Origin of the sequence: Methanobacterium congolense, assembly GCF_900095295.1 — an archaeon.
GTDB classification, from domain to species: Archaea; Methanobacteriota; Methanobacteria; order Methanobacteriales; family Methanobacteriaceae; genus Methanobacterium_C; species Methanobacterium_C congolense.
The window spans coordinates 173,014-230,684 of record NZ_LT607756.1 but is presented as its reverse complement, the minus strand read 5'-3'; the positions used below and the strand labels follow the sequence as shown (position 1 = coordinate 230,684).

At 39.9% G+C, this 57,671-nt stretch carries 55 protein-coding genes, 1 tRNA gene and 1 CRISPR repeat array (2 of these 57 only partly in view); of the genes, 21 read left to right on the top strand and 35 right to left on the bottom strand.

The annotated features are described in order from the left end of the window. The 4 genes from atwA to hemA form a co-directional block, all read left to right on the top strand. On the top strand, nucleotides 1-72 hold the 3' portion of the coding sequence (gene atwA, locus MCBB_RS01050) for a methyl coenzyme M reductase system, component A2 (RefSeq protein WP_071905874.1). Its footprint begins 1,524 nt before the window's first position; only the last 72 of its 1,596 coding nucleotides appear in the window; its start codon lies beyond the left edge, outside the window; it ends in the stop codon at nucleotides 70-72. A 1-nt stretch (nucleotide 73) separates the two neighbouring features. Beyond that, nucleotides 74-550 (top strand): methanogenesis marker 9 domain-containing protein, encoded by a 477-nt coding sequence (locus MCBB_RS01045; RefSeq protein ID WP_071905873.1) that lies wholly within the window; start codon nucleotides 74-76, stop codon nucleotides 548-550. 1 nt (nucleotide 551) lies between these two features. Beyond that, nucleotides 552-1,178, top strand: coding sequence for a precorrin-2 dehydrogenase/sirohydrochlorin ferrochelatase family protein (locus MCBB_RS01040; RefSeq protein WP_071905872.1), 627 nt, complete (start codon nucleotides 552-554; stop codon nucleotides 1,176-1,178). A 267-nt stretch (nucleotides 1,179-1,445) separates the two neighbouring features. Continuing rightward, nucleotides 1,446-2,636, top strand: a complete 1,191-nt coding sequence (hemA, locus tag MCBB_RS01035) for a glutamyl-tRNA reductase (protein WP_071905871.1) — start codon at nucleotides 1,446-1,448, stop codon at nucleotides 2,634-2,636. 148 nt (nucleotides 2,637-2,784) lie between these two features. Here hemA and MCBB_RS01030 read toward each other — a convergent pair whose 3' ends face one another. Next, a complete protein-coding gene (locus MCBB_RS01030) occupies nucleotides 2,785-3,483 on the bottom strand; it encodes a DUF4013 domain-containing protein (protein ID WP_071905870.1) in 699 nt (232 codons plus the stop codon). Between the two features lie 236 nt (nucleotides 3,484-3,719). On the opposite strand from MCBB_RS01030, the gene MCBB_RS01025 reads away from it, so the two are divergent. Next, nucleotides 3,720-4,496 carry an SDR family NAD(P)-dependent oxidoreductase gene (locus MCBB_RS01025; protein WP_071905869.1) on the top strand — a complete coding sequence of 259 codons (777 nt, stop codon included), beginning with the start codon at nucleotides 3,720-3,722 and terminating at the stop codon, nucleotides 4,494-4,496. Nucleotides 4,497-4,812: 316 nt separating this feature from the next. Here the strand turns inward: MCBB_RS01025 and MCBB_RS01020 are convergent, their stop codons facing one another. The 4 genes from MCBB_RS01020 to MCBB_RS01005 all read right to left on the bottom strand — a co-directional run bounded on the left by MCBB_RS01020 (nucleotide 4,813) and on the right by MCBB_RS01005 (nucleotide 11,691). Then, a complete protein-coding gene (locus MCBB_RS01020) occupies nucleotides 4,813-5,934 on the bottom strand; it encodes an AAA family ATPase (protein WP_071905868.1) in 1,122 nt (373 codons plus the stop codon). Nucleotides 5,935-6,099: 165 nt separating this feature from the next. Then, complete coding sequence (locus tag MCBB_RS01015) at nucleotides 6,100-6,828, bottom strand: radical SAM protein (RefSeq protein ID WP_071905867.1); 729 nt, start codon at nucleotides 6,826-6,828, stop codon at nucleotides 6,100-6,102. 12 nt (nucleotides 6,829-6,840) lie between these two features. Beyond that, the gene (locus MCBB_RS01010; protein WP_071905866.1) at nucleotides 6,841-9,765 is read right to left on the bottom strand and encodes a DEAD/DEAH box helicase; all 2,925 of its coding nucleotides are present in this window, start codon (nucleotides 9,763-9,765) and stop codon (nucleotides 6,841-6,843) included. Next, nucleotides 9,766-11,691, bottom strand: a complete 1,926-nt coding sequence (locus MCBB_RS01005) for a site-specific DNA-methyltransferase (protein ID WP_071905865.1) — start codon at nucleotides 11,689-11,691, stop codon at nucleotides 9,766-9,768. Nucleotides 11,692-11,890: 199 nt separating this feature from the next. Between MCBB_RS01005 and MCBB_RS01000 the strand changes: the two genes are divergently transcribed. Continuing rightward, nucleotides 11,891-12,298: a DUF365 domain-containing protein gene (locus tag MCBB_RS01000; protein WP_071905864.1), complete on the top strand. Its 408-nt coding sequence runs from the start codon at nucleotides 11,891-11,893 to the stop codon at nucleotides 12,296-12,298. Here MCBB_RS01000 and MCBB_RS00995 read toward each other — a convergent pair. The 11 genes from MCBB_RS00995 to MCBB_RS00945 all read right to left on the bottom strand — a co-directional run bounded on the left by MCBB_RS00995 (nucleotide 12,295) and on the right by MCBB_RS00945 (nucleotide 25,741). Beyond that, nucleotides 12,295-13,137: a TIM barrel protein gene (locus MCBB_RS00995; protein WP_071905863.1), complete on the bottom strand. Its 843-nt coding sequence runs from the start codon at nucleotides 13,135-13,137 to the stop codon at nucleotides 12,295-12,297. The genes MCBB_RS01000 and MCBB_RS00995 overlap by 4 nt on opposite strands. 367 nt (nucleotides 13,138-13,504) lie before the next feature. Next, nucleotides 13,505-14,419, bottom strand: coding sequence for an FAD-dependent oxidoreductase (locus MCBB_RS00990; protein ID WP_071905862.1), 915 nt, complete (start codon nucleotides 14,417-14,419; stop codon nucleotides 13,505-13,507). A gap of 137 nt (nucleotides 14,420-14,556) precedes the next feature. Further along, nucleotides 14,557-16,422, bottom strand: coding sequence for a Glu-tRNA(Gln) amidotransferase subunit GatE (gene gatE / locus MCBB_RS00985; protein WP_071905861.1), 1,866 nt, complete (start codon nucleotides 16,420-16,422; stop codon nucleotides 14,557-14,559). 142 nt (nucleotides 16,423-16,564) lie between these two features. Then, entirely contained in the window at nucleotides 16,565-17,875 is a 1,311-nt protein-coding gene (gene gatD / locus MCBB_RS00980) for a Glu-tRNA(Gln) amidotransferase subunit GatD (RefSeq protein WP_071905860.1), read from the bottom strand. 376 nt (nucleotides 17,876-18,251) lie between these two features. Beyond that, entirely contained in the window at nucleotides 18,252-18,872 is a 621-nt protein-coding gene (locus MCBB_RS00975; RefSeq protein WP_145975987.1) for a DUF998 domain-containing protein, read from the bottom strand. Between the two features lie 112 nt (nucleotides 18,873-18,984). After that, nucleotides 18,985-19,767 carry an exodeoxyribonuclease III gene (locus MCBB_RS00970; RefSeq protein WP_071905858.1) on the bottom strand — a complete coding sequence of 261 codons (783 nt, stop codon included), beginning with the start codon at nucleotides 19,765-19,767 and terminating at the stop codon, nucleotides 18,985-18,987. A gap of 365 nt (nucleotides 19,768-20,132) precedes the next feature. Further along, nucleotides 20,133-21,599 (bottom strand): 2-oxoacid:acceptor oxidoreductase family protein, encoded by a 1,467-nt coding sequence (locus tag MCBB_RS00965; RefSeq protein WP_071905857.1) that lies wholly within the window; start codon nucleotides 21,597-21,599, stop codon nucleotides 20,133-20,135. A 1-nt stretch (nucleotide 21,600) separates the two neighbouring features. Then, nucleotides 21,601-22,695, bottom strand: coding sequence for a 3-methyl-2-oxobutanoate dehydrogenase subunit VorB (locus MCBB_RS00960; protein ID WP_071905856.1), 1,095 nt, complete (start codon nucleotides 22,693-22,695; stop codon nucleotides 21,601-21,603). Then, nucleotides 22,656-22,973, bottom strand: a complete 318-nt coding sequence (locus tag MCBB_RS00955) for a 4Fe-4S dicluster domain-containing protein (protein ID WP_071905855.1) — start codon at nucleotides 22,971-22,973, stop codon at nucleotides 22,656-22,658. Before MCBB_RS00955 ends, MCBB_RS00960 begins: the two co-directional genes overlap by 40 nt. 316 nt (nucleotides 22,974-23,289) lie before the next feature. After that, a complete protein-coding gene (locus MCBB_RS00950) occupies nucleotides 23,290-24,966 on the bottom strand; it encodes an AMP-binding protein (protein WP_071905854.1) in 1,677 nt (558 codons plus the stop codon). A gap of 220 nt (nucleotides 24,967-25,186) precedes the next feature. Continuing rightward, nucleotides 25,187-25,741 (bottom strand): helix-turn-helix domain-containing protein, encoded by a 555-nt coding sequence (locus tag MCBB_RS00945; RefSeq protein WP_071905853.1) that lies wholly within the window; start codon nucleotides 25,739-25,741, stop codon nucleotides 25,187-25,189. Between the two features lie 349 nt (nucleotides 25,742-26,090). Here MCBB_RS00945 and MCBB_RS00940 point away from each other — a divergent pair, with 349 nt between their 5' ends. Both MCBB_RS00940 and MCBB_RS00935 read left to right on the top strand, forming a co-directional pair. Next, a complete protein-coding gene (locus MCBB_RS00940; RefSeq protein ID WP_071905852.1) occupies nucleotides 26,091-26,579 on the top strand; it encodes an adenosine-specific kinase in 489 nt (162 codons plus the stop codon). A 92-nt stretch (nucleotides 26,580-26,671) separates the two neighbouring features. Further along, nucleotides 26,672-27,055: a hypothetical protein gene (locus MCBB_RS00935; RefSeq protein ID WP_145975986.1), complete on the top strand. Its 384-nt coding sequence runs from the start codon at nucleotides 26,672-26,674 to the stop codon at nucleotides 27,053-27,055. On the opposite strand, the gene afpA is transcribed toward MCBB_RS00935, so the two are convergent. Further along, on the bottom strand, nucleotides 27,047-27,622 hold the full coding sequence (gene afpA, locus MCBB_RS00930) for an archaeoflavoprotein AfpA (protein WP_071905850.1): 576 nt from the start codon (nucleotides 27,620-27,622) through the stop codon (nucleotides 27,047-27,049). The two genes, MCBB_RS00935 and afpA, sit on opposite strands and share 9 nt — an antisense overlap. A gap of 177 nt (nucleotides 27,623-27,799) precedes the next feature. Here afpA and MCBB_RS00925 point away from each other — a divergent pair, with 177 nt between their 5' ends. Beyond that, nucleotides 27,800-28,000, top strand: coding sequence for a hypothetical protein (locus MCBB_RS00925; RefSeq protein ID WP_071905849.1), 201 nt, complete (start codon nucleotides 27,800-27,802; stop codon nucleotides 27,998-28,000). 95 nt (nucleotides 28,001-28,095) lie between these two features. Here the strand turns inward: MCBB_RS00925 and glmM are convergent, their stop codons facing one another. Continuing rightward, a complete protein-coding gene (glmM, locus tag MCBB_RS00920) occupies nucleotides 28,096-29,445 on the bottom strand; it encodes a phosphoglucosamine mutase (RefSeq protein WP_071905848.1) in 1,350 nt (449 codons plus the stop codon). Nucleotides 29,446-29,745: 300 nt separating this feature from the next. Between glmM and MCBB_RS00915 the strand changes: the two genes are divergently transcribed. Together MCBB_RS00915 and MCBB_RS00910 are read left to right on the top strand one after the other, a co-directional pair. Next, the gene (locus MCBB_RS00915) at nucleotides 29,746-30,429 is read left to right on the top strand and encodes a glycosyltransferase family 2 protein (RefSeq protein ID WP_071905847.1); all 684 of its coding nucleotides are present in this window, start codon (nucleotides 29,746-29,748) and stop codon (nucleotides 30,427-30,429) included. Then, complete coding sequence (locus MCBB_RS00910) at nucleotides 30,426-31,427, top strand: UPF0104 family protein (RefSeq protein WP_071905846.1); 1,002 nt, start codon at nucleotides 30,426-30,428, stop codon at nucleotides 31,425-31,427. The genes MCBB_RS00915 and MCBB_RS00910 overlap by 4 nt, the downstream gene beginning before the upstream one ends. A gap of 249 nt (nucleotides 31,428-31,676) precedes the next feature. Here the strand turns inward: MCBB_RS00910 and MCBB_RS00905 are convergent, their stop codons facing one another. The 16 genes from MCBB_RS00905 to thiC all read right to left on the bottom strand — a co-directional run bounded on the left by MCBB_RS00905 (nucleotide 31,677) and on the right by thiC (nucleotide 44,580). After that, on the bottom strand, nucleotides 31,677-32,132 hold the full coding sequence (locus tag MCBB_RS00905; RefSeq protein WP_071905845.1) for an RDD family protein: 456 nt from the start codon (nucleotides 32,130-32,132) through the stop codon (nucleotides 31,677-31,679). A 46-nt stretch (nucleotides 32,133-32,178) separates the two neighbouring features. Further along, a complete protein-coding gene (locus tag MCBB_RS00900; RefSeq protein WP_171899060.1) occupies nucleotides 32,179-32,955 on the bottom strand; it encodes a hypothetical protein in 777 nt (258 codons plus the stop codon). A 2-nt stretch (nucleotides 32,956-32,957) separates the two neighbouring features. After that, nucleotides 32,958-33,746: a hypothetical protein gene (locus MCBB_RS00895; protein ID WP_071905843.1), complete on the bottom strand. Its 789-nt coding sequence runs from the start codon at nucleotides 33,744-33,746 to the stop codon at nucleotides 32,958-32,960. Further along, nucleotides 33,743-34,057, bottom strand: coding sequence for a hypothetical protein (locus MCBB_RS00890; RefSeq protein ID WP_171899059.1), 315 nt, complete (start codon nucleotides 34,055-34,057; stop codon nucleotides 33,743-33,745). Before MCBB_RS00890 ends, MCBB_RS00895 begins: the two co-directional genes overlap by 4 nt. 145 nt (nucleotides 34,058-34,202) lie before the next feature. Next, nucleotides 34,203-34,517, bottom strand: a complete 315-nt coding sequence (locus MCBB_RS00885; protein WP_071905841.1) for a hypothetical protein — start codon at nucleotides 34,515-34,517, stop codon at nucleotides 34,203-34,205. A gap of 119 nt (nucleotides 34,518-34,636) precedes the next feature. Beyond that, entirely contained in the window at nucleotides 34,637-34,906 is a 270-nt protein-coding gene (locus MCBB_RS00880) for a hypothetical protein (protein WP_071905840.1), read from the bottom strand. A 36-nt stretch (nucleotides 34,907-34,942) separates the two neighbouring features. Beyond that, nucleotides 34,943-35,254 carry a hypothetical protein gene (locus MCBB_RS00875; RefSeq protein ID WP_071905839.1) on the bottom strand — a complete coding sequence of 104 codons (312 nt, stop codon included), beginning with the start codon at nucleotides 35,252-35,254 and terminating at the stop codon, nucleotides 34,943-34,945. Then, nucleotides 35,241-35,492 (bottom strand): hypothetical protein, encoded by a 252-nt coding sequence (locus MCBB_RS00870; protein WP_145975982.1) that lies wholly within the window; start codon nucleotides 35,490-35,492, stop codon nucleotides 35,241-35,243. The genes MCBB_RS00875 and MCBB_RS00870 overlap by 14 nt, the downstream gene beginning before the upstream one ends. Nucleotides 35,493-35,508: 16 nt before the next feature. Continuing rightward, the gene (locus tag MCBB_RS12020; protein ID WP_171899058.1) at nucleotides 35,509-35,646 is read right to left on the bottom strand and encodes a hypothetical protein; all 138 of its coding nucleotides are present in this window, start codon (nucleotides 35,644-35,646) and stop codon (nucleotides 35,509-35,511) included. A gap of 19 nt (nucleotides 35,647-35,665) precedes the next feature. Continuing rightward, nucleotides 35,666-36,217 carry a hypothetical protein gene (locus MCBB_RS00865; RefSeq protein WP_145975981.1) on the bottom strand — a complete coding sequence of 184 codons (552 nt, stop codon included), beginning with the start codon at nucleotides 36,215-36,217 and terminating at the stop codon, nucleotides 35,666-35,668. Between the two features lie 379 nt (nucleotides 36,218-36,596). After that, nucleotides 36,597-36,989 (bottom strand): OB-fold nucleic acid binding domain-containing protein, encoded by a 393-nt coding sequence (locus MCBB_RS00860; protein WP_071905836.1) that lies wholly within the window; start codon nucleotides 36,987-36,989, stop codon nucleotides 36,597-36,599. 302 nt (nucleotides 36,990-37,291) lie between these two features. Beyond that, nucleotides 37,292-38,787: a CRISPR direct-repeat array (repeat unit 30 nt; unit sequence ATTTCAATCCTAAAATAGTCTGATTTTAGC). A gap of 443 nt (nucleotides 38,788-39,230) precedes the next feature. Then, the gene (locus tag MCBB_RS00855; RefSeq protein WP_071907941.1) at nucleotides 39,231-40,904 is read right to left on the bottom strand and encodes an ATP-dependent DNA ligase; all 1,674 of its coding nucleotides are present in this window, start codon (nucleotides 40,902-40,904) and stop codon (nucleotides 39,231-39,233) included. Between the two features lie 277 nt (nucleotides 40,905-41,181). Beyond that, a complete protein-coding gene (locus MCBB_RS00850) occupies nucleotides 41,182-42,000 on the bottom strand; it encodes a helix-turn-helix transcriptional regulator (RefSeq protein WP_071905835.1) in 819 nt (272 codons plus the stop codon). A gap of 285 nt (nucleotides 42,001-42,285) precedes the next feature. Beyond that, nucleotides 42,286-42,792, bottom strand: coding sequence for a ferredoxin-thioredoxin reductase catalytic domain-containing protein (locus MCBB_RS00845; RefSeq protein WP_071905834.1), 507 nt, complete (start codon nucleotides 42,790-42,792; stop codon nucleotides 42,286-42,288). Next, nucleotides 42,789-43,067 (bottom strand): glutaredoxin family protein, encoded by a 279-nt coding sequence (locus MCBB_RS00840; RefSeq protein WP_071905833.1) that lies wholly within the window; start codon nucleotides 43,065-43,067, stop codon nucleotides 42,789-42,791. Before MCBB_RS00840 ends, MCBB_RS00845 begins: the two co-directional genes overlap by 4 nt. Nucleotides 43,068-43,305: 238 nt before the next feature. Next, nucleotides 43,306-44,580: a phosphomethylpyrimidine synthase gene (gene thiC, locus MCBB_RS00835; RefSeq protein ID WP_071905832.1), complete on the bottom strand. Its 1,275-nt coding sequence runs from the start codon at nucleotides 44,578-44,580 to the stop codon at nucleotides 43,306-43,308. A gap of 647 nt (nucleotides 44,581-45,227) precedes the next feature. On the opposite strand from thiC, the gene MCBB_RS00830 reads away from it, so the two are divergent. The 10 genes from MCBB_RS00830 (at nucleotide 45,228) to MCBB_RS00785 (ending at nucleotide 57,207) form a co-directional block, all read left to right on the top strand. Continuing rightward, complete coding sequence (locus MCBB_RS00830; protein WP_084789727.1) at nucleotides 45,228-46,589, top strand: glutamate decarboxylase; 1,362 nt, start codon at nucleotides 45,228-45,230, stop codon at nucleotides 46,587-46,589. 269 nt (nucleotides 46,590-46,858) lie between these two features. Then, nucleotides 46,859-47,920, top strand: a complete 1,062-nt coding sequence (locus tag MCBB_RS00825) for an AI-2E family transporter (RefSeq protein WP_071905830.1) — start codon at nucleotides 46,859-46,861, stop codon at nucleotides 47,918-47,920. Nucleotides 47,921-48,043: 123 nt separating this feature from the next. Next, on the top strand, nucleotides 48,044-48,424 hold the full coding sequence (locus tag MCBB_RS00820) for a CBS domain-containing protein (RefSeq protein ID WP_071905829.1): 381 nt from the start codon (nucleotides 48,044-48,046) through the stop codon (nucleotides 48,422-48,424). A 421-nt stretch (nucleotides 48,425-48,845) separates the two neighbouring features. Continuing rightward, a tRNA-Met gene (locus tag MCBB_RS00815) sits at nucleotides 48,846-48,955 on the top strand. 385 nt (nucleotides 48,956-49,340) lie between these two features. Then, a complete protein-coding gene (gene cofH, locus MCBB_RS00810; RefSeq protein ID WP_071905828.1) occupies nucleotides 49,341-50,384 on the top strand; it encodes a 5-amino-6-(D-ribitylamino)uracil--L-tyrosine 4-hydroxyphenyl transferase CofH in 1,044 nt (347 codons plus the stop codon). A gap of 342 nt (nucleotides 50,385-50,726) precedes the next feature. Continuing rightward, a complete protein-coding gene (locus MCBB_RS00805) occupies nucleotides 50,727-51,605 on the top strand; it encodes a decaprenyl-phosphate phosphoribosyltransferase (protein ID WP_071905827.1) in 879 nt (292 codons plus the stop codon). Between the two features lie 79 nt (nucleotides 51,606-51,684). Further along, nucleotides 51,685-52,329, top strand: a complete 645-nt coding sequence (locus MCBB_RS00800) for a PHP domain-containing protein (protein WP_071905826.1) — start codon at nucleotides 51,685-51,687, stop codon at nucleotides 52,327-52,329. After that, the gene (locus tag MCBB_RS00795) at nucleotides 52,299-53,243 is read left to right on the top strand and encodes a lysylphosphatidylglycerol synthase transmembrane domain-containing protein (RefSeq protein ID WP_071905825.1); all 945 of its coding nucleotides are present in this window, start codon (nucleotides 52,299-52,301) and stop codon (nucleotides 53,241-53,243) included. Before MCBB_RS00800 ends, MCBB_RS00795 begins: the two co-directional genes overlap by 31 nt. Nucleotides 53,244-53,484: 241 nt before the next feature. After that, nucleotides 53,485-54,624 (top strand): DUF362 domain-containing protein, encoded by a 1,140-nt coding sequence (locus MCBB_RS00790; RefSeq protein ID WP_071905824.1) that lies wholly within the window; start codon nucleotides 53,485-53,487, stop codon nucleotides 54,622-54,624. Between the two features lie 885 nt (nucleotides 54,625-55,509). Then, nucleotides 55,510-57,207: an ArnT family glycosyltransferase gene (locus MCBB_RS00785; RefSeq protein WP_071905823.1), complete on the top strand. Its 1,698-nt coding sequence runs from the start codon at nucleotides 55,510-55,512 to the stop codon at nucleotides 57,205-57,207. Between the two features lie 297 nt (nucleotides 57,208-57,504). Here the strand turns inward: MCBB_RS00785 and MCBB_RS00780 are convergent, their stop codons facing one another. After that, nucleotides 57,505-57,671: the 3' portion of a hypothetical protein gene (locus MCBB_RS00780; protein WP_071905822.1), read on the bottom strand. The gene runs 61 nt beyond the window's last position; only the last 167 of its 228 coding nucleotides appear in the window; the start codon falls outside the window, past its right edge; the stop codon is at nucleotides 57,505-57,507.

The window sequence follows — 57,671 nt, the reverse complement described above, 5'->3', positions numbered from 1 at the left end:
GAGGGAGATCCTCACTCAATTGTGGAAGAACTCACACCAACAGAGAAGGAAAAGATGCTTACGGAGGAATAGAATGGTATGGGAAGACGCACCATCACATGTATGTAGGGGAGGGGACAAGAGAGCTCTTGCTTTCTGCTGTCCACCTGTAAAACCCTGTCCAATATTGTACGCACTTGAAGATGCCAAGATCACACCTCAAGAGTACGTTGAGATAAAGGAGAAGTTTGGAGAAAAAACAAGGTTAGGCCAGGGCGAAGGAACCTGTTTCGGTTCACTCGTATGGTGCTGTAAACCATCAAAACCATGCCCATTGAGGGACATGGTTATGCGCAGAATAGATATGGATGCTGATGAATACATGAAGCTTAAAAAGGAGCTTTCAGAGGAACTCGTGGGCAGCGAGGGATCAACACTCCAGGAAAGTGTTAAAGCACTCTCTGAAACCTTCAACATTCCAGAAGATGAAGCCCAGAAGGTCCTTAAAGAATGCGGCAACGATGTTAAAACAGCTGCCAAAGTACTCAGAATGAAGAATCTGGAGCAATAAGATGGGATGGACCCCTCTCTTCCTTGAAATGCACCAAAAAAATGTTTTGATAGTAGGTGCAGGAGAGGTTGGAGAAAGGAGAGCCAGAAGATTCCTTGAAGTAGGGGCAAATGTTGTGGTGCTTGGAAGCCATGCACCCCCTGAGATACTTGAACTGGGAGCATCACTAGAACCACTGAAGGATGCTGCAAAGTGGGTTGAATGGGCAGACCTTGTTGTTACAGCAACCCCTGACACTGATTTAAATCAGAAGCTTGCAGATCTTGCAGGAAGTAAGTTGGTCAATAGGGCCGATGAACCCGAAAAGGGCAACTTCATAGTTCCATCTTCTTTTTTCATAGGTGATGTTCAGATATGTATATACACCAGTGGTAAAAGCCCCCTCATGGCCAAGGAATTAAGAAAGAAGATACAAAAAGTAATAAAAACTGAAGATGTGCTCCAGCTCGAGCTTCAGGACTTTGCAAGGAACATACTCAAGGAAAGGGTTGAGGATCAGAAAACCCGTAAAAAACACCTTTATCAGATATTGAATGATGAAAAGGTTAAGACGTTCCTTGAGGATAGAGATATTAACGGGGCAAAGGTTTACGTTGAAGGTTCACTATCCAGATTGAAAGAAAATTGATCTTGGATATGAAAAATAAAAAACTAATTTTAAATAGGATTGAATTCAAAAAGAGATTTGGATGAGGTAGTTCTAGAGTATTAACTCATTTTTAAGTACTAAAAAAATAGTATTACCTCAAGAATTAAATTTAATAAAGAAGGGATATAAAATATTTCTTTTAGTTACAGTTATACCATAAAAAAATAAGGATAAGTTTTTATTGAATTTAAATAAAGAATAATTGAGTGAATATGAACCTTTTTTAAAGGGTTTTGGAGGGAGCACGTGATCCTTAATATCAGAGTCGACCACAAGACTGCAAATATCGGTACAATGGAAAGATCAGCACAGAAACTCGACGTTGCGTTCCAGGAAATTTTAGAGAAGTACGCTGTAGTGGAGTACATCCAGATAAAGACCTGTAACAGAACAGAGTTTTACATGGTGCTTGAAGGCAGCCCTAAAGTAGAGTACAATGATTTTGTGGTTGAAACTGATAAAAAAGCACTTGAACATCTTTTAAGACTTGCATCTGGACTTGAATCCATGATAGTAGGTGAAGATCAGATACTCGGCCAGATAAAAGATTCCCGTAAACGTAGTATTAAGGAGAAGTGCTGCGGCAGAGTTCTCAACACTGTTTTCACCAAGGCAGTTCACGTGGGGCAGTCCGTCCGTAAAAAAACCCGTATCAATGAGGGATCCGTGTCCATAGGATCAGCGGCGGTTGATCTTGCAGAGAAGGTTCATGGAAACCTCAAATGCAAGAAGGTTCTGGTCGTGGGTGCAGGTAAGATGGGAACACTCGTTGCCAAGGCCCTGGTTGAAAAAAATCTTAAAGCAATTGTTGTTGCAAACAGAACCCATGACAGGGCAGTCTGCCTTGCAAGGGAGCTTGGTGGTTCGGCCATACACTTCGATAAACTCGGTGAAGCCATGAAGGATGCAGATGTTGTTATAAGTGCAACAGGAGCACCACACCCCATCTTGACATATGAGAAAGTGAAAGAATCGGTACCTGCAGAAAATCTTCATCACATGGTGATGGTGGACATTGCAAACCCCCGTGACATAGATGAAAGGGTTTCAGAGCTGGGTGTTAAACTCTTCAACATAGACGACCTCAGAGGGGTGGCAGATGAGAGCCTCAAGATGCGTGAGGCAGAGGCTGTGCGTGCAGAGAGAATAGTTGAGGAGGAACTTGAACTTCTCCAGAGATCCCTGAAACACATGGAAGTCGAACCCCTGATATCGAGTATCAGAGCAGACGCTGAGAAGATAAGGGTTAAAGAGACTGAAAAAGCCCTCAAAATTCTTGGAGATATGGAAGGTAAGGAGAGGGTTGTTGAAGATCTTACAAAGGTCCTTGTTAAACATATATCCTACGATATCATCCAGAACCTGAAGCATGCAGCTGAAAAAGAGCAGAAAGATGTTATTGAAGCTGCAGAGGTTATTTTTAAGGGAGAATTTTAATAATAATTAATCGTTCAAGTTTTTCATGAAATGATTATAGATAATTATCTGAAATTTTGGAATCATTTGTTGTACTTCTTTTTAAAAAAATTGAATTTTCTGGAATAATTTATAGATCAATATTAATTTTGAGAATTGAGAAAAAATATCATTCCTTATCCATAAGGCCCAGCATCCTTGTGGTGAACAACAGAACAAAGGGTGCTATTAAAAGCTGGGAAATAAGATCTCCCATCAATGGCAGGGTTGAAAGGTTGTCAGTTAAAACAAGTTTCACAATTCCCAGAATCATGAACATCCCTGTGTAAACCACCACAAGATCCCTGAAGCCCAAATATCTGATTTTTCTGATTATGGCCCTGAAATCCAGACCTGATCTTATGGTTCCATGGTTGTGGGCCATGTTAAGCATAACTGCTGGAAATAAGATGTATATTATCCCCATTAAAACAATGAAAATCAGAAATCCGGCCATAGTGATGTCTGCAGATGTATTACTACCCCACAGGAACATGATGAATAGGAATAAAGGAATTGCAAAGTATACAGTGACTATAACTAGCTCTTTAAGTCCATGAACCGTCATTTCATGGAATCTGTTGAACTTCGGAAGTTTTTTGGATCCTTCCACAGATTCTTCAAGAACTCTGAAGATGTAGCCTGCCTCCAGAACTCCTAAAATTAATATTACAATGAATATGATGACATTTAACCCGTTAAGGGCCCAGGAACCTGAAAATCCCCCTTCAGAATCTAGGAGTACAAGTAAAATTCCCAGGATTATGAGTTTTTTCCAGTCTGAAACCGAGTACCAGAATGAATCAAGGAGCATCTCTTTCAGTTTCATTGAAACTCAATTTTATCCCTTTGATGATTTAAATCTTTTCAGTGATCCAGCTTAAAGGAGGGTTTGGAAATTGATTTAGGTGACAAAATACAGGCCAAAAACATGAATTATTGACATTGCCCCAAATAAAATCGCTATTTTTATATATGATAGGTTTAGTTATAGGTTATCAACTCGAGGGATTAACTCGGGAGGATGTCTGGCCTCGACGTGGATAGATACAAAGGAGGGATTGAATGAAGAATTTTTTTGACCTGGAAGGAAAAGTGGCAGTTGTAACCGGTGCTTCAGGCGGTCTTGGAGCAGATGCAGCAAGGGCATATGCACAGGAAGGTGCTGACGTTGCTCTTTTAGCAAGGAGAAAGGAAAGATTGGAATCACTGGCAGAGGAAATTGAATCAACAGGAAGAAAGGCTATTGCAGTTCAATGTGATGTATCTGATGAGGAAAGCGTTAAAAACGCAGTTGATGAAATCATCAAACGCTTCGGAAGGATAGACATCCTCCTGAACAACGCAGGTGTGGCAATTCGTGGTGGTGTATGCGATTTATGCGTTGAAGACTGGGACAAGGGAATGGATGTAAATGTTAAGGGAATCTTCCTGGTTTCAAAACATGTCATTCCTCACATGATCAAGAACAACTACGGGAAAATCGTGAACACCAGCTCCATCAACTCCATAGCAGGTGACAAGGAGGATATGTTCATACGTCACGTTTACAACGCATCAAAGGCAGCTGTTCGCGGTTTAACAATGGGTATGGCATGTTCCTACGGTAAATATGGAATTACAGTAAATGCTGTAGCTCCTGGTCTTTTTGAATCAGAAATGACAGCAGATACACTTTTCAAATCTGAAGAATTCCTGGAAAAATACAGCAGAGTTGTACCACTGGACCGTCCAGCCAAAAAGGGAGAATTAAACGGATCTATCTTGTTCTTCTCATCGGATGCCTCATCATATGTAACTGGACAGACTATCTTCGTTGACGGCGGGTTCTCAATAGTCTGAAAGCATTTTAAAAGGGTTTTAAGAATTTTTAGATATTGTAACATCTAACTTTTTAAGTTCATGTACGATCTAATTTTAAATTTTTCTTTTTTGATTTGACGAGGAAAAATAGTTCGTTCTATAAGATAACATGAAAATATTAACATGAAAATATTTTCTTCTATAAGTTTAATCTTTGAATGGAACATTTCATTCCATAAGTTTTCACCTTTGAATGGAATAATTCCATTATAGGATGAATATTTCATTCTTTATGATGTGAAACCTTTCCTTTTCTAAAAATAAAAATCTAAAAATAAAAAAAGTTAGAGGGATGTTAAGCAAACATTCCCTTGGGTTCATTTTTCTCCTTTTTGTGCTGTTTCAGGGAATATTCCACATCATCCCATGTTACAGTTTCCCTGTCCTCGGATATTGCCTTGTGAAGTGCTACCTTAAGGAGTTTGTCCTTGATATCCCTACCTGACATTCCTTTAGATGCTGCTGTAAGCTTCTTGATATCTGCTTCAACTGGAAGAGGCATGGATTTGATGTAAAGTTCAAGAATTTCCTTTCTTTCATTTTCTTCAGGCAGTACGAATTCTATTTCCTCTTCGAACCTGCTCCTGATTGCGAAGTCCAGTAGGTGGGGGTTGTTGGTTGCACCTATTGTAACAACTCCCTTGTTGTAGTCTATACCGTCCATCTCTGTTAGAAGGGCGTTTACAACCTCTGAAACATCTCCCCTGAGGGACTGGTACTTTCTGTCGAGACCCACTGCATCGATCTCATCTATGAATATGACTGCTGGTGCACAGGCTGAAGCTGCATCGAAGAGTTCGTGTATCTGCCTTGAACCATCACCCACGTGCTCCCCTATGAGGCTTGTAGCCTTGACAAGGAAGAGAGGGACTTGAAGTTCATTTGAAAGGGATTTTGCAAGCATTGTCTTTCCTGTTCCTGGTGTTCCATGGAACAGGACGTTTCTTGGTGCCCATTCCCCGAACTTCTCAGGCTCCTTCAGGTACTTCATTATGATCTTGCACTTGGTCTTGGCACGTTCCTGGCCAATGACATCGGCCATTTTAACGCTGCTTTGAACTTTTTTAACTTCACTGGATTCCTCAAGTTCCATGAGGATGATTGAAGTTTTATCCGTTATCTTGGAGTTATCTGGATGTGCCTTTACTATCTTGAAGGCATAATCTGGTAATAATTTCTGATCGAATATGTAAGAACCTTCTTTAACCACGTAGTCCTCCCACTGTTCCCTTGCATACAGTTCGAAGAGTTCTTTGTTGGATATCTCTATCTTGGGATTTTCAACGAGGTTGCAGAGGAATGGGTATCCAACTGACTGGAGCACAACCACTTTGGCTTCCCTTCCAGGTTCAATTAGATTTGTTGATGTTTTTTTATCTGATACAGATGTATCTGCTACTATATTATTCAGTTTCACTAGGAATACCTACCAATTTCTTTAATTTATGAACGATTATATTGAGTTGATTATAGTTTGGTTCCATGTGGATAAAAGGTTTTTCTTATAGAATTGAAAAAAAGTTTGGGGCTTGAAAAAGTGCAAAAAAAGTAGTGGTAAGAACTGTATTGAAACTATCAACAATTATTCAACACCATGTTCAATATCTATTTCCCGGAGTTTGTTGAGTATTTCTTTTTTTGAAACTGGAACAGAGGGATATTTCCTGAAACTTTCAGGATCTATAAGTAGCTGGTCCTCGAACCACTCATCAGCAGAAGGATAGTCACCTGCAGGCTTGCAGTATTCTTTTTCCTCTAAAAATTCAAACCATGCTGCCCATTCCCCACCGTTGAACCATTCCTCCATCCAGGATATGATATGTGGGACTTCTTTTTCCCTCAGGACCTTCAAACCATCGAAGGTGAGAACGCACCAGTCCTCTGGTGCTCCTGTGATGTAATGGAACTTTTCAGGGTCGAAGTGCTTTACACTGACCCTTACAATTAGGTTATCCTCACCGAACTGGCTTAAACTATCTGCTATCTCAGGGTTTCTGCCAATTTCAATGCCGTTGGTCTCAACTATCATCTTAACATCCCTGCGGCTTAGAACGTAATTCAGAACCTTCTCAAGTTCAGAGTATTTTGAGAGGGGGTCTCCTCCAGATATCCGTGCATACTTGAGATCATGTTTGTCTATGAGTTTTACAAGTTTTTCTCCTATTTCCTCTGCTTCCAAATATTTTCCCGTGTTCCTGTGGTTCTGGGAGTAGCAGTAGATGCAGTTGATGTTGCATTCGCCACAGAAGGCTGTTGCAACACCGCCGTAGAACCTGTTCTTCTGAAAACGATATATTCTGAGTTTTTCCATTAAAATCACCATTTAGATGAAATAATCCTCAAGGGTTCCCTCAACCTTGGCCTTTGATAACTTTGCATATTCAAGTATTTCCCTCGTTGATGCTCCATTTTCACTCATTTCATAGAATGTATTCTCTCCAATGAGCACGTAGTTCCAGAAGGAGTACATTCTATCTTCGGGCCTCAAATCGTTAATTTTATCCACAAAATCAATAGTTGCACGTCTCTTTTGCTGGACATTGGGATTGTTAAGGTCCTTCTCAGCCTTGGTCTCCACAAGGTATACATCCCCTTCTATCCTTGCTATGAAGTCCGGGTAGTAATGTGCTAATAACCCATCCTCACGGATATAAGTTATATGTGCAAAATCATGGTAGTTCTCATTTATTTTGAGATAAGAATCCACAGAGGAGTCATTATCCACGAATTCTATGAACGCCTTCTCAAATCCCCCTTTATTTGATGGATAAGCCAGTTTTTCATAGATGGTCTTTGATACATCCAATGAATAGTTTTCCCTCATCTTTATCTCAGAAACCTCTGAGAAGTAGGTTTTGAGAACTTCTGCTTCACTCACATCCACACTGTTCTGCATCTCGTATATTGCTTTGCTGACGTTTTTCATGATATGGGCAATGATCTTGGATTCAGATAAGAAAAGGATCCTCCAGTTATCTCCACGCATTGGATCAAATTCCTCGTTGAAGAGTTTGTGCCGTATATAATCATCAACAAGTCCTGCTATTTCTGCATTGTTAACCTGCAGCCTTGGGAAAACTTTGTCTTTGCGCCCCACAGGAACCAACATGGATGAAATTCCATTCACAAGCTTAGATATGAACTCATTATAACTTGATGCATTGAAGATATCTGCAGTGACTGAATATTCACCAAAACGTGTTCTAACAGTCACCTCTTCTGAATAAAAGACATCCCCACCCTTTGGAACCAGTTTACTCAGGGTCTCAAGGGGCACTGAGAAGGGCTCCATATCATCAAAGGACAAATCTGCAGGAGCTAGGTTCTCTTCCCTGTCACGGACTATTATCGGCCAGTAAAAGTCATATTTCTCATAGTCTTCCCTTAAACCCACCTTTATTATGTCCCCAAGTATACTCTGTCTGTCTTTAGGGGGGTTTGGATCAACAATAACTGATCCATCATCTACGTACTTCTCGTAGAACTCAATGAATGCGGGGTGTTCCACTATGCTCAATATATCCAAGTAGTTAAGTGGTTTCTCCTTTTTCTCCATTAGTCTTATCCGGTTTTCAGTTTTACTCTCCTGAAATTCTGGTTCACGCCACATCAACCTTAAACCCCTTCCTATGGTCTGTTCAAGGAGAATCGGTGAGGTTGTGGAACGTAAAGGTACAACAACACAAATGTTGTTCACATCAAACCCTTCCCTCAACATTAAAACCGAAACAATAACACGTGGCGTGTCTTTCTTGTCTATGTTGAAGAGTTTTTGCTTAGTTTCAGCCCATTCCTTCTCTGTTATATCACCCTTTCTGTTGGAGTGTATTTCGAGGATGTCCTCTTCTGAGAGACCTTCAGATTTTATTAAAAAGTCCGTTACAAAGGGTGCAACCTTGGTGTCTTCACAAATTATCATCATCTTAGGGTGTTTGTTTGAGAAACCATCTTTATCCGCGGTTAGTTCTACAAATTCCTTTTCTAGTATGTTCAACTTCTGTAAACCTGCTCTGAGCATGATCTTCTGACCGTCTGAGAGTCCAACAACATCTTTTCCATCCCTCAATGCTTTGAAATCCAACTTCATTGTTGCTACTTCTTTCCTTCTATCCAGAGCTATTGTTTTAACCAGTCCCTGCCTTATGGCTGTTTTAAGGTCGAAATTCACCATGACGTGTGGGAAGAAATGCTGAACCCTTTTAGGCCCACTCCCAGTTACATTATAGGGCGTTGCTGAGAAATCTATCTGTACGAATCTGTCCTTCTTGGGTTCGGATATTTTCAGGAGACTTTTCTGCCACTGAACCTCTAAAAATTCCCCTCCCTTCTTGAACTGGTGGATGTGGTGGGCTTCATCGTTGAAAACCACCATGTTTGGGAGATTTTTAAGGTACTCAATTTCCATTCCCCTTAGGTACCGATTGTCAAGTGAGTCCAATGCATTTCCAGCAGTCTTTCCAGGTGCTATTGGTAAAACATCATCCATAACCGATGTGGGATCTTCAATTGGAGATAATTTCTCTGTTTTTTCATCCTCCCCTGCAAGCAGGTGCCAGTTGGTAATGGCAATCATTCCATCACCAGTTACTTTCTTACCTATTTCCTCTTTTTTAACCACGTTTGACTGTATGAAGCCAAATATGGTGTCTTTGTAAGCTGAGGGTATGAAGAGCTTTTCAAACTTCTTGAAATCAGATTCTTCAAAGTTTCTGGTTCCATCAACCTGTTCCTTTCCAAGGAATGCGTCCAGAAGTCTTTCATAAACTATGAGGCCTGGTGCCACTATTAAGAAGTTCTTTGAGAACCTTCCTGAGGGTTGATCTTCATATTTGGCGTTCAAATACTGCCAGATGAGAATTGCGTTCATTACCCATGTTTTACCCGTTCCTGTGGCCATTTTAACTGCATATTTGGGGTGTTTGTACTTCTCAGTTTCTAGATCCTCGAGATCCATTTCCTGGAGAAGTTCAGGGCTTATGGACATATACATATCCATAACATCTTTGACCTTCAGGACTTCATGGAGGTATACGGTGTTCAATATAGCCTGTTTCTGTCCTGAGTGAAAGTTGAAGTTTCTTATGTCGCAGAAGGCATCATTGAACCAGTATCTGAGGAGATCCTGAGTTACAGGTGAAACCTTTTCGATTAGGGAGCCATCTTCCCATGCTTCATTAACTATTGCTGTGAGGTTTCCTGCAAACTGGAGAGGGATGTTTCCAGTTCCCCCTAGGGTTTTTCTGGCCATCTACATAACCTCCAGAACAGTTGCACTCTCAAATCCAAATACATCAACGGCTTTAACACATACCCTTCTTCTCCTATTTTCTTTGGGTATGACAAGCTCAGCTTTCCTTACAACTCTGAATGGGTCGTTGTCATTTGCAACATTCTGCCTGTAATCCTGCCATTTACTCCTGAAGACTTCACCATCGTAATCAGGGTCTATGCTCCAGTACTCAATTAGAGCTAGGGGATCATCAGAAATTACCTTTGCAAGTTTTTCCTGGTTTTTATCATCAAGTGGAAGGGCATCAGGGGATAAAAGAACGTAGTTATCCAATTCAATAGTCATTCTATGGTTTTTACCATCATAATGATCTTCAATTTTAACAGGTTTGACTTTGAGGTATTGAAGTGACGAAAATCTTATCTTCTTAGAGTCTATGAGTTTCTTATATTTAGCCTTGGTCTTGAGTTTATCAAGGAGATCTGGAGGTATAACAAGGACTTCAAGATTTTTATCGTTAAGATTTCTGATTATTTGACCTATGTCTGATACAAAATTCCATCCAAGGACAACAACTTTTTTCCAACCCCCAGCGTATCGGTTCCTGAACTCCTGAGCCCTTTTAAGGGTGTTATAGCCAGTCATCTTTGAGGGTGAATCAACAACCACCAAGGTTCTGGACTGTTTTATATATCCTGCATTGGCTGGAGCTCCCTCGTTTGAAGGAAATGGTGTTGCACCGTAGAGGTTTATTATGACATGGGCCAAGTCCCTGATTGTTCTGAACTCTGACTTTTCGAACTGTTCCTTCTGGTAGTCACCTATTGATTGGAAGATGAATGGGTCTGCATCCTGATCTATGAGACGTTTTCTCGTTATCATGCAAGCGGGTTTGCCAAGATCAGACATGATCCATTTTCTACCGAGTTTTTCTGCGACTGCACCTGTGGTTCCGCTGCCTGCGAAGAAGTCTGCTACAGTTCCATTTTCAGGACATGATGCCTCAATTATTCTTTTTAACAACGCTTCCGGTTTTTGTGTTTGGTAGTTCACACGTTCCTTTTTCATAGCAATACTACCAATCATTTTTATATCATCCCAAACAGTATCCATAGCTATTCCAGGAGATTCATCTAAATACCTTTTATAACGAGGTTTACCCTTTCCTCCATCTGTCGAAGTATAATATCTGCCATTCTCATCTTTTTTAAAAAATTTTTTTATGTAGTCTTTAGAAAAAGGCTTGAAAACCATTTTGAAGTAAGGATCTTTGCTTTTAGAATAGTAATAAATAACTTCATGTTTGTTGTTGAATTTAGTTGCCGTTGGGAGTTGTCTTTCCCCATAATACCAAATTACTTCATTCCTAAAATTATCCTTACCAAAAATATCATCCAAAATAACCTTCAAATAATGCCCAACATGCCAGTCAATGTGCACATAAATAGAACCCTGTTCAGACAGAAGTTCACGCATCAAAACCAGCCTTGGAACCATCATCTGCAGATAACTTGCAGTTCCATCTTTCCATGTGTCTGAATATGCGAACTGTTCAATTGCAGTAGGCCTCTGCTCAATATCTGTTCCAGGAAGATGTATTTTGGTTCTGTAATCAGCTTTAGAATCAAAGGGAGGATCAATGTAAATTAGATCTATTTTACCCCTCATAGAAGGTGTTTCAGCATCTCCTGCAAGCAGTGCTTGCATTGCAAGAAGGTTATCCCCATAGATCAACCGATTTTGAAAACCAAAGTGTGTGTGTGTAGGGCTTTCTTCTTTTATCTTGCCCCTGTAAAGATCTGCACTATCTTTGGCTGGTAGTACCAGCTCATTTGTCTGTAGGGTTACCCTTGAAGATTTAGAGAGTCCATCCAATATTCTTTGGGCTTCCTTTTTTCCCTGCTTCACTATCTTTGGTAGTTCTTCTATCAACGATTCTGGCATTTCACATCCCCTTTTCATTACAATTTTAATATAGGTTTTTAAATATCTACACTATAATTGTCATGCTTTTAATTAAAATTAACTATTTCTCTTTCGATTTAAAGGAGCAATATTTAAGAAATGGATAATAAAAAGTAAAGAAGTAATGATGTTTCATCGTGTTAAATAACATTAAAACATAAAGTATGGAGGAAATGAAATGGAGATAAAAGGAGTCACACATCCAGTACCAACGGAATATGCCAAAAGAATTTATAATGAAAGTAAAAGTGTTTTTATTGGAAAAAGATCGCTTCGAAAAGCTAAAAAAGGTTCTAAATTTATCATTTATGAATCTCAAGGTGCAAGGGCTTACACTGGATGGGCAGATGTTATTTCAATAGAAAAGATGAAACCATCATCCATTTCACGGAAATATAAAAATCAGATGATACTTACACCAGAAGAACTCAAGGAATATGCAAAAAATAGGGCAGAAATGAATGTAATAGTTTTTGAAAACTTTGAAAAATTCCAAAAACCTGTTGTACCTAAGAGGTTCATTTCTGTTGGTGGTAAATACATTTATGAAACTGAATTCAACATGATAAAGAAAAATAAGGATTAGATATTACTTCCTAAAACCTCATCATAAACCCCCTTCATAACCAGGGCATCCCTATCCCTGAGTGGTGTTTCACATATCATGGTGATGTTCCAGCCGTTCTCAGCAACAATCTCCATGAGGGGTTCCAGTGGTGGGCCGTAATCCTCTTCCATGAGGGTGTGATGTTTCCTCTCACCCTTATCCGTGTACTCAATGCTTGTGAAGTGGCTGTGGAGGGTTTTAAGGCCCAGCTCATCCTCAAGTTTCGTGAATATCCTGCTGTAGTCATCCTTACCTTTTATGCAACCGTTGTTTCGTGCGTGAACATGGGCAAAGTCCACTGTGGGTTCCACGTAGTCGAAGGAGCTGCAGATCTCTATGATCTCATCCAGGCTTCCAAGCTGGGACTTCTTACCAGTTGTTTCAGGGGCCAGGTTGTAATCATTCACACCCTGTGCTTCCAGTTCCTCTTGTATAATGGTTATGGAGTTTTTACAGCGCTCCATTGCCTCTTCAGGTGTGTAGGTTGTGTAGAAACCCGGGTGAAACACTGTTCTGTAGGCTCCCATCCACTCTGAGGCACTGGCTGCCTGCACCAGCCTCTGGATCGATCTTTCCACCACGTCGTCCTTGTTTGAGGAGAGGTTCACGTAGTAGGGTGCGTGCATTGAAACCAGCACGTTGCTCTCATCTGAATCCATTTTAAGTTCTATGGCAGATTTCTCTGATATCTTTACTCCGTAGGTTGCCTGGTACTCGTAGGCATCAAGTCCTATGGATCTTATGTAACTGCAGGCCATGTTTGCATTGCCGTTGTAATCCACAGGCCTTCCTGCTGGTCCGAATTTAACGTAAGACATTCATTCCATCCTCTTTACGGTTTTTAATTGATGATTGAATTATTTATAAAGATTGATTTATAAAAAAATTATTTTGCATTTTAAATTTGGAATTTTAATATTTAACGTTCCTATTTTTAAATTATTTCTTTAAATTATTCTTTTAAAGCTATTTTTGTACTTTAAATAATTTTTAATAATTATGTTTTCTTTTTAAATTTTTTAAGTTTCTTTTAATTTTTAATTCTTTAAAAACAAGATGAAAAATAAGGAAAAAAAGATTTTGATGAAATATTCCATGTTTTAAATGTAAAGAGTTACCCTAAACTATTTTATTCCCCTTAAATCGTCGGATCCTTCAAATAATTTTAAATTTAATCCATTAAGGTTACTCCTCAATCTTAATATCGTTGTAGGCTGAAACTGCAGCCACCGCACCCTCTGCACAGGCAACAACCAACTGTTTCACACCACCGGTCACATCCCCTGCAGCGTAGACCCTGTGGACGTTGGTTTTCTGATCCTTGTCAGTTACAATGTAACTTGCAGCATCCACCTCTGCTCCCAGTTCAACTGCAAGCTGGCTTGAAGGTGTTTCACCGATTGCTATGAAGACTCCGTTTACAGGGATCTCCTCGTCAACGTCCCTGACCCTGTCGTGGATTACGACACTTTTAAGGACTGTATCTCCCTTTATCTCCTTCACCACCGAGTTCCAGATTATTGGCACTCCCTCCTTCTCAAGCTTCTCCTGGAGGTACCTCTGTGCCCTTAGTTCGTCCCTTCTATGTACCATTTTGACCTTGCAGCCTATGTCCTTGAGGTGCAGGGCGTGTTCTGCTGCGGAGTTACCCCCTCCAATCACCAGAACCTCCTTGCCCCTGAAGAACATGCCGTCGCAGATGGAACAGTAGGATATTCCCTTTCCAATGAATTGCATCTCACCTGGAACTCCAAGTTCCCTGTACTTGGTTCCTGTGGCTATTATAAAGGCCTTTGCAGAGTACTCGTTCTTATCTGTGCGTACAACGATCCTCTCTGGTGTTTTCTCAACAGATTTTATCTCTTCAGATTCCCTTATCTTAGCGTAGTAGGATGCCTGTTCACCTATCTTCTTCAGAAGTTCCATTCCTGTGATGGATTTGAAGGCAGGAAAGTTCATGACCAATGGTGCTGTACTTCCCATACCTCCTTTAAGGGCTTTTTCAAGTACAAGTGCTTTCAGTCCATCCCTTCCAGCGTATATTCCTGCCGTGAGCCCTGCAGGTCCTGCACCTGCTATTACAACATCATATTCTTCCATAAAACACCAACTCCTAATTTCAAGTCATTCAACTGAAGTAATCCATGGAACCTATTCAACTACGTTTAAATCCTTACATGCAAAGTTACCTAAAAAAGTGGATCCAAGAGATCACATAAATTTTATTGGTTCTTACATTAACTCTGGAGTTTATCCCTCAAAAGTTTATTCACAAGTTTGCCGTCGGCCTTACCCTTGAGCTGCTTCATGGCCATGCCCATGAGGGGGCCCATTGCACCTATTCCACGCTCTTCAACCATTTTAGCATTTGAAGAAACTATTTGAGCGATTATTTTTTCAACATCATTCTCTGAGAGCATCACTAGGTTCAAATTCTTTGCTGCTTCCTCTGGAGATGGTTCACCGTCACAGACACCAATCAGTACTTCTTGAACTGCTTCTTTGGTTATCTTACCATCCGAAACCATGTTAAATGTGTTTTTGAGGCACCCGATGTCGAGTTTGGATATGTCCTTTCCGTCACGTTTGAGTTCTTTGAGGGTGTAGGCGAAGGTTGAAGCCACTGTTGTTGAATCAACATCCGTTGATGCCATGACCTCTTCAAAGTCGTCTGCCCTGTTTCTTCGCACGAGCTGGTGTGCAAGGTCCTGGCTCAAACTGTACTCCTTAATGATCCTTGCCTCCTTATCATCTGGAAGCTCAGGTAGGTTGGATTTTATTTCCTCAAGGTAGTCCCTGTCTATGATCTGGAGGGGTATGTCTGTTTCAACGTACATCCTGCTTGCAGTTGGCAGTGGCCTGAGGTATTCCGTGTTTGCATCATCACGCGCCTTCCTTGTTTCCTCGGGCACCCCAATTATTGCTGTTTTTGCCCTTCTTATAACCTCAAGAAGTGCGTTTCTTGCCTTTTCATCCTCATCTGCAACTAGTATGAATGCATCCTCTTCCTGAAGATCCAGAAATGTTCTGACTGATTCAACCTCTTCTTGAGTTATTCCGTAGGCTGGAAGTTCGTCCGTGTGGAACAGTCCAGATACTCCCATTTTCTTGGCGTATCCTGCGAGTTCAGTCCCGAAACGTCTTCCGGGCTGTACTTCAACTCCTATAAGTCCTGCAAATCCCTTAAACTTTATTGCAAGGACACTGCCGTTCTCAAGTGCCTTTGATATGATCTTGGACTCAGTTCCCTGGAAGAGTTCTTTTACGTCATATATCTCATCCATGACCTCTGCATTTCTTCTCTGGAGTTCGTCCCTTATTTCAATGAGTTTTATCTGGCGGGTAACCTCGTTTTCAACCATGGTTGGCATGAGGTCCAGGTCCTGAACACCCTTGATCTCAACACGTGCCCCCTCACTTATTGATATGTTCAGGTCCTGACGTATGGTTCCAAGTCCCCTTTTAACCTTTGTACTCCGGAGTACCTGCCCAATCTGGTATGCAACATCCCTTACCTGTTCTGGGTGTTTCATTGATGGATCCGTTGTTATCTCAACGAGTGGAATTCCCAGCCTGTCCAGTCTAAATACCACATGGCCCTTCTTCTGACCTATCCTTCTTGCTGCATCCTCTTCAAGGCAGAGGTTTTCAATTTTAACCCGTCCATACTCGGTGTCCATGTAGCCGTCGGTGGCAACGAGCCCTGTTCTTTGAAAACCTCCGGTGTTACTTCCGTCAATAACCTGTTTTCTCATGGTGTGGAACTCATCAACAACTGCCATGTTCAGGAGTGAAGATAGTATTAAAGCTATTTCAAGTGCTTCGCTGTTGAGGGGGTGTGGTGGTTCTTCATCTGATTCAACGAGGCATGTGTCATGTTTGTATGCTTCGTATGTGAACTGAAGCTTCCTCCGGGATTCCTCATAGGCTGCCCTGTCTATCATTCCCAGTTCGCTCTGTGTGGGTCTGAGAGTCCTCATGAGTTTGTACTCTGGCTTTTTGTCCTGTAGTTCACAGGGACATGGACAGAATAGTTTTTGTGATGTGTTAAGCTGTTGGTGTATTTCAAGACCCATTTTAAGGCCTAATTTTTCATAATCCATTGATTATCACCTTTATATTCATTATCCTTTGATTCTAGATTTGCCTTGATTACAATTGCTTTGATTGTAAGATTTGATGAAAATATTGAGTTGGAATTGCTATTAAAGGGTATTTTTTGATGAAAATTCTTGATACTGATGATCAGAGCAGGAAGTAGTCCCTTGATGAGAGAACCTCCATCTCACCCCGTAGGTTGGTCTGCATGATACTTTTTACCTCTTCAAGCTTGTCTGTCTGACCAAGGGCCCAGATTAGCTTTACATAGGCTGTTTCAGGCAGCATGTCCCCTGCAGATATGACTCCTGCTGATACTAGCCTTCTACCTGTGCTGTAGACGTTCATGTTCACCCTTCCGTAGAGGCACTGGGAGCTCATCACAACTGGAACTCCGCTGTCGGTTGCCCTTTCAACTGAGGGTATTAGGTAGTCTGGACAGTGCCCAAGTCCTGTTCCCTCTAGAACTATTCCCCTGTAACCCTTGTCAAGGTGGTAGTCTATGATATCCCCTGAGATACCAGGGTAGCTCTTTATGAAGGCCACATTTTCTTCCAGTTCATCCCTGAGTTCCACTTCTCCTTCTCCACGTTTTTTGTAGTCCACGTTTGGCTGGATCTTAACCCTGTTTTCCTGGATCTTGGCTATTGGCTGGGTGTTTATGCTGCGGAAGGTGTCCCTTCGTGAGGTGTGCATCTTCCTGACCTTGGTTCCCCTGTGGAGGTATGCGTAGGAGTCGTCCTCTGTTGCGTGCATGCAGACTGTGACCTCTGCAACGTCGGATTTTGCTGCTGCAACTGATGCCATGAGGTTCCAGAATGCATCGGAGGATGGTCTGTCTGAACTCCTCTGAGCACCTGTTATCACAACTGGAACCTGTGTGTCAAGCATGAAGCTCAGGGCTGCTGCTGTGTAGTGCATGGTGTCTGTTCCATGGGCGATGACAACACCATCTGCACCGCCAGTTATTTCATCTGCCACGGATCGTGCTGATTTTATCCAGTAGTCAGGTTTCATGTTTTCACTGAGTATGTTGAGTATGGCCTCTCCACGGATGTTTGCATGGTCTGCAAGCTCAGGTGTTGCCCTCAGGAGGTCGTCTGCTGTGAAAGCAGGATGAACTGCCCCAGTTTTGTAGTCTATCACCGATGCAACTGTTCCACCTGTGGATATAATGGATATGTCCTGTTTTTTGTTGTCTGGTTCCACTTCAAGGGGTGGAAGTTCTATCTTGGGTTTTTCACCCCTCTGGATGAGTTCCACCTCTGCTCCATCTATTCCAACTCCCACGTTGTATCCACTTGGAAGCTTCAAAACCAAGTGCTTGTCATCTGCATCCTCTGCCCTGTCAAGGAGCATCCCCTCGTAGGATATCTCTTCTTTGGTTACGCGAATTGTATCCCCTACTGATATTCCCTGTGATTCTAAAAATTGTTTTGCAACGCCGTTGTAGCTCATTGAATCCCTCATTTATTTTTATAGTCATGATTTTCTTTAATTTTTATAAATGGAACAATTATTATGGAATTGATTTTTTTTAATCCTTCAAATAGAATTTTTTTTATGGATTTTTATAAAGAATTGGAACTATTATAAGAATTATTTATGAGAATTACTTTAAGTTATTATAAGGAGTAACCTGTGATTTTTTAAAAATTCACAAATTTATTCCCTTTCAATTTTTGTATTCACTCCTCGTAACAAGAGCCAATAAATCACTAGTTTATGGTTAGTTCAATCTAGGATAAAACTTTTATAATGTCCTTTTAGAATCAAGGGTTCAGACCATTAAACACAGGGTCCATTGTTAAAACAAACTGCCTTTGATTGAAAGTCATGGAAATCGATCTGAAGAGTAGTATGCAAGTAACAGAATCCAGAATGCGTATGAAATTCCTGTAAACCATTCAAAAATTGGAGTTGATGGATTTGTGTTTAGAATGTAAAAAATTATCAGCAAAACATCCATTGAAATGGGAATCATACCATAGTAGGCCAGTTTTTTGAGTTTTAAATCCTTCCTGAGGTTGTAGTTCATCAGGATCAGAAAGAGGAGTGACGATAGAAAGAATGCTGCTGAAAAGAGTCCGTGCAATGAAGGACTGTCTTCAGAAAATAAGCCAACCATTACGAGTGAAAATCCAGAGGCGAATCCTGCTATCTGTGAGTATAAGAGAACTCTTTTGCTGCAGACGGCTCTGGAGTAGGTTGTGTTGAGGTAAAAACAGAATACAACAAAAAGGGATCCTGCAACCACACAGCCCATGTTGAAGAGAAATGCCCCGCGGGGATTGTAGAAACTGCTTCCAAGGTCGCTTATCCAGTTTACAAGAGGATTAATATGTCCTGGGAATTTTAGGACTGCTGCAGTCATGAAAACTGCCATGGCTAGCACTGCAGCCATCCCTGTAAAACGTATCATCTGGAACTTCAAGTTTTGAGTTTTTTGAGTCAAAAAGCCCACGAACCTGTGCAGTGATTTCAAATGTCCAGTTATGATTTAATTAAATCTTGATTGAAATCATTTAACTTTGATTAAAATCATTAAAAATTATTCATCCTTCAATTTACTCATCCTTTAATTCGATTTCAACACCAACAGGACAGTGATCTGAACCCATAACTTCAGGCAATATGAACGCCGAGCTTACGTGGGGCATGAATTCCCTGTTCACAAAGAAGTAGTCAAGACGCCAGCCAACGTTCCTCTCCCTTGCCCTTGTCCTGTAGCTCCACCAGGTGTACTGACCCTCATCATCATTGAACTCCCTGAGGGTGTCTGCATAGCCCTGGGCAAGGAATTTGTCTATCCATGCCCTTTCCTCAGGCAGAAAACCTGATATCTTTTCATTTTCCTTTGGTCTGGCCAGGTCGATCTCTTTGTGGGCGGTGTTCACGTCTCCACAGGCAACTATGTTTTTACCCTCTGCCCTGAGTTTTTCTGCATGTTCAAGGAATGCATCGTAGAATTCCATCTTGTAGCGAAGCCTTTCCTTGGACATCTTACCGTTGGGGAAGTAAACGTTATAGAGTACAAAATCCCCGTAGTCTGCAATGATGGTTCTTCCTTCAAGGTCGAATTTATCGATTCCAAATCCGTATTCAACCTTTTCAGGTTTTATGCGTGTGTAGATGGCCACTCCACTGTAACCCTTCCTCTCTGCCTCGCCGAAATAGGTCTGGTAACCATCGAATTCCCTTATATCACGTGGCACCTGTTTTCTCGTGGCTTTGGTCTCCTGCACACACAGAATATCCGGTTTTTCCTCTTCAAACCATTCACGAAAACCTTTCTTGTGCACAGCCCGTATTCCATTAACGTTCCAAGATAGAATTCTGATCTTTTCCATTTCAATTCCTCTGATTCATTACAGCTCCCTGATTGGACCTTCGATGCATTTAATGTGTCATAAATTTTGATATTAATTTTTATGGACTGAATCCTATAAGAAATTGTTCATGTCCCACACAGGATCATTCACAAAGAAATTGTCTCGATAAAATTAAATTTTTTGATAGAATTAAATGTCGTGTCTTGAACTGTCTTTAAATAATTACATTAAAAAAGTAGGTTAGATAAGAATAATTTTTTTAAAAAGGGCTTAAAAACTCTTAAAAATAAAAAATAAGTGTTTAAAATAATAAAAATTAAATAGTAAAAATCTCAAATGAACTGAAAAAAATGAGTTAAATAGAAATTAAAAGAGAAAAATCGTTAAAGATTTTCCTCTGCCCATTTTGCCCCAGCTTCAAGTATTTTAATGTTGATTGGGACGAGTTTTGGCTTTTTAGCGAAGGTGTGCTTTACTGCATCCTTGTAATCATCCTCTGAAAGGTCTGTGGATGCTACTTTCATGAGAACACCAAGCATTGCAGTGTTTGCAGCTTTGGCAACCCCTTCCTTTTTGGCAATTTCAAGGGCCGGGACCCCTATTGCCCTAACACCTTCTGGAGCTTTAAATTCACCTATTTCAACATCATAGAGTATGACCCCCCCCTTTTTAACCCTGTCTGCGAATTTTTCAAGGGACGGCCTGTTGAGGGCCACAAGGGCATCGTAGCTGTAAACAACTGGTGAGCTCACAGTTTGCCCAGATATGACCACTGTACAGTTGGATGTTCCTCCACGCTGTTCTGGTCCGTAGGATGGGTACCACGAAACATGACGCTGGGCGTTGCATCCTGCCTGGGCAATTATGAGTCCCATACTGAGAACTCCCTGTCCTCCGAATCCTGAAACCTTAACTGTTCTGGTTTCAAAGTCTGGATCATCCAGTGCCTCCAGTGCACTCTCACTCTCAACATCGAAGATCTTGTCAAGGGATTCCTTGGAGAAGTCACTTTCATCCCTGCATAGGGGTTCAGATTCTTTGATCTTGTCCCTGAAGTTTGCAAGTGGGAACTCCACTTCCATCTGCTCGTTCAAGAAGTTTTCTGCACCTTCTGCATCCTGTTTAAGGTTGGTTGGACATGGTGATAGTACTTCAACGAATGCATAGCCTTTTTTGTCCCTCTGTACCTCAAGGGCTTTTTTAACCGCCCTTTTTGCCCTTCTTATGTGGGATGGATCCGAAAGTGAAACCCTTTCTATGAATACCGGTGCTTTGAGGTTGTCAAGGAGCTCGCACATGTGGAGTGGGTAGCCTGCAAATCTTGGATCCCTTCCGTTCTGGCAGGTAACTGTTTTTTCACCTATAAGGGTTGTTGGTGCCATCTGTCCACCGGTCATTCCATAGACTGTGTTGTTTATGAAGAATACGGCCATTTTTTCCCCACGGTTTGCTGCCTGGATGGTTTCGTTCAGGCCTATGGATGCAAGGTCCCCATCTCCCTGGTACAGCATGACAATTGAGTCCTCTTCTGCCCTTGATATTCCTGTTCCTACTGCTGGTGCCCTTCCATGTGCTGTCTGAACGTTTCCACAGTCGAAGTAGTAATATGCGAAGACTGCACAGCCAACTGGGCTGGTCATTATTGCCCTGTCCTGGATTCCAAGTTCGTCTATTGCCTCTCCTATGAGTTTGTGGAGGATTCCATGACCGCAGCCTGGACAGTAGTGGGTTGCTGTGGGTGCACTGCCCCCTTTCCTTGGGAATTCATCCAGTAAGGATTTGGGTTTTCCTATGACTTTCATGGTAACGTCTTCACTCTCAGAGGTGTTTGTTCCCTGGTTTTCTGCCATTTTACTCACCTCCTCCAATATCGTTTTCAGTGCTTCCTTTAATTTTACCTGCAGCTTCCATTATCCTGTTCATTATACTGTCCCTGTCCATGAGGTTTCCACCCATCCTGTTCACAAGTTCCACAGGACGTTTGCATCCCACTGCAAGTCTTATATCATCGGCCATCTGGCCGTTGCTCATTTCAACAGATATGAATGTGCATTCACGTTCGTCCGCTATTTTTTTAAGTTCATCCTTTGGGAATGGGAAGAGTGTTTTGGGTCTGAAGAGTCCTACCTTCATTCCCTGGCTTCTTGCAAGTTCAACTGCAGATCTTGCTATTCTACTGCTTATTCCATAGGCAACCAGGATGATCTCGGCATCCTCCATTTGGTACTCCTCGAAGTCCACCTCATTTGCTTCCATTTCAGCGTACTTCTCTTGGATCCTGTAGTTGAAATCCTCTAGCTGGTCGAAGTCAAGGAATATGGAAGTTACGAGGTTTTCCTTGGTTTCAGCGTTACCGCATACAGCCCATGATGTGTCTATACCGGGTTTCACTGCTTCTTCAGGGAAGTGCAGTGGCTCAACCATCTGCCCGAGAACTCCGTCTGCAAGGACTATCACAGGGTTGAGGTATTTCTCTGCAAGGTCAAAGGCCTTGGCTGTGAAGTCACACATCTCCTGGACTGAGTTAGGTGCAAGGACTATGTTCTTGTAGTTTCCATGTCCTCCTCCCTTGACTATCTGGTTGTAGTCTCCCTGTTCAGGCCCTATGTTTCCAAGGCCTGGTCCTGCCCTTACAATGTCCACTATAACACATGGGAGTTCTGCTCCTGCAAGGAATGATATTCCTTCCTGTTTTAAGCTTATACCTGGACCTGATGATGCTGTCATGACTCTGTGGCCTGTTGATGCTCCACCGTAAACCATGTTTATTGCTGCTTCCTCTGATTCTGCCTGAACGAATTTTCTTCCCACCATTGGGAAGTACTTTGAGGCTTCGTGGAGGATCTCCGTGGCTGGTGTTATGGGGTATCCGAAGTAGCAGTCACATCCTGCATACATTGCCCCTATTATAACGGCTGTATTTCCCTTAACGAGCTGCGTTGCCATTTAGCTTCCCTCCCTTTCTCTTCTTCTTCATTCTTTTCTTTATCCTTCTTGGGTACGTGTACCTCTATTGCAAGGGGTTCTGGGCAGGTGTAGTAACAATCTCCACATCCTGTGCATCCTTCACCCTTGTAAACTGCGTAGCGGTATCCTCTTTCATTGATGTCATCACTCATCTCTAAAACACCCCTTCTGCATGCTAAGACACATCTTCCACATGCCTTGCATTCCAGGGCGTTGATAACAGGATAAGGCTCCTTTTTTTGAATCTTTCGAGACATGATATCAAACTTCTTTGGTTGATTTTAGTTTTTAAGGAATTTTTTTACTGTAATTTAAGTTATTTTTTTTAATATTATTTGAATTCTTGTTATTTATTCTAATGTTGTTTAAATTCTTTTTTAAATTAATTTAATAATTTTAAATTTTATTCAATTGGCCTGAATAACGTTAAAACCTATTTCAAACACACAATGAATTTATTAAAATAAATAATTAAAGGTCACTTGATAAGGGTTGTTCCATCTAACCATTCATAAGCATTTAATCTTAAAAATGGAATTAAAGGGTTAAGTAACCTCCTAATCCACTGAACGATCATCCCTGGTTTTCCATGTCCTTTGCCCTTATCTCCACACGCATTATCTTTCCGCTGATGGTCTTTGGAAGTTCATCAACGAATTCAACAACACGTGGATACTTGTAGGGAGCTGTAACACCTTTAACATGGTTTTGAATCTCTTTTTTAAGTTCTTCTGATGCTTCATATCCCCTGGCAAGTACTATGGTTGCCTTTACAACCTGTCCCCTTACTGGGTGGGGCACGCCTGTTATTGCACATTCAAGCACGGAGGGATGGGATATCACTGCACTTTCCACTTCGAAGGGCCCTATTCTGTAACCTGAACTTTTGATTATATCATCGTTACGTCCAACGAACCAGAAGTAGCCATCTTCATCCTTCCAGGCCGTGTCTCCTGTGTGGTAGTAACCTTCATGACAGGCTTCCCTTGTCTTCTCAGGGTTGCGGTAGTAACCTGTGAAAAGTCCCAAAGGTCTGCCATTATCTATTTTGAAGCATATTTCTCCTTCTTCTCCCACATCACAGGGTTTTTCTTCCTTGTCAAGGAGTACCAACTCGTAACCAGGGGATGGTTTTCCCATTGAACCTGGTCTGGGTTTGATCCATGGGAAGTTGGCGATTGCAGCAACAGTTTCTGTCTGACCGAATCCCTCCCTCAGTTTCAAACCTGTGAACTCGTAGAAACGGTTGTAAACCTCTGGGTTCAATGGTTCACCTGCAGTGACTGCATATTTAAGGGTTGAGAAGTTGTACTCTGAGAGGTCTTCCTTTATTAGGAACCTGTAGATGGTTGGTGGGGCACAGAAGGTTGTTACCCCATGTTTCGATGCTTTATCCAACATATGAGCAGCGTCGAATCTGTCGTAGTCGTAGATGAAGACTGCGCTTCCTGCAATCCACTGTCCGTAGATCTGACCCCATAGGGCTTTTCCCCATCCTGTGTCTGCAACTGTGTAGTGCAGTCCGTCTTCCATAACTCTTTGCCAGTACTTTGCTGTGATTATATGACCAAGAGGGTAGGTGTAGCTATGGTTAACCATTTTAGGAAGTCCTGTGGTTCCTGATGAGAACAGTCCAAATGAGAGATCATCTGCCTTGGTTCCATCTTCTCCAGTTGGCCTTTCAAATTTTGGTGAAGCTTTTTCAATACCTTCACGGAGGTTGAACCATCCCTCACGTTCCCCACTGCCTACGAATGCCTTCAGGAGTTTGATGTCCCCTAGTTTTTCATGGGCCCTATCGAAGTAGTCTGGAACGTTGTTTTCCTCTATGCAGATGGCCATGGTGATACCTGCATTCTCTATCCTGTAGGTTATGTCCTTGGTTTTCAGCATGTGGGTTGCAGGAATTGCTATTGCCCCTAACTTGTGCAGGGCCAGGAGGCAGAACCAGAACTCATACCTGCTTTTAAGGGTTAAGATTACCCTGTCTCCCTTTTTTATTCCACATTCCCTTAGGAAGTTGGCTGTTTTGTTACTGTAGTCTTTAAGGTCCTTGAAGGTGAAGATCCTATCTTCATCATCGTTACACCAGACAAGCCCCACTTTGTCAGGGTACTTGTCGGCGTACTCATCAACAACGTCAAATGCGAAGTTGAAGTTTTCAAGGTATTCCACCTTGAAGTTACTCTTAAAATCTTCGTACGATTCGAATTCTGTTTTTGGAAGGAATTTGTTCAGTAAAGATGACATGAATACACCACATTATAATTTCTGTTTATTGAATGAAATTAGATGAAATTTTAAGAACCTAACAGATAATTAGAGGCCCTTTTATTTAATTGGAAAAATTTTTTTAAGTTAAATCGATTGTTCTAAGTTAAATCCATAGTTTTAAACACTTTTAAGTGAATTTTTAATGAATTTATAAGTTTTATCCCCTTTAACGTATCGATATTACACAACGGGATATTTACAATATTATTGCAAGGAACTTCGCAGTTTTATTGTTCAAAGCTTCCATTGCATGTTCATATGTTGAATCAAAGAACACTGAGTCCCCTTCTTCAAGCACGATCTCGTTTTCATGGATGTAAAGCTTCAGGGAACCTTCAATGATGTAGTTGAACTCCTGTCCCGGATGTGAGTTCGTTGAAGGTTTTTCACCATCTTCTCTAGGCTCCACAGTTACCACAAAGGGCTCTGCCTTTTTATGGATGAACTTCTCTGCCAGGTTCTCGTACTTGTACTGTTTTCGTCTTTCAACACGCACACCCTTTCCCTTACGTGTTACAGCAAATATGTGCATTCTTGTTTCTTCACCAGTCAGTAAAAGTCCCATGTCCACGTTCAACTTGTTGGCTATTTCGTAAAGAATACTTGCAGGAATGTCTGAGATTCCCTCTTCGTACTCGATGTAAATTTCTACTGGTATCTTAAGATGATCTGCCATTTCTTCCTGGCTGATTTCAGAAAGTTCTCTTAACTCTGAAATACGCAGAGCAATTTCTTTCATTTTCTCGTTCATTTAAACCCTCATTTGATCTCAAAATAATGATTGTGAATGTCGTTAAATAGCATGGTTGCTGGTTTGTGTTTGGTGTACATAGTATATTTTTTTAATCATGAAAGTATTGTGGTTTGAAACCTCAATTCAAAAACCAGTGCCTATTTAAGTATAAATTGTAATGATTGTTAATGACAATTTATTCCAGATTCTAATATATATAACCATCGTTTAGATCATCACATCAATTGAGGGTTTCAATAGTTTTAAGATTCCACCAGTTTAAAAAAAATCAGTTTGTAAAATGAATCAACATAGATTGACAATTAAATTAACTCCAAGGATCATAAATAGTAACGGAGGTTTTTAAATGGATCTAAAACTGAAGATGGTTAAGGTGGATGTTCCAGCAGAGTGTAACATCATACTAGGACAGAGCCACTTTATAAAAACTGTTGAAGATATTTATGAGGCTATTTTTAACACCGTGCCGCAGGCAGAATTTGGAATTGCATTTGGCGAAGCTTCAGGTGACTGCCTTGTGAGATGGGCAGGTAACAACCCTGAACTGGTTGAACTAGCCCGTGAAAAGATGCTTGAACTTGCATGCGGACATGCGTTTATCATCTACCTCAAGAACGCATTCCCCCTGAACATCATCCAGCGCATCAAAAGCGTGCCTGAAGTTGTGAACCTTTTCTGTGCAACTGCAAATCCAGTTGAAGTTATAATCGCTGAAACAGAACAGGGAAGGGGAATAATGGGAGTTATTGATGGTTTCAAACCTGCTGCAATTGAAGATGAAGAGGATATCAAGGGAAGGCAGGAGTTTCTGAGGAACATAGGCTACAAATTCTAGGATTTGGGGGATTTTCACCTTCAATCCAAGAGAATTTATACTTTCGGCTCCAAATATATTACACAATGGTTTTCATTAGGGGACATCTCAAAATGGATGTGAATCCCTTGAATGAACTTGGAATGGTTGAAAGGTATTGTGAGGGTTTAAAAATGGTTGAATCAACAGTGATATTTTGTAGAGGCCGTGAAAATAAAAAAGAATCCGAATACAAGCTTGAAGTAGATGATGAATACGTATCCATTAAGGACCGGGGTCAGGGCACATGGACCATAAACCTTAGGGGTTCCAAGGAATCTTTAACTCCCATGTATGAATTCTTTGATAATGTAATGGACATGGAACCTCTGACCATGAACATAGCAGGTACTGGGGAAATTCAGCACTACTTCAGGGGCATTTCAGATATACAAGAAGAAAATGAGGGAACCTACAAGTTTGGAGTTACGCTGCAGCTTCTAAAAAAATCAGTCTGAAGCAACGTACTTTTCGAATATTGCAGGAATCTCGTTGGGATGCTCAAACACGAATGTGTTCTCCATATCCTGCAGGTTTTTAACGTGTTGAGCATCCTCACGTGTTATTTTAAGTTCCAGATCACGGCCGTTAGGCAGTTTAGTGGTTGTGATTCCCTCTCTAAAATCTGTGGGCATTACGTAGATGGGTGTGGAAGTTTTTTGGCCCATTATAGCTGCATTTGTAAGGAGAGTGTCTGCTATACGCAGGGATATCTTCGCAACTGTGTTTGATGTTGCAGGGGCAAGCAGCAGGAATTCAAAGTTTCCCATCTGTATCTGCCCAGCTAAAAATGGTGCGTTAGCATTTATTTCAGTCCATGTTTTGTCGAACATCGTTTCAAGGGTGTTTGAAAGGTTGTAATACTTGAGAACCTGATCTCCAGCCTTGGAAACGTAGACACGTATATCAAATTCTTTTCTGTACTCACTCTTCATCTCCTCCATGATCTCAACTGTTTCCTCTATCTTCTCACCACTTCCTGTTATTCCCCACGCAACTCTCCTTCGTTTCCCCTTGACTATCATAACAAATCTTATGTTTTTATTAGGATAAATTTTTTATTAAGATAAATTTATTTTCCAATAAAACAGAATAAATTGAATCAACAGTTTTTGAATATTTAATCATCAATTTTATAAAAGAAGTTATAATGAATATTAAAAACATTCATGGCTTAGAGGAATTGGATTTAAAGGAATTTGATGGTGATTGAAATCGAAGCAAAAGAGAATGAGAAAACAAGTAACATCAAAGAAAAGGTAGAGAAACCTGAAAAAATCGAAACCTGCTACCTCTGCAACAAGAAGTTCGATATGAACAAGGATGATTACAGCCATTACAAGTACGATAAGTACCCAATGTGTGATTACTGTTCCCAGTTTTACGGTTTCTACGATGAATGAACTCATAACCAATTTTATTGATTTTTATTGGATACTGTAGAAAAAAGAGGGAATATTTAAAAGTTAAAAAGTAGAAAAATGAGTTAATTTTATTTTTAACCCTTCAACTGTTCTTTAACCAGAGATATTCCCCATTCAGCCATATTCCTGGCATCTTCAGGTTTCTGGGCCTCTGCAAAGCATCTGAAGATTGGTTCTGTTCCAGATGGTCTTATTATAACCCATCCGTCCTCTGTGAATATCTTAACACCATCGGTTGTGTCAACCTCGTGCTCACTTGTGGCCTCTGCTATCTTCTCCATAACCTCAACCTTACGGTCGTCAGGACATTCCACCTTCATCTTCTCTGAACAGTAGGCAGGAAGTTCAGCTATGAGTTCTGATAGGGGTTTGCCTTCCTTTGCAATTGTTTCAACTATCTTGGCTGTTGAAAGGGCTGCATCCCTTCCGTAAACGAAATCTGGGAATATTAATCCCCCGTTTTCTTCTCCACCAAAGAGCCCATCCCTGTTTTTAAGCTCCCTTGCAACTACTAAGTCTCCAACCTTTGTTGCAACAACTTCACCGCCGTACTCCTTTGCTATATCGTAAATTGCTGTGGAGGTTGCAACTGTTGTTACTATAATTCCTCCACCTGCCTGTTTGAGCATCTGCTTTTCAACCAGTGCAAAGGTTTTATCACCAAAGACGAAGTCTCCATTTTCATCTATGCATATGGTCCTGTCTGCATCACCGTCGTGTGCTATTCCAAGGTCTGCACCTGTGGCCTTAACAACATCTATGAGTTCTTTAAGGTTGTCTGCAGTTGGTTCGGGGTTTCTTCCGGGGAAAAATCCATCTGGCTGGCAGTTCATGGTTGTGACTTCACATCCGAGTTTTCTGAGGAGGTATGGTGTTGTGAAGCATGCTGCACCGCTTCCACAGTCTACTATGACCTTGAGATTTGCAGATCCTATTGCTTCAGCATCAACACGTTCTATGACATTTTCTATGTACTCGTCGATGATTCCACTGTTTTCAAGGACTTCATCTATCTCGTTCCATGCCACCCTGTCTGGGTTTTCATCAAAGAACATGTCTTCTATCTTTTCTTCCATGTCCTCTGCTATTCCTATTCCATATTCATCAACGAACTTTATTCCGTTGTACTTTGGTGGGTTGTGGGATGCTGTTATCATCACTCCACCATCGTAGTATTTTCTAACTGCAAATTGGACTGCAGGGGTGGGTAATACTCCAAGATCAACCACCTGACAACCTGAAGAGAGGAGTCCTGCTATCACTGCATGTTTTATCATTACTGTGGATGTTCTGGTGTCCCCACCAACAGCAACCTTACCCTTAACAAGTGTTCCGTAGGCAGCTGCAAGTTTTGATGCAAATTCTGGTGTTAATTCTTGGTTAGCAATTCTTCTAACTCCAAAAGTTCCGAATAATCGTTTCATGATTTTTCACTTCCTGATATGGATTCTAAAAAGATCAGTATAAAACTTGGTTTACAACTTGAATTTCTAGTTATGATGTGTAAGCTAATTGTGTATGTAGTTTTAGTACCTTTCAGTATAAATTCATTTCAAGGTGCCTATTTATTGAATAGAGTTTTATTGAATAAAATTCCATAAACTGTAACATATAATATGTTGAGTAAAATTATATCTTAACTAAAATTTTTTAATTTGTATTAATTACAGTGATTTCAATCGTATCAACTATCTACCTATTAATTAACTAATGGAAAAATTAAAATGAAATTAATAACGATAATTCCTGCTTACAACGAGGCTCTTGACATAAAAAATGTTTCAAAGGAAGCTTTAAAATATTCAGATGTTCTTGTTGTTGATGATGGTTCCAACGATAAAACAAATCGTCTGGCAAGAGAATCCGGTGCAATGGTTGTTAATCACGAGAAAAATCTTGGGAAGGGTGCAGCCATAAAAACCGGACTTAAATTTGGCCTTGAAAGGGGTTACGATGTTTTTGTAATCCTGGATGGTGACGGACAGCACGACCCATCATACATACCTGCATTAACAGCAGAGATCGATGGCGCAGGAGTTGTTATAGGCTCCAGATTCCTTGGCGGTATTCCTGACAACATGCCTCTTCAAAGGAAGGTTTCAAATGCCATTACAACCAATCTTATAAAGTACGTGACAGGTTACACCTTGACAGACAGCCAGTGCGGTTTCAGGGCAATATCAAAGGGTGCTGCAGAAATATTCGTGGACATAGGTTACGATGATTATGTTTACGAATCTGAGATGATACACAGGGCCTCTGAAAACGGCGTGGTGATAAGGGAGGCCCCAATATCCTGCAGATATGGGCATGAAAAATCCTACATAACCTGGATAAATGTTCTGCATTACATCTTCTTCATACTGAAACTTGTCTTAAGGAAAATAAAGAGTAGGGTGACTTCTTGAAACAATTATACGTTCTGATTGTGAGTTTTATACTCCTGATCCTCCTGGTTTTATGGTTGGGGCCATCCAACATCCTCCATGCCCTTGAAACTGCCAATCCATGGCTCATCCTACTTGCGGCCTTCATTCATCTGGTGGTTATAGGGGTCAGATCCCTGAGGTGGGGTTTCATAATAGGCCAGCCCACTGAATTCAAGAAGAACTACGTTGTGAAAACGATAGGACTCTTTGCAGGAAATTTCAGCCCAGCCCGAAGTGCAGGGGAGGTTTTGAATGCAGTTGCAGGAAAAAAAATCAATAGAATAAGCCTATCTGAGGGTCTCTCAGCAGGTTTAACTGAAAGGTTCTTCGACGTTGGAATAGCAGGCTGCCTCATGTTGATATCATCCCTGTTCCTGCCGAAGGTGCGTGTGATCACCATAATTGGAGGTTTGGTTTCCCTAGGCATGGTTCTCTTGATTTACATCTTCAACTGGAGGGAGAATGCCAGTATCTGGCTTTACGAGAGGATACATCCTCTAATCAGCAAACTTCCCATAAGGGAGGAGGTTCTCAACAACATGTACGTCAAGTTCACAGGTGGTTTGAAGAACATGATCGAGTACACCCGCTCCTTCAGCAACTTCAAAAACTTGACCCTGGTGTTCTTATTATCTGGAGCTTCCTGGCTTCTTGAATGTGTTCGTCTCCTGGTTGTTTTCTACGCATTCAACACTGAAATAAGCTTCACAGCCATCGTGGTTATATTCCTGATTGCAAACCTCATTGGAATTATTACGGCATTACCTGGAGGAATAGGCTCAATAGAAATATCCCTAACAGGATTGTTCGTATTGTTTGGTGTTTCTGGAGCTTTAAGCGGCAGTATTGCCCTTGTGGATAGGCTGGTTTCATTCTGGCTTGTAACTGCGCTGGGGATCATCTTCGCTTCCTACTATGCAAAGGACATCCTCGAGGATATAAAGGGTTATACGTTGGATATTAAGGGATCTAAATGAGTTTCTGGGGATAATTTATCTGGATTAGTTAATTTAAGATTCTGTTGATCTAAAAAGGAGTGAAACCTACCAAGCTGCTGGATACATCACAAATATCTGTATCAATCAATTTCAATAGGTTTTATGGGTCTTTACAACGTAATCCCAGTTAATTTATCTCTTTCATGGTTTACACAGTTGCAGGCTGCAAGGAAAGTTAAAACAAAGTTCTCACCAGTCCAGAAAGAAGAGGCTCCAGATCCAAATTTATTAATATTCGGATTTTATTTGGGCTTTTTTTTGGATGACTATGGTTTTTGCTGTTTTGTCTCCGAGTCTTTGATTTTTATCGGAACACAACATAACAATTAGGCCTAGAAGACCTGGTATGAAGTAGGGTAGGAGATCAGCGAACCTTAAAAGATTCCTTGTGACACTTTGCATCTTACTTGGAGGTTTTAAGGTCTTTTCATCCACCACCATCAAAGATAAATAATATTTACCGGGAGTACTACCACCTGAAGGTCCTTCAAAGTAAGAAAAATAAACCAACATAACCAGGGTACTGATTATCAGGAAAACAATACCTACAAACAGGTCAGATGCCCCTAAACCTATGAAGAACAAAAATCCGAAAAACATCAACAACAAAAGAACATCCAACACAAAGGCACAAACACGACGAAAAACAGAAGCCAACACAACACCCTCAACAACATCCACCATCAAAACAAAAACCTCCCACAACACACTAATTTTTTAATAACTAAATTTAAACCCCTAACTTCCCAACCAAAGCAGGTAAATCAGTTTTCAACAACTTCAAATACGTCCTATAAGCCCTAACAACATCATCCAAGTTAATCCTATCACGACCACCAACCACCGCACTACACGCCATAAGAGAAAGTAAAAAAATTCGTTCTCTTACTTGGAAATCCATCAATTTATTATCAATATGAAAACCTTTACCCGCATATACCAGTAATTCTCTTAAGTTATCGTAGAGTTTTTTTGTTTTTTTATCCTGCCATTGCAGCTTTTTAAGTTTCTTAAAAAACTCAGGGGTTGGTTTTGGAACATTTAGAGGTTCGTCAAATTCATCCAACAAGAAAACCAGTCTTTCATCAATACGAGCATCATAAAAAGCCTTAACATCACCATGAGTAAATTTACGCCCAAGACACATATAATACAACGGCAACAAAAACGCGGAAATCTCTGAAAAGTGTTCAAAAAGTATCAGATCCTTTTTTAAAGAGAAAAAATGATTACGATTCAAATTTTGATAAGCCAACGTCAACATATCATCATTGCGCTTCTCATCCACAGACAACTCAGCACCAGGCACAGAAATCTCCAAACGCACCAAATACGCCTCAAAAAATCTTTCATGAAAACCTTCACTTTCCAAACTCTTCAAACCACTAACAACTTCCTTTAAACCCTCAACGTCAAATTCATCCAACAAAAGCCCAGAATACTTCTCAACCGTGCCATGATCACTTAAAGTAAATTTATCCCTCTGTGAAACCATAACAACATCCATCCTCATTTTATATTGCTCAAATTATCAACTAAATCAGGCAAATCAGTTTTCAACAACTTCAAATACGTCCTATAAGCCCTAACAACATCATCCAAGTTAATCCTATCACGACTATCAACCACTGCACTACATGCCATAAGGGAAAGTGTGAAATTGAATTCTCTAACCTGAAAATTTACCAATTTTAAATCCACGTGCTTTCCACTAGTTGCATACACCAGCAATTCTTTTAAATTTTCATGGAATTTTTTTGTTTTTTTATCCTGCCATTGTAGCTTTTTAAGTTTCTTAAAAAACTCAGGAGTTGGCTCTGGAACATTTAGAGGTTCGTCAAATTTATCCAACAAGAAAACCAGTCTTTCATCAATACGAGCATCATAAAAAGCCTTAACATCACCATGAGTAAGTTTACGCCCAAGACACATATGATACAATGGTAATAAGAGATCAGAAATCTCACTAAACTCAGTAAAACTTATCAAATCCCGTTTAATGGAGAATAGGCGTTTGTAACTTAAATTTTGATATCCTAAAACCAGAAGATCGTTATCACGTTTCTCATCCACAGTTAACTCAGCACCACCCTCAAAAATATTCGAACCTAACAAATAATCCTCAAACAATCTTTCATGAAAACTTTCACTTTTCAAACTCTTCAAACCATTAATAACATCTTCCAAACCCTCAACGTCAAATTCATCCAGCAGAAGCCCAGAATACTTCTTTAACATTTGTTGATCATTCAATTTGAACATATCTCTCTGTGAAACCATAACAACAGTCCATATCATTGTATATCACTTAAATTATCAACTAAGGCTGGTAAATTAGTTTTTAATAATTTGAAATATGTTTTATGTGTTTTTACAATATCTTCTAGGGTTATTTTATCTCTTTTGTTATTAATGGCATTGCAGCCTGCAAGGGATAAAAGGAACATGCTCTCTCGAACTTGAAAATCAATTAATTTAAGATTAGATGCATGTCTACCTCCAGTACCATACAAACGTATCTCGTCAGTTAGTTTAAATAACTTTTGAGTCTCTTTATCAGCCCACTGGACTTTTTTGAGTTTTTGGAAATATTCTGCAGTAGGAGTCATGACTTCAGGGCTATTTGTATCAAAATTATCCAAGAAAAATATTAAACGTTCATAAATTTTAGTATCATAAATCCTTTTTACATCATTGTGTCCCAATTTTCTGCCTAAATAAACATAATAAATAGGAAAGATGAATTCAAATATTTCAGAAAAATGTGTAAAAGTAATTAAATCCTTTTTTAGCGAGAAAAAAATGTTTAGAACTTAAATTCTGATAAGCCAACGTTAAAAGATCATCATCACGTTTCTCATCTACAGACAACTCAGCAGCATCCTCAAAAAGATTCCTTCCTAACAGATAAGCCTCATAGAACGTCTTATGAACGCCACTACCCAAGCCTCTCAAACCTTCAGCCATATCCTCCAAACCCTCAACATCAAATACATCAACCAGTTTAACTATTTCCTTCTCAGCAATCTCATCCCCACTCAAATTAAACATATCCCTCTGTGAAACCATTATCTTCCCCTCTTTAGTAAATTTAATCCAATTCCATGCATTTGCTAACTATTTCAACTATAGATAATGACTTAATAAAACTAAAAAGATGTTCAACGAGCGATTATCACATAAAAAGGTCATTTCTTCCCTATGTCACGTTTTTCTTCAAGTTTCATGGAGATCTTGTCACTTGTCACTGGGGTTTTATTCTTAACTTCTTCTCCTTCAGGTTTTGGGCCTTTAATTAGGTTGTATAATCCTACGGCAACTATTGCTCCAATTATCCATCCTAAAAGGCGTATTAATGGATGGTGAGCTGTGCCCTCAGATGAAGAGTAACCCATTAAAGATAGTAACGCTTCGATAACTAACACAGCCACACAAACAAAGGAAACAGCTGCCACCAAAAACCTACAAAATTCCTCCAACCCATAAAAACCACATCACAAACTACTAATATCAGTGTCAATCAGTTTCAAATAAGTTTTATAGGCCATGATAACGTCTTCAAGGTTAATTCTATCTCTTTCATGGTTTACACAGTTGCAGGCTGCAAGGAAAGTCAAAGCAAAATCCTCACCAGTCCCAAAAGAAGTGGTATCAGATCTAAATTTTTCAAAACTCACCTCAAATTTTAATGTGGATAATCTTTTAAACAACTTTTTAGCCCTTTTATCCCATTTAACACCCCGAAGTTTATAATAAAAACTCTCATCAGGCACATCATACGAATCAACAATATCAAAACCATCCAAACCACATTAAACGTTCTAAGATTTTGTATTGTTTGTCCAAGTCTTTAAGGGTGATTTTATCCTTTTTATATGCATAATTCACAAAACCAATAATACCTGTAATTGCAAGAAAATGCGTTGAAATTATAACACCCGTCAAAGAAGCCACATAAAGAGGATGATCGCTGAGAACCGTAACTGCATACCTATTCTGAGCATACCTCTCCAACAAAACATCAAAAGGCTGTCTCTCACCCAAAGCCTCACCCGCCCCACTAGCACCATAAACCATACCTTTCCGAACCTAAAAGGCTAATTACTTTTTCCACAACCCCCTGCAATCCATTAACACTACTAAATTCTTTTAAAATCTTACCCTGCACCTTTTTTATCCCTTTCATATCATAAACCATTATATAACCTCTAAATTATTTATTTGAATGCCCATTTTTTTAATCCATTCCATAATGATTTTCCAGTGTTTATTATTTGTTTTCCAGTTTTGATTACCCTTTTAGCGGTTTTAGTGTTTAAAATTTTTTTAACAATAGGCTTTTTCAACACCCATTTCACCGTAGATTTCATCTTCTGGATTACAAGATTACTTTTAATATATTTAGAAACCTTTTCAACTTTCCCAATAAATTTTCTAGCACCCCTCTTAACATAAGGCTTAGCAGATTTCCAAGTATTCTTTAATATTATTTTAGAGGCCTTAACTACACGATTGGACTTAACAGCTTTTTTAACAGAATCCACCTTATACTTTACTGTCTTTTTTATCTGCAAACCAGTAACCCACTTTTTAACGTCAACTAACTTATTATAAGCACCATATATCGAGAATGCACCTGCAAAAGTTGTTAAAATAGCACCAATAGTCTGATGATTCTTTAGACCAAGATATTTACCTGTAATTTCAGCTAAATAACTTACATCACCCTCCGTAGAAGCCTTAAAAAAATCAGCATAATACTTCGTCATAAAATTACCATAAAAACCCAAATTATCCGAAATCCACCTCCCAAAACGTACACTCAGAAAATACGCGAAAATATAACGAACCAAAAAGAAAAACGCGAAAAAATCAAATATAACAAATAAATAACCTAAAAAAAACCCCACCAAACAAACAAAACATCCAAAATACTAATACTAAAAGATTAAACAAATAAAACAAAAGACATTACAATTTTCACCATTAAAAATCTCCTTTTACAACTATCAAAAGTGTTAATATTTATAAAAGCATGTTAAAGCTCCTAAAAACTCAAAAATAATAATTAATACCTTAAAATTTAAGTATTAATCCCAATAAACAAAATCTAAGTAGACAACTCATTTTTGGGATCCTGATAGCAGATCATGAAACTATCCTCAATGACTTGGCATCCTTGAGTATGATCTCCATACTGCCCCGATACTCACTCACGGTTCCAACTGCATTTATCCTCCTTTTATCCATTCCCTGAATGGTTAGATTTCCCTTTTCTATATCGGTTGCAGAACTGTCGAATATCACCAGGGTTATCTCGCCCGTACCATCCATTACCTTAAGGAAGTAGGTGTTGCTGGTTTTTGATTTACCAACCTCCTGAACAACCCCCTCAACTGTAACATCCTCATCCAGCATTCCCCTGTCTATCTGACTTATTTTAACTTCCCTGGGCATTATCTGCCCTGCAAATACTACCATTCCCAGGAGTCCTATTATAGACGTTGCAAGGGCCAACCTGAATATCTGATGATCCTCCACAGCTTCACCACCATTAATACACTTTAAATTCAATTTCAGAGGTTTTTAGAATCTTTATTTTTTAAGGAGCTATTTTTAATGCTTTTTTTAATGTATTTCTTATCACATCACAAAATTATTATTAATTATATCATGTTTAGTATTAATAATGTTTAGTATGATGTGAATTGAGGAGTGCACCCACAACTTTGAGCATCTAAAATCAGAATAATTCAAAAAATATTTTTAATAATTAAAAATGTGTGAATCCAATGAAAATGATTTCATATTGAAAAAAAAGTTATTTTATAAGGATATTTTACAAATTTCTCCTAAAATAGTCTGATTTCAGCCCATAGCTGCTGGACAGAGTAAAGATGTCGTTATAAAATTTCAATCCTAAAATAGTCTGATTTCAGCCCATAGCTGCTGGACAGAGTAAAGATGTCGTTATAAAATTTCAATCCTAAAATAGTCTGATTTTAGCCTCCTGAAGCTGTGGCTTTGCATTTTGCTGATAATTATTTCAATCCTAAAATAGTCTGATCTTAGTAGGCATATATTACTACTTCATCTCCCTTTGCTGCTCATTTCAATCCTAAAATAGTCTGATTTTAGCAAACAACCTTTATTACAGTTCTGATAATTTTGATGAATTTCAATCCTAAAATAGTCTGATTTTAGCCAGGAACATCATATATAAAAGTCATAAAGGTGATTAAATTTCAATCCTAAAATAGTCTGATTTTAGCCCCAATACCACCCCAGGGAAACCCCCGGCCCATCCCCATTTCAATCCTAAAATAGTCTGATTTTAGCCAACCGCGATCCACCAGAAACAACTTAAAAAAAATCTATTTCAATCCTAAAATAGTCTGATTTTAGCCCGCTACGGGGACACAATTAACTACAGAAGTAATAAAATTTCAATCCTAAAATAGTCTGATTTTAGCATTCCAAGATGGAATAGCCACTGTTTACGTAAACCGATTTCAATCCTAAAATAGTCTGATTTTAGCCACTTGAAATACTCCGAAAGATTGAAACCGCAACAGGATTTCAATCCTAAAATAGTCTGATTTTAGCTATAATCAATTACATTAAAAGTTTACCAGGCCGTATTATTTCAATCCTAAAATAGTCTGATTTTAGCGTAGTCAAGTCATCCTACGAAACCCGATTTCAGTCATATTTCAATCCTAAAATAGTCTGATTTTAGCAATTTGTTTATGTTTTTTGAACTTCTTATATAATCAATTTCAATCCTAAAATAGTCTGATTTTAGCTTCAAATTACCTATTTTCATTGATTTAGTCGTGGTAGAATTTCAATCCTAAAATAGTCTGATTTTAGCTTCATGCCTCTACGGGTACTGTTTCCTCTTGACTTGATTTCAATCCTAAAATAGTCTGATTTTAGCCAACACCAACACAGTACGCATCTGCACTTGAAACAGTATTTCAATCCTAAAATAGTCTGATTTTAGCAACCACTAGCATAATAATAAAATTTCACACTATTTGATTTCAATCCTAAAATAGTCTGATTTTAGCTTCACAGATACTACCTAAAATTCCAGCCCAGACTTTATTTCAATCCTAAAATAGTCTGATTTTAGCTAGACAAATATTTCTATAATGACAAAATCGTGTTTTAATTTCAATCCTAAAATAGTCTGATTTTAGCATAATAAAATAATAATAAAATAAACAAAGATTGAAGATTTCAATCCCAAAATAGTCTGATTTTAGCAAGAAACAAAGCATACAACACAACACAAAAAGGACTTATTTCAATCCTAAAATAGTCTGATTTTAGCAGGGCCGAAATTTCGCCTATTTCCCCTGATACAGCCTATACTTTGGCCAATATCACACTTAAAATTATCCATCCCCAATTTTCAATTTCTTTTATATGGATCAACACCAGCCTGCAGAGGATTTTTTTAATAAAATAAAATCAAAAAATAGATAAAAACTAATTTAAAGTAATATGGTGATGGTACAGCATATACGAAGCTCAAATAAATTGAAATAAGCCAATCAAAGCCTTAGTAATATTAAACTTATATTTAATAAATTTGTGGGATAAACGATCAAGCAAAAACTCCTTAAAAATTGAAAAAAGAGTACATAAATGATAATAAGTTAAAAAAAGTAAAAAATCAAAAAATTCCGCCAATAGGAGCCTTTTAAACCCGAAAACATTCCTTTTAAGTGTTTTATCACTCCGCATAGTATAAATTAGCATATATAAATAATTTTAAAGCGTTTGAACATCTTTAAACATCGATTCAACACGTTCAACCGTGTCAATATCCTCAATACTTATATCTTCCCTTACCCTCTTAACAACAGGGAACCTCAAGGAGTATCCACTCTCGTACTCCGGGCTCTTAACGATCTCACTGTAGGCAATCTCAAGGATGATGGATGGAACTATCTCCACCCTTCTGCCTGTTTTCTTGGTTATAAGGGGTTCAACCATCTCAGATAGTTCCAGAAGCATCTGATCGTCCAGACCGGTTGCTGCATGTGCAATGGTCTTCAGTTCGTTGTTTTCATCCTGAACTGCCAGCAGATATGAACCTATGAAGTGAGCTCTCTTACCTTTACCGTAGGTTCCACCAACAACCACCAGATCCAGGGTTTCAGGTTCTGCCTTTCTTTTGAGCATTTTCTTGCCTCGGATGCCCGGCATGTAAGGTGCATGGGGATCCTTGATCATTATACCCTCATGTCCCCCCTTCAGTGATTCTGTGAAGAGATCTTCAGCCCTCCAGATATCCTCAGGTGTGGCCTTCACCTGATTGGAAAGCTGGAGCTTATCTTCCATTACATCAACCATGGATTCAAGTATCTTACGCCTGTCCTCGAAGGGCGTATCTATCTGAGGACCATGGTAGTACAGCACGTCAAAAAGGTAGAGCTTCAGTGGCACCTGTTCGCGCATCTTCTCGATTTCGTACTTCCTCCTGACCCTCTGGAGTATGTACTGGAAAGATATAGGTTTACCATCCTTTGTAACGATTATTTCACCTTCAACGATGAAATCCTCATGGGGCAATGCTTCTTCTATGTACTCAATGATTTCAGGAACTGCATTGGAGATGTTCTCAAGTCTTCTGGTGAATATGTTAACTTCATCCCCTGATCTGTGTATCTGAACCCTTATACCGTCGTACTTGGTTTCACAGAGAGCCCAACCCATCTCCTCAACACTCTCCCTGATCCCAGGAGAGAGCTGTGCTAGCATTGGCTTGACAGGTTTTCCTGGTTTGAGGCTGAGTTTTTTAAGTCCTTCAACACCTTCTTCCTTTGCAACCTCTGAAACAAGACCAAGATCATTTGTGAGCATGTGCGCCCTTTCAACTACCCCTTTCTCAACTGAGAAAGCTTCTGCAATGGCATCCTTTATGGTTCCCTCACCCACTCCAACCCTGAGCTCTTCAAGCACTGTTCTTGTGATGTACTTGGCCTCCTCCGGGGATGCAGATGAGAAGAGTTCCCGTAATATCTCCATCTTCTTGTACTGGGACCTGTTTCCTGAAATATCTGCTATCTTCATGAGGTTGCTGTGAACCTTCTGGATGGTCAGGGGGACTGTGAAAAATGTTGCCTGCTTTTTTTTACCAAGAAGTAGTTCTGCAGCGGTTCCAATATCCCCTGCATCCCGCATCATGTCCTCAACGTCCTCAGGCCTAACTCCTGCAACCAGTGCCATTGCATTCATAAGGAGTTTTGATGCTATTCCAAGTTCCTCCTCACTCCATGTTGGGAAAACCCTTCCAAGGGAGAGCAGTGTAACAACTGGAAGAAGCTCCGGATCTTCTCCCCCTATTTTCCTGAAAAAATCCGCGAGTATGGTGGTTTTTTCAAGCCTCTTGGTTGTGGAGTCCAACTTCTCGTATACATCCACAAGTTCCATGTACCTCATTCCATCCTTTGAATTCATGATCATGATCTCCTCAGTGCACATCGATTCGATTTTAACAATAGATTGTGGGTTAAAATAAATCCATTGTGATTTATAGTATCATTATCAAAAATCAGCTATAAAAAATCTTCATTCAATACAGGATTTTCAATATCCTAAAATTATTTTTAGTATGTTATAATTCGTTATATTATCTTAAATATGAAGAATAACGTTAACAGGTTATTTCTGTTTCAGTACTTCAAATTAAAAATTATCTTGAAAACTTAGCCTCGTTTCAAATATTAAATTCCTCGTATATGTATTTGTAATGTTTAAAAAGTCTTTCACCCCATGAAATAGCTTCCTCATCCTTGCTGATCAAAAACACGTTGATGTCGTATGATCCATCGGTTGAAAATAGGCCCATTGCAAGGAATTCATCACCTAAGGTAAGTGAAATCTTTAAATCATTACCTGCAATTCTTAGACTCCCATTACCTGAAGCAATAGATTTTTGGAGTTTTTCTGTGCCTATGGTTTCCTCCATTTTATCCATAACAGCTGAAGTAACTACCAAATCAAGTTCTCCATTCCTTTCAATGGTTCTGATAAACATCTCAGCATTTTTAGGGTAAAACACTGGTGAAAGAAATTTTATGTTGCTTGTATCCATCAGAAGCTCTGAAAGAACCCTGTGAGGTTTCATTACATCGGTTGTTGTGGATGTTACAATGGTGGAGTTGTTTAGGTATCCAATATCCTTGATTAGGTTCTTGGGTATGCAGTCCACTTCATGATTCAGAAATAGGTCCTTGCATGTCTTTATTGTATTGATGGTCTCCATCATATCCACGAGTTTGTTCACAGCCATTTTCCCCAACTGTGAGAGACAATAATTGCCTGAATCCCTCAGTATAATGTTTTTTCCCTGAAGCTGGCTCATTCCATGGAGTATGGTTGATGAGCTGAGGTGGATATCGTTTCGAAGATCCGCAAGATTTTTAGGACCATCATTTAAGCTCATCAATATCTTTATTCTAACATCAGAACTTGTAAAAAACTTCATATCAGTTTTAATATCTTCATAAAGTTCAAACATATCATTGATATTCATTCTATCCCCTAAATTGGTAGTCCCTATTTACCAGTTATTTAGCCCCACCATAACTGATGCTCAATATTAGTAATAGTAGTAATAGTAATTATTATTAATTATAAATGTTCTGTTTAGGAAGGTGAAGCTTCAAAATAACATCGTTATATGACTTGATTGAAACAAGTATTTAAACTTTGAAAGCTGAATTGAAAAGTGAAAATTCCCTCTAAAAATAGGATTAATTAAAAAAAAATGGATTTTAAAGTGTTTAAATGTTTTAGAGGAATTAATTCCTATTTTAATTCACATGAATCTTTCGAAGCGTTCCTTCCCAACCTTACATATTGGACAGGATTCTGGTGGTTCTTCCCTTGCACAGAGGTAACCACAAACTTTACACCTCCAAACAGGCAGTGAAGGGGTTAAGAGTGCATTGAAAGATGTTGATTTCATCCTCACTCTTTCTTCAGGCCCTGGACGTCTTTCAGGAATTGATGTGAGCTTTTTCTTGCCCTCAAGTATTTCCTTTGTAACGTAGAGTCCACAGTAGCAGGCCCCGTACTCGTTGAGGTCAGGATCCCTGTAGTCGCATGGGCAGATGAGATCTAGGTCGTCCTCCTTCTTTCCAGATGCAAGGCGGCATGGACATGCCCCGTAGCCGTACCTCTTCTCATTTACGAGTATGTTCTTCAAGAGCTCCTTTGCAAATCCAACGTCTGGGTTGAGGTGGTATCCATAGGCTTCAGCATCCTCTTTAACCTTGGTGTAGAATGCATCAACCTCTGCATCAGAAACCTCTTCAGGACTCATCCTGCTGCCTCCCTTATTCCCTCCTCATCGAAGCCCACTATACATCGTTCATCGTTTATGATGAGGGTTGGGAATGAGAGCTGTGAGTTCCATTTTTTGATCTCTTCCACTGCATTGGAACGTTCCTCTCCCTCTTCAAGATCAACGTAGATATAGTTGTACTCCACTCCAAGGTCTTCAAGCAGCATTCTGGTCTTTTTACACCATCCACATGTGCTTAAAGCATAAAGAACAAATTTTCCTTTATTTTCACCATCCACGTGTTGCATTGGCATTTTTGGCCTCCTGAAAGATTTTAGATTTTTTAAACACTTTACCTATGTAAAAGCATCTATTAATAGTTATGATATCAATTTTATTAAGGGATGGTTTAAAAATTAAAACACAACACTGGAGGATTGGTTAAAAATACTGAATTAAAAGGAGTAAAAATAAGAATAAAGTCATGTAAAATGGGACATATAGAATTTAAAGATATTATAAAAGTTCTTGAACCCTTAAATTCAAATTTTTTTAAAAGTTGTCTCTAACGATCCTTATGGCGCAGAAGTCTCCGCACATGGTGCACATGTCCTCATCAGGGGATGGCTTTCTCTGCCTGCATTTTCTGGCCTTTTCCCCATCAAATGCAAGTCCAAACTGTTTTTCCCAGTCAAAATCCCTTCTGGCATATGCCATTTCAACTTCACGTTCCCATGAACCATTAACTCCCTTGGCTATGTCTGCAGCTTCTGCAGCTATCTTCGAGGCTATGACCCCTTCCCTGACATCGTCAACGTTGGGTATTGCAAGGTGCTCTGAAGGTGTGACGTAGCACAGGAAGTCCGCACCAGAGGATGCTGCTATTGCCCCACCTATTGCAGATGTTATATGGTCGTAACCTGGTGCAAGGTCTGTTACAAGTGGCCCAAGTACGTAGAATGGTGCTTCCTTGCACACTGTCTTTTGTATCTGCATGTTGGCCTGGATCTGGTTTATTGGAACATGCCCGGGTCCTTCAACCATTACCTGAACTCCTGCATCCCTTGCCCTGTCAACCAGTCCCCCTAGTGTTACGAGTTCCTGGATCTGGGGCACGTCAGATGCATCGTGAAGACACCCCGGCCTCAGACCATCTCCAAGGCTCAATGTAACATCATACTCTGCTGCAACCTCAAGGAGGTAATCATAGTTGCTGTAGAGGGGGTTTTCTTCCTGGTTCTGCAGTATCCATGCTGCAAGGAATGATCCTCCCCTGCTGACAATTCCCATTATCCTGTTGGATGCTTTGACCTTCTCAACTGTTTCCCGAGTTATTCCACAGTGGACCGTTATGAAGTCCACGCCTGCCCTGGCCTGATTTTCAATGGCATTGAACATGTCATCCTCATCCATGTTGATGACTGCACCTTTACTCTTTGAAGCTGTGACTGCTGCCTCGTAAACAGGTACGGTTCCTATTGGCACATCAACAACATCCATTATGGCTTCACGGACAGTTTCAAGCCCCGGACCTGTACTGAGGTCCATTATAGTATCAGCACCATATTTAACTGCTGTTTTTGCCTTTTCAACTTCCCATTTAACCTTCTCAAGCTCGGAGGAGGATCCAAGGTTGGCGTTGATCTTGGTTTTGAGGCCCTTTCCCACACCCATTGGCCTGCTCCTGCCATTGACATTTTTTGGAATAACAATACGGCCGTTTGCCAGTCCTTCGATAATTTTCTGGACACTTATACCCTCTTTTTCAGCCACTGCTTTCATTTCATCTGTAATTCGGCCTTTCCTGGCCTCTTGCATCTGAGTCACTTTTCGATCCCTCGCTTTGATATTGAAAGATTATTAAGACGAAGCTTAGTCAAATCACTAAAATAGATCCATCCTAAAAAATCATGAACGCCCCATTATGAGCATAATTAACAATACAGTAGTATTAATTTGATGATTCCTTCTATTCATTTAATGGTATACCCAGATTCATATATCAACTTATTCCATTGAAAGAGTTGAATCGTGCGGTGGATGTTTCACTGAAACTCACAACCAATGGTACCAAATAATCCTAACTCTTTTTTAATGGGTTTTAGAAGTTTTTTAGTATTTTTACAGGTGAACATTTCACAATGCATGAGATTAATCTTTTTTTTATAATTTTATTATTAAATATTATTTTTTAGTTCCAGATAAGATGTTAAATTCATGTCACTACTCAGAATTACTTCAAAAATTTTATAATTGGAACTGTAATAAAATAATAATCCAATAGAAATGATTTAATAAATATGAGGTTCAAGAGAAATTAGAATTTAAAAGTTTTTTAAGGGATTTAAATTGAATTTAAAGGCATTTATGTGAATTAACATGTTTAAAAGAATTGAATTGGTTAATAAAACAGTTTAAAGAATCGTGAAATGGAGGGGTTAAATACGTTATCTGGAAAGAAAAATTTGGAGAAAATGAAGGTATCTGAGAAGGAGGTGACCAGCACCTATGGAAGTAGGTACTTCACTGAAAGCATTCCAAAGTACGTTATGCCCGAGGATGAAATGCCCGCAAGGGCGGCGTATCAACTGATACACGATGAACTGAACCTGGATGGGAATCCTGCCCTGAACCTGGCGAGTTTTGTGACAACCTGGATGGAGCCTGAGGCTGACAAGCTCATAATGGAGAGCATGGATAAAAACTTCGTTGACAACGACGAGTATCCTCAGACTGAGAAAATACAGGAGAGGGTTATTAACATGCTGGCCAGGCTTTTCAACGCCCCAAAGGAGTGTCATTCCGTGGGAACAGGGACCATAGGCTCGTCTGAGGCCATAATGCTCGGACTTCTGGCCCATAAATGGACCTGGAAGAAAAGGAGACAGGAAGAGGGGAAACCCTTCAACAAACCCAACATAGTTATGGGTGCAGATGTTCACACGGTCTGGGAGAAGTTTGCACTTTACTTCGATGTTGAGCTGAAGCTCATACCCCTTGAAAGAGACACTTACACAGTCACAGTGGATAAGGTGGCAGAGGAAATAGATGAAAATACCATATGCGTTGGTGCTGTTCTTGGAACAACCTTCACAGGCCAGATGGACCCTATAAAAGAGATAAACGATCTTTTGATGGATATTAAAAAGGAAAATGGTTGGGACATACCAATACATGTTGACGGTGCCAGTGGAGGTTTTGTGGCACCGTTCCTCTATCCTGAACTGGAATGGGATTTCAGACTCGAACAGGTTCGATCCATCAACGTTTCCGGGCACAAGTACGGTCTCGTGTATCCTGGAGTGGGCTGGCTCATATTCAAGGATAAAACAGACCTCCCTGAGGAACTCATATTCAAGGTGAATTACCTGGGAGGTTTGATGCCCAATTACTCCCTGAACTTCTCCAAGGGAAGCAGCACAATAATAGCCCAGTACTACAACTTAATAAGACTTGGAAAAAGTGGTTACACCGACATAATGGAGAACATGATGAGTAACAGCCAGTACCTCGCCAGAAAACTTGAGGATTCAGGTAAATTTGAGATCATCAACAAGGAGGGGATGTTCCCACTTGTAACAGTGAGTTTGAAGGATGAAGAATTCACGGTTTTCCAGCTTTCAGAGAAACTGAGACAGAAAGGCTGGATCGTTCCTGCATACACACTCCCTGAGAATGCTGAGGATGTTGCAGTCATGAGGATGGTTGTGAAGGAAAACTTCGGCAGGGAAATGATCGACCTGCTTGTTGATGATGTGATGGAAGCCTGTGAATCCTTTGAAGGTGAAGAAACAGTAGAAAAAGTGGAAGATCAGAATCCTTCCCTCCTATATTAAATTTTTACTAAAAAGAAGAATATAAGCCTTTAAAAAGATTTTTTTATTCCTTTGTAATTTCCCTTTTTTTATTCCCTTTTTTTTATGAGACTTCAATTACAGGTCATCTTATTCACTGATGTTATTAGAATCAGATGCAACGTTGGCCAGATTACATCTTATATAAGTTACAGGATTTCAAGTTACAGGACTCCGGTCATTTATTAAAAAGTTATAACTGCAATTAAAAAAAATAATGTAATGAATTAATTAATAAAAAGGTGTTTTACGTGTTAAATATTAAAAAATTATCTATTTCAACCATTTTTCCCATTATTATACTCCTCACATTGCTTTCATTTGGGATTTTAATTCCAATTCTGTCAGTTGTGGCTTTAGGGGCAATTCTAGCCTATTATGTACGGCCAATCGCCAAAAGGATCAAACCCTTCGTGAAGTACGAAACCCTTGCAATCATTATTGGAATGATAATCCTTGCCGCACCAATCGTTGCCCTGCTCTATGTAACTGCAGTCCAGATATTGGCAGCTGCAATTCAGGTTTTCGGTTCCATTCCCCATTCATCAGCAAGTGCAACATCAACTGCAACTGCAACTGCACTGAACATAAAATCCGGTTTAGCAACAGCTCAAAATTCAGACAGCCTTAATAGCCTTGCAAATCTGTTCATCTCCAACATCACAGCCATTGCAGAGAAGCTCATTTCCTACCTCGTAAACCAGATCATCACTCTCCTTGAATTTTTACCAACACTGGCCATGCAGATATTGATACTCTTCTTTTCAACATTTTACTTTGCAAAGGATGGTGACAAGGTAATTCGTTACATCAAAGACATTGTTCCAGCAGAAGACAAGGGATTTTACCGCAGAATAATCCACAGCACCGATGACATCATGAAGAGCATAGTTGTTGGTAACGTTATCCCCGCAATCATCTTGGGACTGCTCTCCATGGTACTTTACTACTTTCTTGGATATCCATACATACTTCTTCTTGGTATACTCAGTGGACTGTCTGAGTTCATACCCATAGTCGGGCCGTGGATAGTTTACGGAGTTCTAGGTCTGTTCAGCATCCTCACAGGAGACGTTACCACTGGAGTTCTTGTTATATTCTTTGGTTGGATCATCGAAACAACCACCGACATGTACATCCGGCCAAAGCTCTCTGTCAACTACTCCGAAGTTCATCCCCTTGTATTTCTCCTGGGATTCATATTCGGAGCAGTTACACTGGGTATTCCTGGACTTTTCATTGGCCCCCTCATACTTGGAGTGACCTACTCTGCCTACCTAGCCTACAGGGAAGAGGTTAAAGATACCGGATGAGTTAGCTTCATCTAAAAGATAGTTTCATCTAAAGAAGATTTGAAGACTCATATGACCCCTTCAAAGGTGTTGGATTTGTTGAATCCTCCAGATTTAAATATTCTGGGCAACAGAATATAAAACATGATAGGAAACCTAAGTGCCAAAGACATCATGATCAGAGAAGTGCATGTAACAAGCCCCACAGACCTTGTAGCTGCAGCAAAGCTCAAAATGATGCGCTGCAACGTTGGAGGGCTTCCAGTGGTGGATGAAAAACGTCTTGTAGGAATTATAACCCACAGGGATGTTCTGCTTGCAGGTGGAGAAGCACTTGGACTCAAGGTGAACGACCTTATGAGCAAGGAACTCTACGTTGCAGAGCCTGAAACACCCATCAAGGACATAACAAAAGTTATGGCAGATAAAGGATATCAGAGAATTCCTGTTGTTGAAAATGGAAATCTTGTGGGCCTCATAACCCAGAGCAGCCTTATAAGGGCCCTTGCAGGTCTTGAAGACTGAAATCCTGTTCCTGCAAAACTATCTTAATTTTTATCCTTTTTGATAGTTATCTCCTTTTTGAGGCCTTTTTTGAGATCTATCCTGGAAAAGTACTGATTAACCCTAACTAATGACCATTGCTATTTTATGAGTGCTGCTATTCTCAATAAATCATGAAAAGCTTTTAAAAATGAAATACTGATTAAAAAAGATGTGCTCGGAATGGATCGTTAGCTTCAAGTAATTTTATATAACGTAATTAAGAGGTATATGAAAAATTACTATATAATGTTTTACAGGGTATTATGAAAATAAATGGATTTCAAGCCCAAATTGGCCATAAAATAATAGAAATTATGTGAAAAGTTCATAAAAACCTTTTTAAGTAAGAATGTGAATAGAAAAGTATAAGTTAGATGAAATCTAACAGCATATAAGCCACGCCGGGGTGGCTCAGTTGGTTAGAGCGCACGGCTCATAGGGTATTAAGCAAGTGCTCTGACTTTTTCCTGGGATACCGTGAGGCCGCGGGTTCGAATCCCGCCCCCGGCACTTCAAACAATTTTTGAAGGCCTCGAAAATTCCATGAAACTTTATTTTTATTTTAAACTGTTTTTATTGTGTTTTAGTGTATTTACGGTTTAACATATTCACAAAATGATTCAGTATTAATAATCTGTTTATACCTTAACTCATTACCCAAAGTCTTATAACAATAATTTCATTGAAACTCATCTCATGCAATCAAACAGATTCTTTCAGGTCCCCAAAATGAAATGAAAAACTTTAAGACCATGTGATTGAACATTATAGATAAATGTTTAAAAATCCTTATAATGCTTTAACTTTATCAGTTTAAATAAAATAATAAGTATTTTATCCTTTTTTGAATTAAAAGGTTTTTAAAAGGGTTTTTCATGGTAATGGAGGTTTTTTAATGGAGGATATCTACGAACGTTCACTTGAGGGAGACATAACAAAGGAAGACGCTTTAAAGCTGGTTGATGCAAATCCATTCCAGCTGTTCGATGTTGCAGACAGACTAAGAAAGGGGATAGTGGGTGATGATGTCACATTCGTGGCAAACAAGGCCATAGACATCACAGACCACTGCATGATAGAATGTGAATTCTGCTCATTCAGGGACCATATAGGCTATGAAATGAGCGTTGATGAGATAGTTGAAAGCGTTGGTCAGTCCCAGAACATTGGAGCAACTGAGATCTGTCTATTCGGCGGTGTTATGCCCCACATGACTGTAGATTACTACTGTGACATCATAAAAGCCATAAAATCCAAATACGACATCTGCCTCCATGCACTATCCCCAGTGGAGATCTACCACACAGCCAAAGTCTCTGATATGACCACCTTTGAAGCCCTTAAGGCCCTTAAAGAGGCAGGTATGGACACCATGACAGGGGCCTCTGCAGAGATACTCGTGGACTCTGTCAGGGAAAAGATATGTCCTAAAAAGGTTTCAACCCAGGAATGGGTGGACATAATTAAGGAAGCCCATAAGCTGGACATTCCAACCACCTCAACCATCATGTACGGAAGCGTTGAGACCTGGGAGGACCGTATAGACCACCTCATGATACTCCGGGATATACAGCGCGAAACCCACGGCTTCACAGAACTCGTGCCCATGACCTTCCTGGGCCTCAACAACAAACTGGGCCAGGAAACACTGGGTGCAAGTGGAATGGACGATCTCAAGATCCACGCCATTTCAAGGATAATAATGGGCAGGGACATGCCTAACATCCAGGTTTCATGGGTGAAGTTAGGCCTCAGAACCACCCAAATAGCCCTCTGCTGCGGTGCCAACGACTTCGGGGGCACCATGATGGAAGATAAAATATCTGTGGCTGCAGGTGCATCCTACGGAGAGTACATGCCCCGAGAGAAGATAGTTGAAGTGATTGAAGCTATTGGACGTGTGCCTGTGGAGAGGACCACGACTTATGAGAGGGTTTGAGGTCCTATTAGATTTTTATCCCCCACAAACTTTTATTTTTTTTACCTTTTTTAGATTTAGTCCATTAAATCCATGTAGATTTATTTTTTAAGTCTTTAAACTTGTGATTCATCGTTTTAAAAATCGTTTAAAAAAAATGGATGTTGAATTTAAAAAAAGAACAGAACCATGTCAAACGTTAAATACTTTAAATCATGTTCCTAAACATCCTTGACCAAAACTTTATAAGCAACCTCCTAAAAAAATCCAGTCGTATCATTAATTCAACACCTATTCATGTGTAACCTCCGAAATGTATCAAAGGAATTGATACTGGGACTAAAAAACCGGATAGGTGATGAAATGTTTAAGGACATCCTGATATCGATGCGTCCCAAACAATGGTACAAAAACCTAGTTATATTCATTGGGATCGTATTTTCACTAAATCTTCTAAATTTTAACCTATGGATAAGCGTTGTTTCGGCATTTGTAACGTTTTGTTTACTTTCTGGAAGCATCTACATCATAAACGATTGTCTGGATGTTGAGAAGGATCGTAACCACCCCAAAAAAAGCAAACGTCCCCTTGCATCTGGAAGGCTGAAAACCTCACATGCACTCTTATTTTCAGGTATTGCAGTGGTAGCTGCATTGTTACTGGCCTTCACAGTGAACCTTTCACTCCTTCTAGTTTCACTCGCCTTTTTCGGCCTGATACTGATCTACTCCCTGTTTCTGAAGGAGCTGATCCTCGTGGACATACTGGTTATCTCAACAGGTTTCGTTCTCAGGGCAGTTGCAGGCTGTGTTGCCATAGGAGTCTTCGTGTCACCATGGCTCATAATCTGCACATTCCTAATGGCCCTCTTCCTGGCCCTTGTCAAACGGAGGCATGAACTTATTTTACTCAAAGACAAAGCAGGAAGCCATCGTAAAATCTTGGAGGGTTACTCCAGGGAGATGCTGGACCAGATGACCAACATAACCACCGCTGCCCTTGTAATGTCCTACTCCCTCTACACCTTCTTTGCTCAGAACATTTACATAATGCTCACAATACCCTTGGCGTTCTATGGAGTGTTCCGTTACCTGTTCCTGGTGCACAATGATGGAATGGGAGGAGAACCTGAGATGATATTCAGGGACAGTGGAATGGTTATCAGCATGACTCTCTGGGTTGTGCTGGTGATTGGAGTGCTTTACTTCAATAAGTTGGGATTTACAGGAGTTTTAAAATGAACCTAAAATCATCAACCCATTATCTCAAAAAGTGCAATCCTTACTCCAAGTGCAACAATATCATAGGAGGCTCTTTTGAATGATATACGACCTTCACACCCACTCCAAGTACTCCAGAGACGGATGGATGGAACCTAAAACCCTGGTAAAAACCGCCATTAAAAAGGGACTCGCAGGAATAGCCATAACTGATCACAACACCATTGAAGGCGGCTTGAAGGCCAAAGAGTTTGAAACTGAAAACTTCGAGGTCGTTGTTGGATCAGAAATCGCAACAGACCGTGGCGAGGTTATAGGCCTCTTCTTGTCTGAAGAAGTTGTTTCAAGGAATTTTATTGAGGTCATCAATGAGATCAGAAATCAAAGTGGTACCGTGGTACTCCCACACCCCTTCGATGAACTACGTGGAAACGGGATCGCACCAGGAAAAGAAGATGCAAAACTCGTGGACTACGTTGAAACCTTCAACTCCCGCTGTTTCAGGACAAAATACAACGAAATGGCAGCAGAATATGCAAAAAAATATGGTTTGAAGAGTTTAGGTGGCAGCGATGCCCACTTCGCCCATGAAGTTGGTAGGGCAGGGATTACTACAGATGATGATCTGCATGATGCATTTGAAAGGGGAAGTTTCACTGTTTTTGGTGAACGATCCTCCCCGATGTATTTAGGACTTACAAAGGTGCTGAAAATATGGAAAAAAACAGGTTCTGGCTCGTACTGATATTCGCAGTGGTTGTTTACGTTGTAATGGGGGTTTACGCTGATCTGGGTGATCTTCTGACTGCCCTTGAAAGCTTCGACTGGAGGTTCATAATCCTGCTTCTATGCCTAACAACCCTGGGTTACTTGATAAGATTCGTTAGATGGGATTATTTCCTCAGGGGAGTTGGTGTGAAACTGAATATCAGGGACAACCTCTTCGTTTACATAAGCGGGCTTTCAATGACCATAACCCCTGCCAAAGCTGGTGAGATATGGAAGGGATGGCTCATAAGGGATATAAATGGTGAAAGTTTGAGTAAAACTGTGCCCGTGGTGATAAGTGACCGTTTAACTGATATACTTGCCCTTGTATTCCTTTCACTCCTTGGAATCCTCTACTACAAACAGGGCACCTACATCATAGTGGCCATCCTCATCATCTTTGCAGTATTCGTACTTGCAGTCAGATCAGAGGCTGTTTCAAACAGGTTGATACGTGTACTTGAGAAGAGGGCGGGAAAGTACTCCCGGGATGTTGAGAGCATGCACCAAACCTTCAAGGAAACACTGACCCCTAAAAAACTGGTGGTAACAACGGTTCTGGGTTTGATGGCCTGGTTCATGGAGTGTCTGGCCCTCTACCTTGCAGTTGCTGGCTTCGGTGATCACCTTGGAATGGTTGTCTCAACATTCACATTCAGCTTCGCATCCCTTGCAGGGGCGCTGAGCATGATACCCGGTGGTCTGGGTGTTGCTGAAGCAACGCTGTCTGGACTGCTCCAGTTCTTCGGACTCACAGCCACACTTTCAGTTGGTGTTGCCATCATCATCAGATTCGCAACCCTCTGGTACGGAACCTTCCTGGGCCTCGCTGTTTACCTCCTGGGAAAATCCAGGATCATCGGAGAAAAGAGGGAGGATACTGATCGTTGAACAATTCAAATAAAAATCAAGCACTTAAAAATTATTTAAATATTATTTTAAGAACATATACCCAATAAATTTAAAATTAAAACCTTAAAAAAATTAATTACAAATAAATCAAATAAATATACTGTAAAATTAAAAATTAATGGATAATAAATGTTGTTTAATTCAAATAATTGAATTTAACGAACAATCAATAAAGATTGTTGGAAAAAGTGAATATTAAGAGTATTAGGAGGTACATCTTATGACAAAGATAGATTCCAAGGTTTCAATTCTAAAAACATCCCCTGAAACAGTTGTAAAGGATTATGGAGAGCTCATGCACCTGGCAGAGTATGACAAGGCAGTATCCCGTGAGAATGAGACCATACTCAAATTGAACCTCTCATGGACCCTCTTCTACCCTGCATGTTCCACACCGCCGTGGCAGCTTGAAGGTGTCCTGAAAACCCTCAAGGATGATGGGTTCCATGACGTGGTTGCAGTGGAGAACCAGACCGTTGTAACCCATCCCTGGAAGGGTGCCTACTTCAACAAGTGGCTCCCCCTCCTTGAAAAGTACGGAAGGGAATTTCAGCCCCTCACAGATGTGGAGTGGAGCGTCTACGAACCGAAGTCTGAGATGATGGTTATGGATGAGATATTCGGCCAGGTTCTGGTTCCAGAGATGTTCTACGGCAACGATGTTATACACTTCCCCACCGTGAAAACCCACGGCCACACAACAACCACAGGTTCCATGAAGAACGCCTTCGGAGGTCTGATACCCAAGTACAGGCACCACGCCCATAAGAAGATCCACGAGGTCCTGGTGGATCTCCTTGCAATCCAGAGGGAGATACATCCAGGGATATTCACGGTCATGGACGGGTGCGTGTGCGGGGATGGTGCAGGACCACGTACAATGGACCCCTACGTAGGCAACGTCATACTTGCAAGTGCGGATCCGGTTGCAGTGGACGCCCTTGCAGCCAAGATAATGGGCTTCGACCCCCTGAAGATAGACTACATTAAAATGGCCCATGACAGGGGGCTTGGAATGGGGGATGTGGATCAAATAGAAGTTGTGGGTCTTGATGAGGGGGAACTTGAAGGATTGAACTTCGGTTTCCACGTGAACAAGAGCCCTGTCATCAAATGGGATCAACGCCTTAGAAAGAAGACCATGAAGATAAAGTGGCTGCACCACCTCCTCTTCAACTCACCCATCTTCAAGACCTTCATTTTCGCCTCAGGATTCTACCACGACAAGCTATGGTACCCAACAACAGGTAAAAAGAACATAGAAAAGTTCAAAGCAACGGAGTGGGGCAAGTTGTTCGATGAGTATGATTATGGAGAGTTCCCTGAGTTCAAAAAGGTGAAAGAGTGGAATCCTTACTAACAACTTACTGTCAAGTGAGTTGAATAAAAACAGGCTGTTTTCCATTATTTCAATGGTTTAAAGTTAAAATATGGGTTTTTAAGCCATTGAATTCTTTTTTTATTTTTAGAGATCATTAAACTGCCTTGCCAATCCGTGTAAATGTAATACTTCTTATGTAATATCAATATTGAAAATATTATTATGTTTTCCCTAAAACAAGTATTATACTTAAAAATACATTAAAAAATATTATAAATTATCCAAAATTATTTTCAATTGATTTAGTAGCCTTAAAACGGATTATAACCACTTAAATTCATTAAAAATAAAAAGATATTTAAACAGTTTTATTGGATATATTCCTACTAATTTCATTCAAAATAATTTATTTCCATTTAAACGGTACAATCACCATAATATATAGAATTTTAAGAGTTATTTTCTTAAATAAGGCAATAATTGGGCTACATTTGGTACAGATTTGGGAAAAGCCTTATTAAAGATTTCATGGAGATAGGAAACTGTCCTCGGAGGGACATGAATAGGTGTTTTTTGGATGAGTTTTTATTAACTCATTCACCCATTTAAGGGAAATGATCAGCGAAAAGATTGAGTTACAAATAATTTGCAGGGCAGTTCCATGAAATATTTTTATTACCAATAGATAAAAGCCCTGCAAACCAATAAAATAGACCTAAACAAGTACATAACTAAAATTAAATAATAAATTAAACGTTTTATATATATTAAATACAAAAATTAGTTTTAAACTAACTAAATATTGCAATGCAACTTATGGAAAGTATATAAAGGAGCTATAAAGGATATTATGAAAGGTTGCATCATTATACATCTGCGATTTTAAAACAAACCATTCAATGAATATTTTTCAGGAGCCTTTGAATGCCAAGATCATATGCCCTTTCAGGGGCAAAAATTAAGTGGGACGTTGTGTTTCCACTGATTTTAATCACAACGGTTGTAATAACACGAATCCCGTTCATGAGCAAATTTCTGTATGAGTGGGACTCTGTAAACTATGCGATGGCCCTTTCCAACTACAACATACTCCAACAACAGCCCCATCCTCCAGGTTACATTTTCTACGTTGCCCTTGGAAGGGGTTTTAACCTGTTGTTCAACGATCCAAACACCAGCCTGATAGCACTGGCAATAACCTTTACTGCCTTGAGTTCTGTGCTGCTGTACTTCATGACACAGGAGATCTTTTCAAGAAAAGTGGGTATTCTAAGCTCCATACTCTTCATCTTCAACCCATTGATATGGTTTTACGGAGAAATTGCAAGTATCTACATCTTCGAAGCCTTCTTCAGTATCTTAATTGGTTACACATGCTACAAATTATTCAATGGAGATGAAAGGTTTATTTATATCTCTGCATTTGTACTGGGTTTGGCAGGGGGTTTCAGAACTGATATAGTGGAGTTCATGCTTCCATTGTGGATACTCTGCATACTCCATGCAAAACCCTCCTTCACCAAGGTCATCAAGGGCATGGGCATCTTTGCACTGTCCATTCTCTCCTGGCTCATACCCACTGCCCTTTCAGTTGGGGGAATTCATGAGTACCTTCAACTCCTTAAAACAACATCTGCAGCTGCAGATTACACGTCCATACTCTTCGGTGCCAGTATCAGCCATCAGATACTAAATTCTGGAGCATGCATAATCTGGTCACTTCTGGGATTAACTGTGATTGGCCTTTTAGCAGTTTTATACTTCTTAATCAAACGTAGAGATGTTTTAAAGAACGATTTAATGTTTCACCTTAAGAAACCACTGACACTGTTCTTTCTCTTATGGGCAGGTCCTGCATTCACTTTCTACCTCCTGATCTACGTTGTGAAACCGGGTTACCTCCTGACATGCGTACCTGCATTCATGGTCATTCTGGCCTACATCATCGGCAGGATCTCAGGATTCATAAACATCAGATTTCCAGGAATATCAGCTAAAAAAGCTTTGATTTCAATACTGACCATCTACATCCTTTTGAATACAGTTTACTTCATTTATCCGTGGGATATTCATAACGGTGCCACTTGGGAAACACCGACAGATAAAATGGAAACCAGCCAGGAATTATGGTTTGACTTTGATGTTGGTCTCATCTACAACAACGCAAAGATCAGTGCAAACGACGAAAATACGGCATTGCATATCCAGAACATACTGAATATCTCCAATTCAGATCCTTCAAGCACCATAATTGTTATACGGGACATAAACCGTGAAGATGAGGGTTTCAATTGGAGGAAGGCCATGTACTACCTTCCAGGTTACGATGTTTACTACCTCTTCGATGATGAAAACTCTGGAATCACAGGCAACGTTTCAATGTGGCACGGTAAAAACAACAGTTACACAACATCAGAGGCAACAACCCTGGATGTGCCAATGAACTCCTCCACAACCAGGATAGTTTGGATAATGAGCAATCAAACCTCATTCTACCAGGAGGTGAATAAAGAAGTGGGAGTTAACTCCATAGAACTTTCAAACGGTCTGAATATATACTACTCCCAAATTGGAAACCAGACCTCAAGTTTCCAGATCAGCGGATTTATATTCCAGCGCTGACTTAAGATAACCAAGCATTAGGAGGGATATTATGGATAAACTGGAAAAGCACTGGATCAGATGTCTAAAATGGCCGAAAAACAACGTTAATCTCTATAGGAATTGAAAAAAAGACTATTTTGTTATTGGAACTAATTTATTAAAAGAAATTTTTAAAATAAGTACCAAAATTTTAAAGAAGTACTAAACGAATTGCTAAGAAGTGTTGATTAAACTTGATTAATTTAAAATTAATTTAAACCACTTAACCCTTCATTTCATCAAAAAAAATTAAATAAAGGATAGAAATCCCTACTTCTATTCAGAAGCCCGGAACTTTTTCAGTACCCTGCTGCAGAGATCAGGTGCGTACTTCATTCTCCACACGTTGAATCCCACAACCAGAACAAGAAATGTAAGGCGCAGATATACGCTTACAGGCGCAAAAAGTGCTATCACAATGATCAATATCCCTACAAGGGTGT

Bases quoted from the DNA above. Each gene is read 5' to 3' on its own strand.
- MCBB_RS00865 (WP_145975981.1), bottom strand. From the start codon at position 36,217: ATGACGAAGTATTATGCTGATTTTTTTAAGGCTTCTACGGAGGGTGAT.
- MCBB_RS00805 (WP_071905827.1), top strand. From the start codon at position 50,727: ATGTTTAAGGACATCCTGATATCGATGCGTCCCAAACAATGGTACAAA.
- MCBB_RS00840 (WP_071905833.1), bottom strand. From the start codon at position 43,067: ATGCCAATGCAACACGTGGATGGTGAAAATAAAGGAAAATTTGTTCTT.
- cofH (WP_071905828.1), top strand. From the start codon at position 49,341: ATGGAGGATATCTACGAACGTTCACTTGAGGGAGACATAACAAAGGAA.
- MCBB_RS00800 (WP_071905826.1), top strand. From the start codon at position 51,685: ATGATATACGACCTTCACACCCACTCCAAGTACTCCAGAGACGGATGG.
- MCBB_RS01005 (WP_071905865.1), bottom strand. From the start codon at position 11,691: ATGCCAGAATCGTTGATAGAAGAACTACCAAAGATAGTGAAGCAGGGA.
- MCBB_RS00890 (WP_171899059.1), bottom strand. From the start codon at position 34,057: ATGACTCCTACTGCAGAATATTTCCAAAAACTCAAAAAAGTCCAGTGG.
- MCBB_RS00885 (WP_071905841.1), bottom strand. From the start codon at position 34,517: ATGGTTTCACAGAGGGATATGTTTAATTTGAGTGGGGATGAGATTGCT.
- MCBB_RS00970 (WP_071905858.1), bottom strand. From the start codon at position 19,767: ATGGAAAAGATCAGAATTCTATCTTGGAACGTTAATGGAATACGGGCT.
- glmM (WP_071905848.1), bottom strand. From the start codon at position 29,445: ATGAAACGATTATTCGGAACTTTTGGAGTTAGAAGAATTGCTAACCAA.
- MCBB_RS00965 (WP_071905857.1), bottom strand. From the start codon at position 21,599: ATGGCAGAAAACCAGGGAACAAACACCTCTGAGAGTGAAGACGTTACC.
- MCBB_RS00850 (WP_071905835.1), bottom strand. From the start codon at position 42,000: ATGAATATCAATGATATGTTTGAACTTTATGAAGATATTAAAACTGAT.
- MCBB_RS00795 (WP_071905825.1), top strand. From the start codon at position 52,299: ATGGAAAAAAACAGGTTCTGGCTCGTACTGATATTCGCAGTGGTTGTT.
- MCBB_RS00925 (WP_071905849.1), top strand. From the start codon at position 27,800: ATGGTGATTGAAATCGAAGCAAAAGAGAATGAGAAAACAAGTAACATC.
- MCBB_RS00955 (WP_071905855.1), bottom strand. From the start codon at position 22,973: ATGTCTCGAAAGATTCAAAAAAAGGAGCCTTATCCTGTTATCAACGCC.
- MCBB_RS00845 (WP_071905834.1), bottom strand. From the start codon at position 42,792: ATGAGTCCTGAAGAGGTTTCTGATGCAGAGGTTGATGCATTCTACACC.
- MCBB_RS00935 (WP_145975986.1), top strand. From the start codon at position 26,672: ATGGATGTGAATCCCTTGAATGAACTTGGAATGGTTGAAAGGTATTGT.
- MCBB_RS00855 (WP_071907941.1), bottom strand. From the start codon at position 40,904: ATGAGGTACATGGAACTTGTGGATGTATACGAGAAGTTGGACTCCACA.
- gatD (WP_071905860.1), bottom strand. From the start codon at position 17,875: ATGAGCTACAACGGCGTTGCAAAACAATTTTTAGAATCACAGGGAATA.
- MCBB_RS01025 (WP_071905869.1), top strand. From the start codon at position 3,720: ATGAAGAATTTTTTTGACCTGGAAGGAAAAGTGGCAGTTGTAACCGGT.
- MCBB_RS00960 (WP_071905856.1), bottom strand. From the start codon at position 22,695: ATGGCAACGCAGCTCGTTAAGGGAAATACAGCCGTTATAATAGGGGCA.
- MCBB_RS00900 (WP_171899060.1), bottom strand. From the start codon at position 32,955: ATGGATGTTGTTATGGTTTCACAGAGGGATAAATTTACTTTAAGTGAT.
- MCBB_RS01010 (WP_071905866.1), bottom strand. From the start codon at position 9,765: ATGGCCAGAAAAACCCTAGGGGGAACTGGAAACATCCCTCTCCAGTTT.
- MCBB_RS00990 (WP_071905862.1), bottom strand. From the start codon at position 14,419: ATGGAAGAATATGATGTTGTAATAGCAGGTGCAGGACCTGCAGGGCTC.
- MCBB_RS00830 (WP_084789727.1), top strand. From the start codon at position 45,228: ATGAAGGTATCTGAGAAGGAGGTGACCAGCACCTATGGAAGTAGGTAC.
- MCBB_RS00820 (WP_071905829.1), top strand. From the start codon at position 48,044: ATGATAGGAAACCTAAGTGCCAAAGACATCATGATCAGAGAAGTGCAT.
- MCBB_RS00905 (WP_071905845.1), bottom strand. From the start codon at position 32,132: ATGGTGGATGTTGTTGAGGGTGTTGTGTTGGCTTCTGTTTTTCGTCGT.
- MCBB_RS01000 (WP_071905864.1), top strand. From the start codon at position 11,891: ATGGAGATAAAAGGAGTCACACATCCAGTACCAACGGAATATGCCAAA.
- MCBB_RS01040 (WP_071905872.1), top strand. From the start codon at position 552: ATGGGATGGACCCCTCTCTTCCTTGAAATGCACCAAAAAAATGTTTTG.
- MCBB_RS01030 (WP_071905870.1), bottom strand. From the start codon at position 3,483: ATGAAACTGAAAGAGATGCTCCTTGATTCATTCTGGTACTCGGTTTCA.
- MCBB_RS12020 (WP_171899058.1), bottom strand. From the start codon at position 35,646: ATGGTTTATGATATGAAAGGGATAAAAAAGGTGCAGGGTAAGATTTTA.
- afpA (WP_071905850.1), bottom strand. From the start codon at position 27,622: ATGATAGTCAAGGGGAAACGAAGGAGAGTTGCGTGGGGAATAACAGGA.
- MCBB_RS00790 (WP_071905824.1), top strand. From the start codon at position 53,485: ATGACAAAGATAGATTCCAAGGTTTCAATTCTAAAAACATCCCCTGAA.
- gatE (WP_071905861.1), bottom strand. From the start codon at position 16,422: ATGGATTATGAAAAATTAGGCCTTAAAATGGGTCTTGAAATACACCAA.
- MCBB_RS00785 (WP_071905823.1), top strand. From the start codon at position 55,510: ATGCCAAGATCATATGCCCTTTCAGGGGCAAAAATTAAGTGGGACGTT.
- MCBB_RS00945 (WP_071905853.1), bottom strand. From the start codon at position 25,741: ATGAACGAGAAAATGAAAGAAATTGCTCTGCGTATTTCAGAGTTAAGA.
- MCBB_RS01015 (WP_071905867.1), bottom strand. From the start codon at position 6,828: ATGGAAAAACTCAGAATATATCGTTTTCAGAAGAACAGGTTCTACGGC.
- MCBB_RS00915 (WP_071905847.1), top strand. From the start codon at position 29,746: ATGAAATTAATAACGATAATTCCTGCTTACAACGAGGCTCTTGACATA.
- MCBB_RS00950 (WP_071905854.1), bottom strand. From the start codon at position 24,966: ATGTCATCTTTACTGAACAAATTCCTTCCAAAAACAGAATTCGAATCG.
- MCBB_RS00995 (WP_071905863.1), bottom strand. From the start codon at position 13,137: ATGTCTTACGTTAAATTCGGACCAGCAGGAAGGCCTGTGGATTACAAC.
- MCBB_RS01045 (WP_071905873.1), top strand. From the start codon at position 74: ATGGTATGGGAAGACGCACCATCACATGTATGTAGGGGAGGGGACAAG.
- MCBB_RS00940 (WP_071905852.1), top strand. From the start codon at position 26,091: ATGGATCTAAAACTGAAGATGGTTAAGGTGGATGTTCCAGCAGAGTGT.
- MCBB_RS00895 (WP_071905843.1), bottom strand. From the start codon at position 33,746: ATGATATGGACTGTTGTTATGGTTTCACAGAGAGATATGTTCAAATTG.